At 63.4% G+C, this 55,054-nt stretch carries 40 protein-coding genes; 22 read left to right on the forward strand and 18 right to left on the reverse strand.

Translation table 11 applies throughout. The features are described 5' to 3' along the window. The 5 genes from K1X71_13675 to K1X71_13695 form a co-directional block, all read left to right on the forward strand. The coding region (locus K1X71_13675) for a FliM/FliN family flagellar motor switch protein (GenBank protein ID MBX7074189.1) at nt 1-221 on the forward strand (221 nt) is incomplete at its 5' end. A 90-nt stretch (nt 222-311) separates the two neighbouring features. Then, complete coding sequence (locus tag K1X71_13680) at nt 312-1,445, forward strand: alcohol dehydrogenase catalytic domain-containing protein (protein MBX7074190.1); 1,134 nt, start codon at nt 312-314, stop codon at nt 1,443-1,445. Next, nucleotides 1,442-2,545, forward strand: coding sequence for a hypothetical protein (locus K1X71_13685; GenBank protein ID MBX7074191.1), 1,104 nt, complete (start codon nt 1,442-1,444; stop codon nt 2,543-2,545). The genes K1X71_13680 and K1X71_13685 overlap by 4 nt, the downstream gene beginning before the upstream one ends. Nucleotides 2,546-2,632: 87 nt before the next feature. Beyond that, nucleotides 2,633-4,264 carry a GMC family oxidoreductase gene (locus K1X71_13690; GenBank protein ID MBX7074192.1) on the forward strand — a complete coding sequence of 544 codons (1,632 nt, stop codon included), beginning with the start codon at nt 2,633-2,635 and terminating at the stop codon, nt 4,262-4,264. 18 nt (nt 4,265-4,282) lie between these two features. After that, nucleotides 4,283-5,914 carry a GMC family oxidoreductase gene (locus tag K1X71_13695; protein ID MBX7074193.1) on the forward strand — a complete coding sequence of 544 codons (1,632 nt, stop codon included), beginning with the start codon at nt 4,283-4,285 and terminating at the stop codon, nt 5,912-5,914. A gap of 10 nt (nt 5,915-5,924) precedes the next feature. Here the strand turns inward: K1X71_13695 and K1X71_13700 are convergent, their stop codons facing one another. Further along, nucleotides 5,925-6,476 carry a hypothetical protein gene (locus tag K1X71_13700; GenBank protein MBX7074194.1) on the reverse strand — a complete coding sequence of 184 codons (552 nt, stop codon included), beginning with the start codon at nt 6,474-6,476 and terminating at the stop codon, nt 5,925-5,927. Between the two features lie 171 nt (nt 6,477-6,647). Beyond that, nucleotides 6,648-6,857: a DUF2945 domain-containing protein gene (locus K1X71_13705; protein MBX7074195.1), complete on the reverse strand. Its 210-nt coding sequence runs from the start codon at nt 6,855-6,857 to the stop codon at nt 6,648-6,650. A gap of 325 nt (nt 6,858-7,182) precedes the next feature. On the opposite strand from K1X71_13705, the gene K1X71_13710 reads away from it, so the two are divergent. Continuing rightward, a complete protein-coding gene (locus K1X71_13710; protein MBX7074196.1) occupies nt 7,183-8,562 on the forward strand; it encodes a sigma-54 dependent transcriptional regulator in 1,380 nt (459 codons plus the stop codon). 59 nt (nt 8,563-8,621) lie between these two features. Here the strand turns inward: K1X71_13710 and K1X71_13715 are convergent, their stop codons facing one another. Together K1X71_13715 and K1X71_13720 are read right to left on the reverse strand one after the other, a co-directional pair. Next, on the reverse strand, nt 8,622-9,848 hold the full coding sequence (locus K1X71_13715; protein ID MBX7074197.1) for a hypothetical protein: 1,227 nt from the start codon (nt 9,846-9,848) through the stop codon (nt 8,622-8,624). A gap of 273 nt (nt 9,849-10,121) precedes the next feature. After that, the gene (locus tag K1X71_13720; protein MBX7074198.1) at nt 10,122-10,913 is read right to left on the reverse strand and encodes a hypothetical protein; all 792 of its coding nucleotides are present in this window, start codon (nt 10,911-10,913) and stop codon (nt 10,122-10,124) included. Between the two features lie 302 nt (nt 10,914-11,215). Between K1X71_13720 and rfbD the strand changes: the two genes are divergently transcribed. Next, nucleotides 11,216-12,070, forward strand: a complete 855-nt coding sequence (gene rfbD, locus K1X71_13725; protein ID MBX7074199.1) for a dTDP-4-dehydrorhamnose reductase — start codon at nt 11,216-11,218, stop codon at nt 12,068-12,070. Here rfbD and alaS read toward each other — a convergent pair whose 3' ends face one another. The 5 genes from alaS to K1X71_13750 form a co-directional block, all read right to left on the reverse strand. Then, nucleotides 12,071-14,683 (reverse strand): alanine--tRNA ligase, encoded by a 2,613-nt coding sequence (gene alaS, locus K1X71_13730; GenBank protein MBX7074200.1) that lies wholly within the window; start codon nt 14,681-14,683, stop codon nt 12,071-12,073. Between the two features lie 163 nt (nt 14,684-14,846). Then, complete coding sequence (locus K1X71_13735) at nt 14,847-16,283, reverse strand: trypsin-like peptidase domain-containing protein (protein ID MBX7074201.1); 1,437 nt, start codon at nt 16,281-16,283, stop codon at nt 14,847-14,849. A gap of 76 nt (nt 16,284-16,359) precedes the next feature. Beyond that, on the reverse strand, nt 16,360-17,520 hold the full coding sequence (recA, locus tag K1X71_13740; GenBank protein ID MBX7074202.1) for a recombinase RecA: 1,161 nt from the start codon (nt 17,518-17,520) through the stop codon (nt 16,360-16,362). A 178-nt stretch (nt 17,521-17,698) separates the two neighbouring features. Then, a complete protein-coding gene (gene thpR / locus K1X71_13745) occupies nt 17,699-18,289 on the reverse strand; it encodes an RNA 2',3'-cyclic phosphodiesterase (protein MBX7074203.1) in 591 nt (196 codons plus the stop codon). A 45-nt stretch (nt 18,290-18,334) separates the two neighbouring features. Further along, on the reverse strand, nt 18,335-19,237 hold the full coding sequence (locus tag K1X71_13750) for a sugar kinase (GenBank protein ID MBX7074204.1): 903 nt from the start codon (nt 19,235-19,237) through the stop codon (nt 18,335-18,337). 132 nt (nt 19,238-19,369) lie between these two features. On the opposite strand from K1X71_13750, the gene K1X71_13755 reads away from it, so the two are divergent. After that, on the forward strand, nt 19,370-20,983 hold the full coding sequence (locus K1X71_13755) for an ABC transporter substrate-binding protein/permease (protein ID MBX7074205.1): 1,614 nt from the start codon (nt 19,370-19,372) through the stop codon (nt 20,981-20,983). A gap of 45 nt (nt 20,984-21,028) precedes the next feature. Here the strand turns inward: K1X71_13755 and K1X71_13760 are convergent, their stop codons facing one another. Next, complete coding sequence (locus tag K1X71_13760) at nt 21,029-25,300, reverse strand: tetratricopeptide repeat protein (protein MBX7074206.1); 4,272 nt, start codon at nt 25,298-25,300, stop codon at nt 21,029-21,031. Nucleotides 25,301-25,884: 584 nt separating this feature from the next. Between K1X71_13760 and K1X71_13765 the strand changes: the two genes are divergently transcribed. The 4 genes from K1X71_13765 (at nt 25,885) to K1X71_13780 (ending at nt 29,939) form a co-directional block, all read left to right on the forward strand. Continuing rightward, complete coding sequence (locus tag K1X71_13765) at nt 25,885-27,099, forward strand: hypothetical protein (protein MBX7074207.1); 1,215 nt, start codon at nt 25,885-25,887, stop codon at nt 27,097-27,099. A gap of 162 nt (nt 27,100-27,261) precedes the next feature. Further along, entirely contained in the window at nt 27,262-29,100 is a 1,839-nt protein-coding gene (locus K1X71_13770) for a carbamoyltransferase (protein ID MBX7074208.1), read from the forward strand. A 14-nt stretch (nt 29,101-29,114) separates the two neighbouring features. Then, entirely contained in the window at nt 29,115-29,528 is a 414-nt protein-coding gene (locus tag K1X71_13775; GenBank protein ID MBX7074209.1) for a hypothetical protein, read from the forward strand. A gap of 201 nt (nt 29,529-29,729) precedes the next feature. Next, nucleotides 29,730-29,939, forward strand: a complete 210-nt coding sequence (locus K1X71_13780; protein MBX7074210.1) for a hypothetical protein — start codon at nt 29,730-29,732, stop codon at nt 29,937-29,939. A gap of 138 nt (nt 29,940-30,077) precedes the next feature. Here K1X71_13780 and K1X71_13785 read toward each other — a convergent pair whose 3' ends face one another. Further along, nucleotides 30,078-33,842 carry a c-type cytochrome gene (locus tag K1X71_13785; protein MBX7074211.1) on the reverse strand — a complete coding sequence of 1,255 codons (3,765 nt, stop codon included), beginning with the start codon at nt 33,840-33,842 and terminating at the stop codon, nt 30,078-30,080. 422 nt (nt 33,843-34,264) lie between these two features. Here K1X71_13785 and K1X71_13790 point away from each other — a divergent pair, with 422 nt between their 5' ends. The 3 genes from K1X71_13790 to K1X71_13800 all read left to right on the forward strand — a co-directional run bounded on the left by K1X71_13790 (nt 34,265) and on the right by K1X71_13800 (nt 38,939). Beyond that, nucleotides 34,265-37,708, forward strand: a complete 3,444-nt coding sequence (locus tag K1X71_13790; protein ID MBX7074212.1) for a pyruvate carboxylase — start codon at nt 34,265-34,267, stop codon at nt 37,706-37,708. Between the two features lie 12 nt (nt 37,709-37,720). Continuing rightward, the gene (locus K1X71_13795) at nt 37,721-38,515 is read left to right on the forward strand and encodes a biotin--[acetyl-CoA-carboxylase] ligase (protein MBX7074213.1); all 795 of its coding nucleotides are present in this window, start codon (nt 37,721-37,723) and stop codon (nt 38,513-38,515) included. Nucleotides 38,516-38,702: 187 nt separating this feature from the next. After that, nucleotides 38,703-38,939, forward strand: coding sequence for a hypothetical protein (locus tag K1X71_13800; GenBank protein MBX7074214.1), 237 nt, complete (start codon nt 38,703-38,705; stop codon nt 38,937-38,939). On the opposite strand, the gene bioF is transcribed toward K1X71_13800, so the two are convergent. Continuing rightward, a complete protein-coding gene (bioF, locus tag K1X71_13805; protein ID MBX7074215.1) occupies nt 38,892-40,082 on the reverse strand; it encodes an 8-amino-7-oxononanoate synthase in 1,191 nt (396 codons plus the stop codon). The genes K1X71_13800 and bioF overlap by 48 nt on opposite strands. Continuing rightward, nucleotides 40,079-40,675: an EVE domain-containing protein gene (locus K1X71_13810; GenBank protein MBX7074216.1), complete on the reverse strand. Its 597-nt coding sequence runs from the start codon at nt 40,673-40,675 to the stop codon at nt 40,079-40,081. The genes bioF and K1X71_13810 overlap by 4 nt, the downstream gene beginning before the upstream one ends. 237 nt (nt 40,676-40,912) lie before the next feature. On the opposite strand from K1X71_13810, the gene K1X71_13815 reads away from it, so the two are divergent. From K1X71_13815 to K1X71_13825, 3 genes are read left to right on the forward strand one after another with little or no spacing between them, the layout of a single operon-like run. Next, a complete protein-coding gene (locus K1X71_13815) occupies nt 40,913-41,473 on the forward strand; it encodes a sigma-70 family RNA polymerase sigma factor (protein MBX7074217.1) in 561 nt (186 codons plus the stop codon). Between the two features lie 2 nt (nt 41,474-41,475). Further along, a complete protein-coding gene (locus K1X71_13820; GenBank protein MBX7074218.1) occupies nt 41,476-42,168 on the forward strand; it encodes a hypothetical protein in 693 nt (230 codons plus the stop codon). A gap of 33 nt (nt 42,169-42,201) precedes the next feature. Beyond that, complete coding sequence (locus K1X71_13825; protein ID MBX7074219.1) at nt 42,202-43,326, forward strand: PDZ domain-containing protein; 1,125 nt, start codon at nt 42,202-42,204, stop codon at nt 43,324-43,326. Nucleotides 43,327-43,433: 107 nt separating this feature from the next. On the opposite strand, the gene K1X71_13830 is transcribed toward K1X71_13825, so the two are convergent. The 5 genes from K1X71_13830 to K1X71_13850 all read right to left on the reverse strand — a co-directional run bounded on the left by K1X71_13830 (nt 43,434) and on the right by K1X71_13850 (nt 50,402). Next, nucleotides 43,434-43,865, reverse strand: a complete 432-nt coding sequence (locus K1X71_13830; protein ID MBX7074220.1) for a hypothetical protein — start codon at nt 43,863-43,865, stop codon at nt 43,434-43,436. Nucleotides 43,866-43,941: 76 nt separating this feature from the next. Then, on the reverse strand, nt 43,942-45,831 hold the full coding sequence (locus tag K1X71_13835) for a polysaccharide biosynthesis protein (GenBank protein ID MBX7074221.1): 1,890 nt from the start codon (nt 45,829-45,831) through the stop codon (nt 43,942-43,944). A gap of 153 nt (nt 45,832-45,984) precedes the next feature. Then, nucleotides 45,985-46,674 carry an EpsI family protein gene (locus tag K1X71_13840; GenBank protein MBX7074222.1) on the reverse strand — a complete coding sequence of 230 codons (690 nt, stop codon included), beginning with the start codon at nt 46,672-46,674 and terminating at the stop codon, nt 45,985-45,987. A 52-nt stretch (nt 46,675-46,726) separates the two neighbouring features. Further along, nucleotides 46,727-49,030, reverse strand: a complete 2,304-nt coding sequence (locus K1X71_13845) for a polysaccharide biosynthesis tyrosine autokinase (protein ID MBX7074223.1) — start codon at nt 49,028-49,030, stop codon at nt 46,727-46,729. Nucleotides 49,031-49,286: 256 nt separating this feature from the next. Continuing rightward, nucleotides 49,287-50,402: an exosortase/archaeosortase family protein gene (locus tag K1X71_13850; GenBank protein MBX7074224.1), complete on the reverse strand. Its 1,116-nt coding sequence runs from the start codon at nt 50,400-50,402 to the stop codon at nt 49,287-49,289. 814 nt (nt 50,403-51,216) lie between these two features. Between K1X71_13850 and K1X71_13855 the strand changes: the two genes are divergently transcribed. From K1X71_13855 to K1X71_13870, 4 genes are all read left to right on the forward strand, one after another. Continuing rightward, a complete protein-coding gene (locus K1X71_13855) occupies nt 51,217-52,275 on the forward strand; it encodes a polysaccharide biosynthesis/export family protein (protein MBX7074225.1) in 1,059 nt (352 codons plus the stop codon). A 52-nt stretch (nt 52,276-52,327) separates the two neighbouring features. Beyond that, a complete protein-coding gene (locus tag K1X71_13860) occupies nt 52,328-53,455 on the forward strand; it encodes a polysaccharide biosynthesis/export family protein (protein ID MBX7074226.1) in 1,128 nt (375 codons plus the stop codon). A gap of 176 nt (nt 53,456-53,631) precedes the next feature. Continuing rightward, nucleotides 53,632-54,060, forward strand: a complete 429-nt coding sequence (locus K1X71_13865) for a hypothetical protein (protein MBX7074227.1) — start codon at nt 53,632-53,634, stop codon at nt 54,058-54,060. 110 nt (nt 54,061-54,170) lie between these two features. Next, a partial coding sequence (locus K1X71_13870) for a carbamoyltransferase (protein ID MBX7074228.1) occupies nt 54,171-55,054 on the forward strand: 884 nt, incomplete at its 3' end.

The raw sequence follows: 55,054 nt of genomic DNA on the forward strand, positions 1-55,054 counted from the left end.
TGACGCTCGCGGCCAAGCGTCAATCGGTGCAACAAGTCCTGGAGCTTGTGGCCGGCTCGATCATTCACTTTGACAAGGCCTGCGACGGCCCGTTGGATGTTGAGGTCAACGGCCATTGCGTCGCCCACGGAGAGGCCGTCAAAGTAGGCGACAAGTTTGGCGTTCGCGTGCAATCGGTGGTGCTGCCCAGCGAGCGCTTCAAGCCGATTGAACCGGCTTGATCGCGGCGTGCATTGTGACTGCGTGCCGGCGCCGCGCGACCACGGTACACTAGCGGAAAACGTTTCCCGCTTAATCCCGCACTGTGCCGCATGCAGGGAATTGCCGCCTTTCCCCATTCGAGCCAGCCTCGACTGGTCGATCTCCAGGAGCCCTCGGCGCCAAGCGCTAGGCAGGTGCTGTGCCGCACCCTGCAACTGGGGATCTGCGGCACCGATCGCGAGATACTCGATTCGCAACAGCCACATTGCCCGCCGGGCGAACCGTTTTTGGTGCTGGGGCACGAGTGTCTGGCGCGCGTCGAGTCACTCGGCGCGCTATCCCCGCAGCAGGCCATTTGTCTCTCCGATCGGTTGTCTGGCGCCGATCGCGGCATTCAGGTGGGCGATCTTGTCGTGCCGGTCGTCCGCCGCGCGTTGCCGCAGTTCTCGCGCCGCCGCGTCGATATGCTCGCCGTTGGCCAATTCACCGAGCGGGGCATCTTCGACGAGCATGGCTTCTCCGTGCCGTACTGGAACGACGAGCCGCGCTACTTGATGCGCGTGCCGCCAGAACTGCGCCAGTTCGCTGTCCTCACCGAGCCTGTGGCCGTGGCCGCCAAGGGAGTGAACGAAGCCTTGCTCCTGCAGCAAGCGCGGCTCGAAGACGGCATCTGGACCTCTCCTCCGCCCCGCGTGCTGGTGACGGGCATGGGACCAATCGCCTTTGCCGCGGCGCTAGTCGCGCGTGCGCGCCAGTGGCCTTGCGCCATCTATGGCCGCGACTCGGAAGATTCCTCCCGCGCGCGGCTGACGCGCGATCTCGGCGCCGACTATGTCCATCAAGACCGGTTTGAATTCTCGCCCCAAACCATCGAGCGCGACGGCTACGATCTGATTCTCGAATGCACCGGCGCCGAATCGGTGGTGCTGGCCACCGCGCCCGCCTTGAGAAGTTGCGGCGTGATGGTTTGGTTGGGCAGTCGACGCAATCCGCAACCCACGTCATGCAATCTGGGACGTCTGATCCGCGACGGGTTGATTCGCAACAATCTGTTCATCGGTTGCGTCAACGCGGCCCCGCGCGACTTCGCCGAGGCGCTAGCGCGGCTGGACGATTGGCGCCGCTGCTCGCCCCCCCTCCTCGCGCGAATGATTACCGACCGCCTCGCTCCGACCGATGCGCTCGATCACTTTACCGCCCGCCGCCGCGACTCGATCAAGACGGTGATTGAGTACCCAACATGACGTATCCGCACACCATTCATTTGCGCGCCCCCTGGGAACTGCGTCCGCTGATTCGCGAGAGCGAATCGATTTCGATCGGCCAACCGCTGCGCATCGAAGTCCCCGGCGAGTCGCCGCTCACGCCGATCGACCAGCAGCGCGGGCTGCGCTACTCGCGCCGCTTTAATCGTCCCACCGGCATCGACCCGCATGAGCGCGTCTGGCTCTGCTGCGACGGCGCCGATCCCAGCGCTCGCGTTTCGCTTGGCGAGCACGAGTTGGGGCATATCCTCGGCTATGCGCTGCCGTGGGAGGCCGACATCACCGCGCTATTGGCGCCGCACAACGAGCTAATCATCGAGGTGCTGCCGGCCGACGCGCTGCGCCCCGGTCGCGAACTCCGCCCCGGCGGGTTGATCCGCGACGTGCGGCTGGAAGTACGTTCCAGCCACTGGCTGACTCAGTGTTCGCTATCGCTCCCCTATCAGGCCGGCGTCACTCGATTGCGGTTCAGCGCGCAGGTCAATGGTCCTCCCGGTTCTGGCCCGCTGCATGTCGCGCTATCGCACGACCAGCGCGAACTGGTGTATCAACCCGTTGAGGTTGGCGAACCTTTTATCCTCAGCACCGATCTTTTCGGTCTGCGTCCCTGGTCGCTTGGCGAGCCCAATCGGCTGGGTACATTCGAAGTCAAGCTGCTCTCCGCGCATGGCGCCATTTGGCGCCGCGAGTACGTAACTGCTCCCTTGGGCCTCGCTTGGGAAGGCGACCGATTGCGAGTTCTCGGCGAGGCGATCGCGCTGCCCCTCCCCGCGACGCGCTTTCCTTTAACGCCAGCCAATGATACCCAGTGTCTTGCCGCGCTGGCGGCGACCGCCCGCCGGCCGCTCGCCAGTCTGGAGATTCTGGCCGACGCCTGGTACTCGAGCTTCGACGAGCAAGGCATCGCAGTCGCGCAGATGATGCCGCGCCAGTGGGCCCCCGCTCTCTGTCCGCTGCTCGCGCATCACCCATCGATCGTCGCCTGGGTGACGCCGCCGAATGAAGTCGCCGCGCCAGCCGCTGCGGACGACTGGACCAATCGCCCCCGCATCCCCTTCGATCAGGTGGTTGTGATCTAGCAACCGGCGCCGGCGATTGCACCCGAGCGCGGTCCCCCTTAGCATCACCAGTTCGCCCCACGCTTTCTCAGCCCTGTTGATCGCCGCATGTCGTCGCCAGATCATTCCATCGACCGCCCACAGGACGTGAACTGGGATGTGCTAATTGTGGGAACCGGCATGGGGGGCGCCACGCTGGGGCATGCATTGGCGCAGGCAGGTCATCGCGTGCTGTTTGTCGAAAAGGGGCGCGCCAGTCTGCCCGGCGACGAAAATTCCATCCGCGGCGTCTTGCCCGAAGATCGCCCCGGTCTGCGCCGCTTGTCGCTCGCCGAACGCCGCGCGCTGCTCGAGCGCGGCGGCCGTTCGACCGACGACATCGACGACCAGACCAAGCCCAAAGCCAAGCACTTCACTCCCTTTATTGGCGCGGGGTCGGGTGGCTCGTCGGCACTCTATGGCATGGCGCTCGAACGCCTCTTTGCCGCCGACTTCGCGCCGCGACAGTGTCATCCCCAGGCGGCCGACGCCAACCTGCCCGAGCGCTGGCCGATATCCTACGACGAACTGCGTCCTTGGTATCAACGCGCCGAGGCGCTCTACCGCGTGCATGGCTCGCTCGATCCACTGCGGCCGGGCGACAACACCGATTCCGACTTGTTGCCTTCGCCTCCCTTCACACCGCGCAATGCGGAACTGGCCGAGCATTTCCAATCGCAAGGACTGCACCCTTATCAATTGCATCTGGGATGCGAGCACCTGCCCGACTGCCAAAACTGCCAAGGATTTCTTTGCCCGCGCGAGTGCAAAAACGACAGCGGCCGCATGTGTCTGACTCCGGCGCTGGCGAGCGGCGGCGCGCACCTGCTCGACGAAACCACCGTGCTGCAATTGGTGGCCGATCGTACGCGCGTTCAGCAGGTGATTTGCCGCCGGCGCGGCGAAGAACTGCGGCTACAGGCCCGATTTGTCGTACTCGCCGCCGGCGGATTGGTCACGCCGTCGCTGCTCTTGGCGTCGCATAGCGCCGAGTGGCCGCGCGGGCTGGCGAACGAGTCGGATCAAGTCGGTCGCAACCTCATGCGGCACTGCATCGACCTGGTGATGGTCAAAACCAAAACCGATCAGCCGCGCGATGGGCAGGTCAAGGAGGTTGGGCTCAACGACTTCTACTGCGCCGATGGAGAAAAGGGGGGCACGCTGCAATCGTTTGGCCGCTTGCCGCCGATCTCGTACTTTCTCTACCGTCCCAATATCTGGACCTGGCTCGTTGGCTGGTGCCGGCCCCTGTTGTGCCGGCTAGGCGACGAGTTCTGCAATCGGAGGTTGGTGCTGGCCTGCATCATGGAAGATCTGCCGTACGCCGAGAACCGCGTTTGGCCGGGCGAGATCGCAGCCGATGGCCTGCAACGTCTGCGGATGCGTTATCAACTGGGCGCCGACGAGCACCGCCGACTCGCGCAATTTCGTGAGAGGATCGACGGCGCGCTGCGCCCCTACGACATCGCGCGACTGCCGGGCGCCGAATTGAACACGGCCATCGCTCACGTCTGCGGCACCTGCCGCTTTGGCGATGATCCCGCCGCCAGCGTGCTCGACCGCGATTGCCGCGCGCACGGTCTCGACAATCTCTACGTGGCCGACGCTTCCTGCTTCGCCTCCAGCGGCGGCATCAATCCCAGCCTCACCATTGCCGCCAACGCGCTGCGGGTAGCGGCACACCTGCAGCACCGTCTGTAACTTGCCACCGAGCGCGCCATGACTGTAGCAGAGCAAGTCCCCGATCCCACATCGATCGAATGGGACGCCATTGTGATTGGCGCCGGCATGGGGGGCGGCACGCTAGGTTACGCGCTGGCGCGCGCCGGCAAGCGCGTGCTGTTCGTCGAAAAAGGACAGTCGTTCGTCGACTTTGGCGCCGATCAGATTCGTGGCCTCACGCCCGAGGAGACTTGCGACCTGGCGCGACTCCCGGCGCCAGAGCGTCAGGCGGCGCTCGCCCGCGCTTGCCGCTCGTTCGATGAGGTGGCCGATGGCAGCGCTGCCAAGCCCAAAAGCTTTGTGCCGGAGATCGGCAACGGCACGGGTGGCTCGTCGGCGCTCTTTGGCATGGTGCTCGAACGATTGTTTCCGGTCGACTTCACGCCGCGCGCGCAGCACGCCGACGCCACCAGCACGACGCTGCCCGATGCCTGGCCCATCGACTACGACGATCTGGCGCCGTGGTACACCGCGGCCGAGCGCTTGTACCGCGTGCGCGGCACGGCCGATCCCTTGCGGCCAACAGTCGAAGGCGACCATCTGCTCTCGCCCCCCCCGCTCACCACGGCCAACGCCGGCGTGTTCGACTTTTTGCGACAAGGAGGCCTGCATCCTTACCAGTTGCACTTGGCTTGCGAGCATCTGCCCGATTGCCAGACCTGCCAAGGATTTCTTTGCGATCGCCAGTGCAAGAACGACGCGGGGCAAATCTGCGTTGCGCCGGCGCTGCATAACCACGGCGCCACGTTGCTCTCGCAGTGCGCGGCGCTGCGCTTCGAGGCTGGCCCGCGCCGCGTCGACAAGTTGATCTGCCACTGGCGCGGCGACACGCTCGCGCTCCGCGCCAAGCAGTTCATTATCTCCGCCGGCGCGCTCGCCACGCCGGCGCTGCTCTTGCGCTCGACCTCCGCCGAGTGGCCGCGCGGGCTGGCCAACGCCTCCGATCAAGTGGGTCGCAATCTCATGCGGCACTGCATCGACATGACGGTGCTGCGGCCGCGCGGCCTGCGCCAGGCGATCCGCGGCCAAACCAAAGAACTGGCGTTCAACGATCTCTATTGGCGCGACGGAAAAAAATATGGCTCGGTGCAGTCGATTGGCGGGCTGCCGCCGTTTCTGCATTACCTCGGCAAGTTGGGGCCAGAGTTGCGCTACTTCCGCTATTTGCGGCCTCTTTTGGGGCCGCTCTGGGATTGGCTGCGCGTCAAGGTGGTGGTGCTCGCCTCGATCCTCGAAGACCTCCCCTACGCCGACAATCGCGTGCTTCCGGGCGACAATTCAACCGTCGCCGGCCAGCAGCTATTTCGCCTGGAGTATCAACTGCGCGAGCGCGAGCAACAGCGGGCGGCCTCCTTTGCCGCCGAATTGCGCGAGCTATTCAAACCCTATCGCCCCTTCACGCTCAGCGTATCGCACGACAACAAAGTGATCGCGCATGTCTGCGGCACTTGCCGCATGGGAGACAATCCTGACGCCAGCGTGGTCGATCGCGATTGCCGGGCTCACGGCGTCGACAATCTGTACATCGCCGATGCGTCGTTCTTCGCGTCCAGCGGCGGCATCAACCCCAGCCTCACGATCGCGGCCAATGCCTTGCGCATCGCCGCGCATCTCGTCGATCGCGGCTAGTTGACCTGGCTCAATCAAACAGCACAAAGTTCGCCCGCAGCATCCGTTTGATGCGCGCCACCTCGGGCTTGGAGTACTTTTCCGCTTGGCGCAATTCCGCTTGACGCTCGCGCGCCTGCTGCTCGCTGGCCGATTGCACCATGCGGCCCCAGCCGTTCGAATCGGTGATGAAATACCAATTCGGCACCACTTGCCCCTGTGGCGTTCGCGCCGGCAACGACAGGTGAACGGCGCCATCGAGCATGGTGTCTTGGTAGCTCACCGTGATCGAAGGCTCGGCGTCGGCCAGTCCGCGGATGCTGGACCGCGCCCCTTCCTTGGGCACGCGAAACTCGTGGTACTTGCCCGGCTCAATCGTCTTGGCGCTCGACCACAACGACCCGCCGGTGAGGGCGACTCGATAGGTGAGTGGCCGATCCGACAGATTCCAGATTCGGCCGGTGCCGCGCGGCGTCACCAGGTTCTCCGTGCTCGAAACCTGCGCCGCGGCCGGCTGCGCCATGGCCGCCAACACAAATAGAGAAAACGCGGAAATCCGTGAACGAAGCAGACCATGTCGCATGGCAAGGAACCTGAAAATCGAAAAGAAAGAATAGGTTGACGGCGCGGCTGACCAGGCGCCTGTTCCAGTCTAGCAGCTACGCTCGCGCGGTGCGCGCTGCCCTGCAATCGCCCCGATTCTCCGGCAAAATCAGCTATCTCGGGTGGTTGACGTCGCCGCCCGCGCTCCGCCTCAAGCATGGTCCAGCGCGCCCCCTTTGTGGGCAGCAATGTGGTCGGTTTTATCGCTCTTGATCTCGTATTGCGGATCGTCGTGACTCGCGTGGTGGGTGTGCCCCTTGTAGTCAAAATCCTTGGTGTGCACTTTGATGATTGTTCCACTCACCCGCCCCGCCTCGGAGTTCCAGGCCACGTGATCGCCGATTTTGAATTTTTTGGTCATGGTGTGAACCCTCTCGCGATCTCCAAACAACTTTCGAGCGTCCCTGCGGCGCCCGCGCATTCCATAGGCGCCCAATCGCCACAGTGCAAATCGCGGGGCGGATGGCCCGTAAGTCATCGCTGGCGACAGAGCCAAACCGTGCGGCCTAAGTGTGCCGACCGGCCACAGTGTGCGGAATAGCACGCGCCCGACGCTTCGATCACAATGAAATTTGCGCGAACTTCGCCTAACCAGCGGCCGCTCGACTGGCTTTCTTGCAAAGGTACACAGGTTGCTAAATATGAAGCCCCCAGGCCTCCGGAAGTCAACTGCCAAGAACCCTGCGATGTGCGAGCACCATCAGATCGACCTGCTTGTTGTGGATGACGATAGCGAATTCCGCAGCACCGTGGCTCGGCGGTTCGTGCGGCGCAACTACATGGTGCATGAGGCCGAAGACGCCACCGCCGCGCTCGCCGCCGCCGAACGCCGCCAGTTCGATGTCGCCATCTTCGACATGGTCATGCCCGGCGTCTCGGGCATCGAACTATTGGAGCAGTTTCAAGCTCGCCATCAGGAGTGCGAGGTGATCATGCTCACCGGGCAGGCGACCGTCGAAACCGCGGTGCGAGCGATGAAGCTAGGCGCCTACGACTATCTGATGAAGCCCGTTCCGCTGTCGGAGCTGGAGATTGTCGTCGAAAAAGCGTATCAACGCCGCCAGCTTGCCAAGGAGAACGTACAACTCAAGGAGGTGATGCACCGCCAATCGCTCCAGACCGAGATGGTCGGCCAGTCGCCCGCCATGCTCGAGGTGTTCCACCTCATCGAGCGCGCCGGACCCACCGACAAGGCCATCTTGGTGCAAGGCGAAAGCGGCACCGGCAAAGAATTGGTCGCTCGGGCGCTGCATCAGTGCAGCCTGCGGGCCGACCGGCCGCTGGTGGTCATCAATTGCGCCGCCTTGCCAGAGACGCTGCTCGAAAGCGAACTGTTCGGTCACGAAAAGGGATCGTTCACCGGCGCCATCGCCGCCAAGCCGGGCTTGTTCGAACTGGCCGACGGCGGCACGTTGTTCATTGACGAGATTGGCGAGATTCCCGGATCGCTGCAGGCCAAACTCTTGCGAGTGCTGGAAGACGGCTCCATGCGGCGCGTCGGCTCGCTCAAAGAGCGCCGGGTCGATGTGCGCCTGCTCGCGGCGACGAATCGCCGCCTGGCCGACGAGGTGAATGCGGGGCGCTTTCGCGAGGATCTCTATTACCGCATCAACGTGATGTCGCTCAACCTGCCGCCGCTGCGCGAACGAACCGGAGATGTCGGGCTCTTGGTCCGAAAGTTCCTTGGGTCGGAGTGGACCATCGACCCCGCAGCCATGCAGGCGCTGCAGCAATGCGACTGGCCGGGAAACATTCGGCAATTGATCAACGCTATCGAGCGCGCCAAGATCATGGCCGACAATCGTGAGATCACGCTGGCCAACCTGCCCAGCGAAGTCACCGTACCCTCTCCCAAAGCGGCGGCTTATGTGGCCGGGCCCCCCAGCGACGCGCTGGCCGCCATCGAAAAAGCGCACGTCATCGAGGTGCTCAATCGCGAGCGCGGCAACAAGGCGCGCGCCGCGCGTGCGCTGGGCGTGAATCGGCGAAGTCTGTACCGCTTGCTCGAAAAATACGGCATCGACGGCAGCGCCGCGGCGGGCGCGACCCCAACGGCGCAGGCTTGATCGACCACCGCACTTCGGCAGGTGCGCGCCAACCGGCAGTCCCCCACCTGGGCGCCTAATCAATCGCCTTTCGATTCGGGACGGCGCAGCAATAGGTAGAACTGGCTTCCCTGTCCTTCCTCCGACTCCGCCCAAATGCGTCCTTGTTGTTGGTCCACCATCATCCGGGTGAAGTACAACCCCAGGCCCGAGCCGGGCACATCGCGATGCCGCGCCAGTCGTTGAAAGGGTTGAAAAACGCGTTCCAGCGCCTCTTGGGGGATGCCCGGCCCATTGTCGGCGATCCGCAACAAAAGCCCTTCGGGATGTTCTTTCACGGTCAGTTCGATGCGCCCCGTGCCGGGCGCCACGAACTTGGCGGCGTTCGACAGCAGGTTGTAAAACACCTCCTGTAACCGCGCGCGGTTTCCCCACACCACCGGCAGCGCGGCAGGCGCCGTCACCCGCACGCGCTGCGCGTCGAGCACCGGCTGCAGCCGATGTATCGCCTCGTTCCAGGCGCCCTCGCAGGGGATCGATCCGTTGGTTTGTTCTTCGAGCGACGCCAGATTCGACGACAATAGCTCGTCGATCATCTGGCTCATGCGAAACGTGCGATTCTTGGCCGCTTCCACCAAACTGCGCGCGCCGGCCGGCATCGCCTCGCCAAACTCGTCGAGTGCCTCGTCGCACAGGTTGGCCACCGTGGCCAGCGGCGTCTTCAAATCGTGCGAGGCCAACTGGGCAAAGTGCTTCAACTCCACATTCGCCTTCCACAGCATGTCGAGCGCTTGCCGCAGCTTATGGCTCGATTGCGCAAAATAGGCGTCGAGCGTCAGGCCAATGTCCAGAAACACCACCTTGAGCACCGACAAAAGCGCCTCGATCGGCGGCCGCGACTGCGGCTCCGCGCTTTCCGCGAGTCGCCGAAAATAGTACTGCACGTATTGGTTGTAGGCCCCGAGAAACCACTGCGGGTCGATGCCAATGTTGGCGTGCGCCTGCCCCACCTGACGACGCTTCTGCAGATACACCTCGGTCCATTGCGCTTCGAGCATGGTGCGCAAGTGGTCGCTTTGCGAGCGCTTCAACCGCTCCACAAGCTGCGGATCGGTCAGAAAGCGGCGCGTCTCCTCGAACTCAAACAGGTGGTCGTAAAATCGCTCGACAAACCGCTGCACGTCGGCCTCGTACAGCGGGATCAGGCCGTGCAGTCGGTCGCGATCGTCGGAGCGAATATCCAAAAACTCGGCCCGGCGCAAGATCTCTTCGCTCAGGCCGTCCGTGGTGGGCCGCTCGTCGGTCATGTATCTTCCCTGCTTGCCTGCTAACAGAATCTAGTGGCGAACGCGGCGAGCAACCCTCGCACATTCCGCGCCGCGCAAGGGACCCGCATTGCGGCTTTTGCGAAAGCTTGCCCCAGCGGCGCCGCTAAATCAACCAGCGGCCGAGCGTGCAGAGACCAGAATCGGGCGATGCGCCATTTTTGGCGCCGTGACGGCCGCGGCACAATTACGGCGCCAAAAGCCAGATTTATTCGGCCCCGATGGCGATACGTTCCGGCGCCATGCCGATTCGCTCTACGGGTTGAGCATGACGCCCACGCCACCCCACGGCGAAATGTAATAGCTATTGCCTTTGCGCGGTGGGGGCTGGCGCAACTTCGGAGCATAGCTGCTCGGCGCCGGCGCGCTCGCCATGCGGGACGTGGCCTGGTCGCGCAATTGCTGCGATCGTGCCTGCTGATTCTGAATCGCTTGTCGTCCCGCCGCCACCTCATTCTGGCGCATCTGGCTGAACGCCTGCGACGAGCTGCGCATCGAACCGCGCCGCGACTCGATCATCTGCAATTGCTGCTCGACCTGCGCCGGCGACATGTTCAAGATATCCCATTGCTTCACCTCTTGGGGAGGCAGCACCACCTTGGCCGACACAAAATGGCCCAACCAGTTACGCGCGTCCTGCGCCTCGGGACTCATCAGGATGTTGAGTTTCTCCTCCATCTGGTTGAGAAACTGCTCCAACTGGTTGGCGGTCATCTCGGCGATCTCATGGCGGAATCGCGCTTTGAGGGCGGGGATTTGCGCTGGCGTGTAAATTTGTTGCACCGTCAGCCATTGCTCAAAGGCGAGCCGCGCCTGATGGAATCGCTCGCTGCCGAGGATCGCCTGCTTCTTGGCTTCCTCGTCCGCGGACAGCGCGGCGGGCTTTGCCGCAGCCGGCGCTTTGGCCGGCGCCTTCGCAGGCGCGCTGGCGGCCGGCGTTGCCGGACGCGGCGCGGGCTTGGCCGCCGGACGTGGTTGGCCTTGCGACCAGGCGGTTGTCGTCACCAAGAACACAATGGCCAGCGAAAGCAGCGCCGCGCGTTTCATGTATTCAATTCCCAGGCAATAAAACTGCCAGTCACCGCGCTCGCGGCGCCGACGTGTTCAGTATACCCCCGCAGCTTGTCGCGGGGGACTATCCTCCACACGGCGGGAGTCGCCGCGCAGGGAGGCATTCGATCTGCCGCGCCCCAGCCGTTAGAATGCGTACAATTCGCCCCATTCGCCCGCCGCATGGCGCCCGGCGCCGGGCGCCGGACGACCACGGCCAGCGCGGGGGCGCCATGCGACGTCTCGCGACAACGCAAGATGTGTAGCGCGGCGATCCCTCGTCGCAAGAAAGAACCTCTATGAAGATCGCCGTCACCGGCGCCGGCGGACAACTCGGCTGGGAGCTTTGTCGACAACTGGGAGACCGCGCGCTGCCGCTCGATCGGCAGCGACTCGATGTGACCAATCGCGATGCTGTGGTCAGCCTGCTGGTCGAGGCCCAGCCGAGCGCGATCATCAACTGCGCCGCCTACACCGCCGTCGACAAGGCGGAACAAGAGGTCGACGCCGCTCGCCGCGCGAACGCCGATGCGGTGGGATATCTGGTCGAGGCGTGCCGACAAATCGACTGCCCGCTGGTGCAGGTGAGCACCGACTATCTGTTTGGCTCGCCGAGCGAGAGCCGCCAGCCGCGCCAGGAAGATGATCCGCTCTTCGCGCAAGGCATGTACGCCCGCACCAAGCAGGAAGGAGAGCAACTTGCCCGCCAGTGGCCCAAGCACTTCATCGTTCGCACGTGCGGCCTGTATGGCCGCGCGGCGCCGGGCAAAAAGCCCAACAACTTTGTCGAGACGATGCTGCGACTGGCGCGCGATCGCGACGCGCTGCGCATCGTCGACGATCAATACTGCACGCCCACCTACGTGCCGCACCTGGCGCGGGCGATCTTGTTCTTGCTCACCACCGACGCCTACGGCACGTACCACGTCACCAACATCGGCGGCGTCAACTGGCACGGCTTCGCCGCAGAAATCTTTCGGCAAACGGGCAAAGCGATGCGGCTCGATCGCATCACCACCGCCGAGTACAACGCGCCGGCCCCACGGCCGTCGTTCAGCGTGCTCGATACCCGCAAATACCACGCGCTAGGCGGCCCGGCCATGCCCGACTGGAAGGACGCGCTGGCTGAGTATCTGGCGGCGCGAGGCGACTAGCTACTTGGCCAGCAATTCCCGCGCTTTGCTGCGGGCAGCCTCCAGCGCGGCCGAGAGTTTTTCGGGATGCTTGCCGCCGGCCTGAGCCATATCGGCCCGGCCGCCGCCACTGCCGCCAACCACGCTGGCCGGCTCGCGAATCCAATCGGCCGCGCTCACGCCCGCCTTTTCCAACTCGCGGCTGACCGCCGCCACCAGTTGCACCTTCTCTCCCTCGCAGGCGCCGAGAAACACCGCCACCGCCCCTCCCTTCTTCCGCAGCACGTCGATCTGCTGCCGCATCGCCTGCGGGCTGCTGCCCTTGAGTTCGGCGACGATCAACTTGGCGCCACCCACGTCCTCGGCATCGCCCAACAACTTGTCGATCGACGTATCGGCCGGCTTGGTCTGCGATTGTTGCTTGCGCAAATCGCGGATTTCTTTTTGCAGGTTCGCCACGCGCTGCGGCAGTTCGGCCGCCGGCACGCGCAATAGCGCGGCCATCTCGCGGACCACCTGATCTTGCTCTTGCACATAGGCCACCGCGCGCTCGCCAGTGAGCGCGGTCACGCGCCGCACGCCAGCGGCCACGCTCTCCTCGCTAATGATCTTGAACAGTCCCACCTCCGACGTGTTGTCCAGGTGCGTGCCGCCGCACAACTCCTTGCTGAAGTCCCCCATCGACACCATGCGGACGACCTCGGGATACTTTTCGCCAAAGAGCATCATGGCGCCCGCGGCGCGCGCGTCGGCCAGCGGCAGTTGCTGCCAGGAAATCGGCCGCGCGGCGACGATGCGAGCGTTGGCGCTGCGTTCAATTTCGAGCAGGTCCTCCGGCGTCAGCGCGTTGGGGTTGGAAAAGTCGAACCGCAGCCAGTCGGCGTCGACCTTCGAGCCTTGCTGCTGGGCGTGTTCGCCCAGTCGCTTTTGCAGCGCGTGATGCAGAATGTGCGTGGCCGAATGCGCGCGGCGGATAGCGGCCCGCCGATCGGTGTCCACCTCCGCGCGAACTCGCTGTCCGAGCGAGAGCGCTCCCCGGCGCAAATGTCCGCGATGCAAGATAAAGCCGCTATCGCGTTGCGTGTCGATCACGTCAAACTCGGCGCCCTCGCCGGTCAACCGGCCTTGGTCGCCCACTTGGCCGCCGCTTTCTCCGTAGAACGGTGATTGATCGAGCACCACCGTCACCACCTGCTCGTGTCCCGCCTCGTCGAGTTGGTCGCACAAGGCGTCCCCCGCGATGATGCCGACAATCTGTCCTTCGGCCGCCGTCGCTTCGTAGCCCAAAAACTTGGTTCCACCGAGCGCCTTTTTCAGCGCGTCGAGCGGCCCGCTCTGAAACAACTCCATGCGTTGGCCCGCGCCCGACTCGACGCCGTGCTGCTCCATCTCGCGCCGAAAGCCCTCCCAATCAAACATCAGGTTGTGCTCGGCCGCGATCGTCTCGAACAACTCCGGCGGAAAGCCATAGGTGGTGTATAAATCAGCGGCCTCGGCGCCAGACACCTTCACGCGGTTGTCGCGCTTCAACTCGCGGAGGATGCGGTCGATCCGGTCCAACCCTGTGTCGATCGACGCAAAGAAATTGTCTTCTTCCTTTTCGATCACCGTGGCGACGCGGGCGACCGTCTCCTGCAGTTCGGGATAGCTGCTCTTCATCGCCGCCGCGACATGCGGCACGAGCCGATGCATAAATGGCTCGCGCTGCCCCATCTGGTGGCCATCCAGCACCGCGCGCCGCAGCAATCGGCGGATGACGTACTTCTCTTTGTTGGGGCCGGGCAAGACATTCTCATGGATCGCGAAGGCGCACGCCCGCACATGATCGGTGATGCGGCGCAGGCGCCGCCCCTCTTCGCTGGCGGCGTCGTACTTTCGTCCGCACACGTCGGCCGCGGCTTGCACGATCGGCAGCAGAATATCGATGTGAAAGTTGCTCTCGACCTGTTGCAGCACCGATGCGGTGCGCTCCAGTCCCATGCCGGTGTCGATGTTCTTGCTCGGCAGCGGCCGCAGATTATTGGGTGGCGCGCCCACGCGATTGAACTGCGTGAAGACCAGGTTCCAAATCTCCACCGAGCGGCCATCGCCGGTCTGGTAGTAAATTTCGCTGCACGGGCCGCAGACGCCGTCCGGACCTTGGCTCGGCGCGCTGGCCGGCCAAAAGTTTTCGTCTTCGCCCATCCGTTGAATGCGTTCTGAGGTCAGGCCGACGTCGCGCGACCAGATTTCGGCCGCTTCGTCATCGTCGTCGTAAACCGTCACCGAGAGCCGGGCCGGATCGAGACCCAGCCATTGCTTTTTGGTCAAAAACTCCCAGGCCCAGTTGATCGCCTCGCGCTTGAAATAGTCGCCAAAGCTGAAGTTGCCGAGCATCTCGAAAAACGTGTGGTGGTACGGCGTGCGTCCCACGTTGTCGATGTCGCCGGTGCGCAGGCACTTTTGGCAGGTGGTCGCCCGCGTGAACTCCAACTTCACTTTGCCGAGAAAATGGTCTTTGAACTGGTTCATGCCGGCCGGCGTGAACAGCACCGAGGGGTCCCAGCGGGGGACCAACACGTCGCTGGCCTTGCGAACGCAACCCTTGGATTCAAAGAAGGCGAGGTACTTTTCGCGGAGTTCGTCGGTCTTCATGGAATATCGCTGGCGGTTGGCAATTTACGCGGTGAAACGCCGCGTATCATACCCCTTGCGCCCCAGAGGGACTAGGCGAGATAGGCGGGCCGTAGGGGCGCCGCAGCGGCTTCCATAAGACAAGACGCCAGCCGCTTGGCTCGCGCCGACGGCAAACCGCAAGCTATTCGGCTTCGATCGTGCGCGCCGGGCGATCGGCCGGCGACAACCACAGCCGCAGTTCGACCGCTCCCGGTTTGTCTTGCACCGCGTCGAGAAACTGCTTGGGGCTTTGCACGCGCGTGCCGTCCACATGCGTCACCACCATGTTGGGCTGCATCAACCCCTTGGCGGCGGCGCTGTCGGCCGCGACTTCTTCGACAATCACGCCCCCTTCTCCCAGAGGCACATTGGGCCGCGCCGTGCCATCCAGCACCGAAGTCAAATAATCGATCGTCATCCCGCGCCAGCGGTTTTCGTTTTCTGTCACCACCTTCTGGCCGCGCACCGGAAACTTGGCCAGCAGCGGGGTCAACTCGACCAGACTGCCGTTGCGCACCACGGCCAGGCGCACCAACGACTCGACCGGCAACCGCCCCACCGCCAGCATCAGTTGATCGGCGTCGTGTACGCGCTCGCCATCCACAGCCACCACAATATCGTTACGCCGCAGATCGGCGCGATCGGCCGGCGTGCCCGGCACCACGCTATTGATCTGCGCGCCAAAGGCCCCCTGCAATATCGCCGAAGCGGTCAAATCCATCGGCCATACACCCAGGAAGCCATACTCCACCTCGCGCCCTTGCTTCAGGCGTTCGACCGCCCGCAAAAAGGTGTCGTCGACCGGAATGGCGTAGCCAGCCGACGCTTCATAGCCGGCGATGGCGGCCACCGAAGTGGTTAGCCCCACCATTTCTCCCTTGAGGTTGATGAGCGCTCCGCCGCTGGTGCCCAGATTCAGCTTGGCGTCAGTCTGAATGAGGGTGCCAAAGTGATGAATGGTGGGGCGCGATTCGCCCGCCGATTCCGACGTGTTCGGCCCCATCTTCCGCGCCAAATTAGCGACGATTCCCCAACTGGCGCTCGGCTGACCATCGCGGGCAATTGCGTACGGGTTGCCCAGCGCAATCACGATCTGCCCCTTCTTTAGCGCCTTGGCGCTGCCCAGGCGAATCGGCGACAGATCGGTCGCCGCGATCTCCAGCACGGCCAAGTCGCCCCGCGGGTCGGCTGCCTTCACTTTGGCGGGATAGGTCTTGCGATCGATCGTGGTGACAAAGAAGTCGGACTGGGCAAACTCGTCCCCTCCCAGCACGTGGGCGTTGGTGAGAATCAACCCATGCGCGTCGATCACCACCCCGGTCGCGAACTCGTTGGGCACAAAGTCCGACTGTCCCGGCTCGGGAGCCAGTTGTTCGCTCTCGTCGCGCCGCACCCGCGAGATCGCCACCACGCTGCGCTCGCAGCGGGCAATGGCGTCGATCATCGCCTGCTCGATCGCCGCCGCTGCCTCTAGGCCAGTGTGCTCCTGAGCCGCCGCCTGGTTTGGCGACTCAAAGAGCGAACACGACAAGAGCGCCCAACTCAGCACGGCCAGAATTGTTCGGCGACTCGTCGACATCGAACTGCCTTTACCGCTGACCAATAACTTGACATGGCAGGCGAGATCGACCGACCAGCCGCGCGCTGGCCGGGGACTACGCCCCCCCGTCCCAATCGCCGCTGCCGCCGCTCGATTCCTCGGCAGCCACCTCGCCGGCGGTTGCGCCCGCCGACAAGATCTTTTCGCGCAGCTCAGCGAGAAACTCGGGGTGTTCCTTCATGTACAGACGTGTCCGCTCGCGACCCTGTCCAATTTGCAGGTCGCCATAACGGAACCACGTGCCCGAGCGGACGATCAACTTCTGGGCAATCGCCAGATCGAGCACGTCCCCCTCGTAGCTGATCCCGTCTGCATGCATCATATCAAACTCGGCAACTCGGAAGGGCGGGGCCACCTTGTTCTTGACCACCTTGGTGCGGACCCGCTGCCCCACCACGTCTTCACCATCCTTCAACTGGCCAATCCGTCGCACGTCCACACGGCAGGAGGCGTAGAACTTCAGCGCCCGGCCTCCCGGCGTCGTCTCGGGACTGCCAAACATCACCCCGATCTTTTCGCGAATCTGGTTGATGAAGATCACGCACGTCTTGCTCTTGTTGATGGCGCCGGTCAGCTTGCGGAGCGATTGGCTCATCAGCCGCGCCTGCAAACCCACGTGGGTGTCGCCAATCTCACCATCCAATTCCTTTTGCGGCACCAGGGCCGCGACCGAGTCGATCACGATCACGTCGACCGCGTTCGACTTGATCAGCATTTCGGTGATGTTCATCGCCTCTTCGCCGCTGGAGGGCTGGCTCACCAGCAGGCTTTCCAAATCCACTCCTAGCTTCTTGGCCCAACTTGGGTCGAGCGCGTGTTCCGCGTCGATGAAGGCCGCAATGCCATCCTGCTTTTGCGCCTCGGCGATCACATGCAGCGCCAGCGTCGTCTTACCGCTCGATTCCGGTCCAAAGACCTCAATGATCCGCCCCTTGGGCAACCCCTGTCCACCCAGCGCCAAATCGAGCGCCAAGCTACCGGTGGGAATGCCCGCGATGGGCCCCATCTTGTCGGTCCCCAGGGGCATGATGGCCCCCTCGCCGAACTGCTTTTCGATCTGGGCCACCGTGTTTTTCAGCGTGGAGTTGTCTTCCAGCACCGATTTGATGGTTCGGCCCTTCTTGGCGTCGCTCGCCTTGCCGCTCGTCGGCTTGCCTTCGGCGACGGGGGACTCTTTCTTGGGCATGCGATGGTTGCTCTTGGCGGCGGTGACCATGGGACACAATCCTTTATCGTGGAAAAGCTTATCGCGTCAAGCAATGTGTGGCGATGGAATGGAAATCAAGGCAAACTGTACGCCTGGATACTGTATCGGCGTTCACTGAGCGAAGCAAGGGAATTTTTCCCAGATTTTTTCCGCCGTGGCCAAGGCGAAGCGGCAAAATGGCCGTCTGCTAGCTGGCCGGGTCCGCCGGCAGCAACTCCCCCCGGCCCAGCACCTCGTATTCTGGCCCGTCGCCGTGCAGATAGCTTGCAAAAACGACCACTTCTTCGACATGCGTCACGCCGCCGTCAAAGTCCGCCTGCGCTAGCAGCAAATCTTCCAAATCGCGCTTGCCGGACCGGGTGTCGCGCACCCGGCCGATGGTCACATGTGGCTTGAACCGTCGATTTTCGATACGAAAGCCAATCTCGCCCAGCGCGTCCTCCACACGCTGGTGCAACTCGGCCATTGGCACCTCGCCGTCGGCCACTCCCAGCCAGAGCGTGCGCGGGTTGGTGACATCGGGAAACGCCCCGGCGCCGCGAAAAACCAGATCGAACGCGGTCAGGTTGGCCACCGCGGCCTGCACGCGCCGGCACACCTCGGGCAGTTCGACCGATTCGACATCGCCCAAGAATTTGAGCGTCACGTGCAGGTTGTCCCCTTCCACCCAGCGAACGCGCGCGCCGGTCGCGCGCAGTCGCTGAATCAGGCGCAGGGCGCGGCCCCGCGTTTCCGGGGAGAGTTCAACGGCCAGGAACGTGCGGACGATGTGCTGCATCGAATCGTCCCCAGGAGACTTGCGGCGGACGTGCTGGCGAATCGCCTAGAACGACAACATCTTGCGGTACTCTTGCATCCGGCGGTCCAGGTCGACTCGTTCGATCTGGCGCATGCGATCGAGGCTGAAATCCTCGACATTAAAGCTCGCCACCACAACGCCGTAGGCCAGCGCCTCCTTGAGCGTCTTGGGGTCGGTGTTCTCGCGCGAAGCCAGATACCCCATCATTCCCCCGGCAAAGCTGTCGCCGGCGCCGGTGGGGTCGATCACGTTGGCGGTCGGATAGGCGGGCATCACGTAGGTTTCGTATTCGCTAAAGAACATCGCGCCATGCTCGCCTTTCTTGATGATGACGAACTTGGGGCCGAGTTCGCGAATCTTGTGCCCGGCCCGCACCAGATTCTCGTCGCCGGTGAGCAACTTGGCCTCGGAGTCGTTCATCACCAGCCCGTCAATCCGCTTGAGTAGCCGCAACAGGTCGTCGCGCTGGGTGTTGATCCACAGATCCATGGTGTCGGCCACCGCCAGCTTGGCGCCGGGGACCTGCTCGAGCACCTGCATCTGCATGCCCGGCGTGCCGTTGGCGAGAAACAGATAGTCGCTGTGGCGATAGCCCTCTGGGAGCACGGGATTGAACGAGCCAAACACGTTGAGTTGCACGTCGAGCGTGTCGCGATCGTTCATGTTCGGCTGGTAGCGGCCACGCCAAAAAAAGGTCTTGGCTCCCTTTTGAACGTGCAGCCCGGCGGTGTCGATCTGGCGGCTGGCGAGCAGTTGCGTGTGCGCGTCGGGCCAGTCGTCTCCCACCACGCCCACCAGATGCACTTTGGTGAAGTAGCTGGCCGCGTACGAAAAATAGACCGCCGATCCCCCCAGCACGCGATCGCGCGACGCGGTTGGCGTCTCCACGCTATCGAATGCCACCGAACCCACCACCAAGAGCGACATGAGCGCCAGACCTTCCCGATTGATTTGAACAAGCCCTCGCCAAAGGGCGGATTATCGGCCGCGCCCCGCTTCGCCGCAAGCGACCGACCGACTAGCATGACGCCAACATCCGTCTCGCGCAGAAGCGCTGCCATGCCGTTCGACTCGATATTGCCGACTCGATCCATCAACCACGCGCGTCCTCGCCGCGCGCTGGCTGGGCTGTTGTTGCTGCTGGCTCTGGCCGTCTCGATTCGGCCCGCGCAAGCCGACGACGACGCGCTGCGCCAGCGACTGGCCGGTGGTGTCTTGCGCTGGGGAGGAGACGCCGAAGGGGGCGCCCCGTATCAGCTTCGCGATCCCGACGACCCTGGCCGCATCATTGGCTTTGAGGTGGAGTTGGTCGACGCGCTGGCCGCGCGGTTGGCCCAACGGCTGGGCATCGCGCTACGCGCGGACTTTGTGCAATACGAGTGGGTCAGTCTGCCATTGGGACTGGAGCGCGGCGATTTCGATCTGATCGCCAGCGGATTCGAAAGTTCCCCCCAGCGAGCGAAAATGATGCGCTTGTCGCGAGCCTATTACATCGCGCGTCCCGAGTTGGCGGTGCGCCGCGGCGAGACGCGCATTCGCGAATTGGCCGATCTCAAAGACAAAGCGGTCGGTACCCTCTCGGCCAGCGCCGCCCAGCGCGTGCTCGAAGAGTTGCCCGCCGGCAGCATCGTCGGCTTCGATGGCCAGGTCGAGCCCTACCTCGACCTGGAATTGGGCCGGCTCGATGCCGTGCTGCTCGATGGACCGATCAGCATCTACTACGGACGTCCCAACGCCAAGCTGACGACGCGGGCCGTCGATGCGCCGAGCGTCGAATATGTGCTGGCGCTGCGCCCCGCTGACAAGGAGCTGGCCGCCGCGCTCGATCGGGCACTGGGCGAAGTGATTCAAACCGGCGAGTTGACGCGAATCTTGCGGCGCTGGCATCTGTGGAACGCAGATCAAGTCAGTCTGGCAAAAGGCGACGCCGAGCTAGCCGCGCTCGGCTTTAGCCCCGCTGGCGCCGCGCTGCCGCTGCTCATGCCGGTCGCCGCGGTCGATGTGAACATGCTGGCCAGCTCGGCGCGCAAGTGGGGGTTCGCCGACTACGCGCCGCTCTTGGGACGCGGCGCCTTGATGACGCTCGGCCTGTCGCTGGCCAGCATGGCGCTGGCCATCACGCTGGGACTTTTGGTTTGCGTGGCGCGGCTCTATGGCCCCGCTCCGCTGCGCTGGGCAGCCTTGGCCTACGTCGAACTGTTTCGCGGTCTGCCGCTGCTACTGCTGTTGTTTTTTCTCTACTTTGGGCTGGCTCATTACGGCGTCGATCTGCCGGCGGTGCAAACGGCGATCATCGGCTTTGGACTGACCTACGCCGCCTACGAGGCAGAAATCTATCGCAGCGCCATCCAGTCGATGCCGCGCGGACAATGGGAGGCGGCGCTGGCGCTGGGCATGTCGCCGGCATTGGCCTTTCGGCGGATCATCTTTCCACAAGCGCTGCGCGCGGCCTTGGCGCCGATGACCAACGACTTTGTCGCGCTCTTCAAAGACACCAGTCTGGTGAGCGTGATCGCCGTGCACGAACTGACCAAAGAGTATTTGATCCTCTCGCGCTCCAGCCTCAAGTTCGTCGAACTGGGGCTGTTGACCGCCGTGCTGTATCTGGCGATGTCGATTCCGCTGGGCTACCTGTCGCGCTGGTTGGAACAGCGCTGGGGCCCGGCGCGCTAGCGCGCCGCCAGTCGCTCCGCACGACAACTCCGCGCCCGCGCCGCGTCAATTGGTCGACGCGGCGCTCTTGGGCGGAAAATCCTTCTGCAATTGCTCGAACTTCTGAATCTCCAGGCCGGGCACGGTGCTGGCCGTGAGCCCGGCGTTGCGGGCCCGGTCGAAGTAGTCGGCCGCGGCCGCGCGGTCTCCCGCCGCCAGATTGGCCAGCGCCAGGTGGAAATACTTCACAGCGTTCGGCGAACTGGAGACGGCGTTCTCCAGGTCGACGATCGCCTCACGCGTCTTGCCGAGCGATAAATGCACCATGCCGCGGGTGTCGAGCAACTCCGAGGCGGGGCCAACCAATTTGATGGCTTCCTCAACCATCGGCAGCGCCTCGTCTCCCTTGTTGTCCTTGACCGCCAGAATGAACGCCAGGTTGTTCAGCGCGGCGACCTTGGCGCCCGGCGCCAGGTCCTTCTGAGCCAGCATCTTGCGATAGATGGCCGCCGCCTCGTCGTGCTGGTTGCGCAGATCGTGGAAGTCGGCCACCAGCATCATCACGGCGGTCGACTCGGGTTGCGCCTCGGTGGCCGCCTTGAGCCATTGTTCTTCTTGCGCGAGCAACTTTTCGTCTTGCTGCTCCGGCTTGCCGCGCAACATCACCAGTCCCATCCGGGCCACCGACTCGACCGGCGCCTTGGCCTCAATGGCCTTGTCGCACGACTCAAACGCCTCCGCGAGCGTGCGATTCGACGCCTGGAAGTTGGCCAAGTACAGCCAGCCATCGCTCGGGTTTTCCGTGATCAATTCGCGATACGTCTCTTCCGCGGCCGCCAGAAACTTTGCCGCGTCGGGGCTGTCCTTCGAGAGACCCACCAATTGGTCGGCCACGGGCTTGAGCTTGTTGATCTCTTGAGCCGACAGCGGCCGCAATATCTGCGATTTCACCAACTCAATCGCTTCGTCGGTTTTGCCTTCACCCCGCAGCAGCCGCGCCTTGGTGGCGATGTACAGCGGGTCCTTGGCTGCTTCCGTGCCGTCGAGCCGCGCCAGCCAACTCGCCACTTCGTTGGTCTCGTCGTGTCGCAAGAGCATGTCGCAATAGTTCAATACGAACAGCGGATTGGGCTTGCCATCGGTCTCTGTCGAGGCGACCAATGACAACATGGTGTCTTTCGCCTCGTTCCACTTGCCGTCGCGATCGTACAACTGCGCCAACAGCAGTTGATCTTGTCGCCGCCCGGAGTTGTTCTTGGTCAAATCCTGCAAGATGCGAATCGCCGCCTGCCGCGAGTTGCCGTCGGGCAGTTGCGCGTATAATCGCGCCTTCAGCGCCAAGTCTTCGTTGGTGAGCGGCCGGTTCGGCTTGGCGTTGGCGTCGATAATCTGAATCGCTCGCAAAATGCCCGCCGGCGTCTGACTTTGCGCCGCCAGTTCGGCCCGGGTGCGAACCGCGCGATCCACGTACACTTGCTCTTCCGGCTTGGCGCTGGCGCTCTTTTCCACGATGCGATTAACAAACTCCAGCACCTTGTCGTTGCGCCGTTGCCGTGCGTAGAAAATCGCCACCTGCTCCAGCGTGGCCAGATCGTCGGGCTTGGCCTCGGCCAACGCCAGGTATTGCTTTTCAGCCTCGATCGCGTTGCCAATGATCTCGTAGCCCGAGGCCATGGCCGCGGTTTTTTGTTCTGGCGCGAGTTTCGACTCCATCTCCTTGATGGTCGCTTCGGCCTCCTCCTTGTGCGAGGTCTCGGTGTAGAAGCGCGCCAACGCCAGGTACGGCGTGGCGACGTCGGGCGCCAGCTCGACCGCGCGGCGAAACGCCTTCTCGGCGTCGTCGTTTTTGCCGGCGGTCTTCATCATGCCGCCCAGCCACATTTGCATGGCGTAGCTTTCGCCCTCTTCGGCGATCGCCTCTTGCGCCAACTTCAGCGCGTCTTCGATGTTGCCTTGCGAGAAGTTCATCACCGATTCGAGTCGCGAGCCCAAGAGTTGCGAGGCGTTGGGCACCTTGGCCAACAGGCGCTCGGCGTCGGGGCGGCGACCGCGCTCCAGCAGCATGGCCACCAGCTTGCGCAACATCAGCGGATTGTGGTCGCCCAAATCAATGGCCCGCTCATAGAACATGATCGCCTCGTCGGCCGCCCCTTGGCGCTCGGCAATGTCGCCGCGCAGGCGAACGAGCGTGCCCCAGTTGGGACGCTGTTGGGCGGCCTTCTCCAAGAGCGATTCGGCCTCTGCCAGCGCGCTAGCGGGTTGTTCCTTCCGCTCCACCGCCGAAACGATGCGCGCCGCCTCGCAGAACAGTGTGTAGCTGTTGTTCTCGCCCGCCAACTCCTTGATGCGCTCGATCGATTTCCGCATGCCCGCGTCGTCATTGGCGTCGCGCTGCACGCTGAAGATCATGAGTTGCGACGCGATGTCCTTGGGATTGGCCTCGGCCATTTGTTGATACAGCGCGAGCGCCTGGTCCATCTTGCGCCGGCCGTGAAACGCCTGCGCGATGGTGGCCAGCACTGGTCGGGCCTCCGCCGGCGGCAAGTCCTTGGCCTGGGTCGCGATCTCTTGCAGCTTGGCCAGCGAAGCTTCGTCCCCCTTTTGCGCCAAAAGGTTGATGCGCGGCACGCGAAATTCTTTCTTCTCGCCCAGTTTCTTTTCCGCCTCGTCCAGCACGGCCAACCCGCCATCGGGTCCTTTCTCCGAGGTCGCCATGTCGACCTGCGCCAGCCAATACACCGGCTGATCCGACATCTTGTCCGCCAGACTATCGACCAATTGCTTGGCCTTTTCGCGATCCCCCTTCTTCGAGAGATACTCCACCTGCAACGCCAGCATGGTCGGATCGTCGGGCTGCGACGCCACGATTTTCTGGATCAACTCGTCGCTTTCCGTCCAGTCGCGCTGGTCCACCGGCAAACGCTGATTGCGGGCCAAAATCGCGGTCAACATCAACAGTTGCGCATCCCTGTCCCCCGCGGCGGCCAGATCGTGCAGTTCTTGCACCGCCTCGTCGAGCTTGCCGCTTGACATATAAGCCCGCGCCAGATTGCGGCGAATGTCGCGCGATAAGGGATCGCGCACGCGCATCGCTTCCAGCACGCGCACTTCTTCATCCACCTGCCCTAGCGCGCGGTAGCAAACGGCGCGATTGGCGTCGATTTGATTGTCAAAGCCGGGCGCGGTGGCCAAAATCGGGCGAATCTTGTTGAACACCACCAAGGCGTCGGCGTGCCGGCCGGTCTGCATCAGGATCAAGGCGCGCAAAAAATCGATGCGCTCCGGCACCAGCCCCACCTTTTCCAGCTTGGTGATGATCTCGCGCGTGGCCTCAATGTTGTTCTCGCGCAGTCGCGATTCGGCCAACATCCACAGAATCGCCGGATCCCGCGGGTGCGCCTTGTGCCCCTCTTCCAAATAACGAGTGGTCTCCGCCAGATTTCCCGCGTAGCGCTCCACTTGCGACAGCGCCACAAACAAATCACGCGACTGCGGATCCTTCACCTGGGCCTGCTTCAGAAGCTTGCGCGCCAGTTCAAAGTCTTTGTCAGCCGTTGCGCGTTCCGCGGCCACCATCAGAACCGCGGTGTTGTCAGGCGCCAGCTCGAGCGCCTTTTGCAGGTCGGCGCGAACGGCGTCGTTCACCCCTTGCCCCACGCGATATTGATAGCGCTTGAGGAAAGCTTCCCAGCTATTGGGATTGGCCTCGACCATTTGATCGAGAATCTTGTTCGCCTCCTCTGGTTGCTTGTAGCGCTGCTGATACACCGCCGCCAACCGCTCGTACAAGTTGACGTCGTCCGGTTTGTGCTCGATCGCCGAACGCAGGAGCTCCTCGGCCCGCTTGTCGTTGCCCTTGGCCAGTTCGCACTCCGAGAGCTTCTTTTCCAGTTGCGAATTGGTCGGCTCTTCTTCCAACAGCCGCGACAATTGTTGAATGGCGTCGTCCGCTCGCCCGCCGCGCATGTACAGTGTGCCCAGCCGCTCGCGCGCGTCGCGCCGATCCTGCTTCGACAACCCCTCGCTGCGCAACGACTTGTTCAGGTTTTCGATCGCCAGTTGATATAGCCGCGCCGAGGCCTGTTTTTCCACCGCGTCGGCCAAACGCAGGGCGTATTGCGTCTGCACCTTGACGTCGTCTGGCTCCAGCAGCAAATAGCGCCGCAGAAAATTCAACTCCTCATCCAGGTTCCCTTTCTGTTTCTGCTCCTCGGCCCACACCAAAAAATTGCGCGCGTTGCGCTTCATTTGCCAACGCCACACGCCATAGGCCGAACCGGCCAGCACGCTGGCCGAAACGAGCAGAATGATCAACAGCTTGAGATTCAGGCGTTTCATGAGGGAAACTCGTCGTGATAAGTGAATGCCAGAACGTCGGGCGCCATAGCGCGGGCCAGTTTCAGCTCGGCGAAACCATACCCTTCGGCAACTCTTTCAATTCGCTCGCCATGCAATCTGGTAAGCCCGGCAAGCAATCGGCAGCCGCCCGACAGTCTAAGAGGCAGATAAGAAACAAGCTCAGCAGTCGCGTCGAACCGGCGCCAGTTGCGATCGAATCCATCCCTCGCGACACACGCCGCTGGCGGATCAAAGTCTCCGTGAACACGAGACCTCAAAACCACCCAACCGCCCCAAGTCGTTCATGGTATACGGGGTCAGGGTAGTGTCAACCAAACCGGCGCTTTTCACGCGGCTTCCGCAAACTGCCCCATTCGTCGGGCGCCTGGCGGTTTGCGGTCTTTCCCGCAGCGCCTGTTTTGTCTACGCATTCTGCCGCCGCGCGGTTTCCTGACGCGATTTCAAGATCCAAAGAAAAGAAGCGACAGCGACTTTGCCGATTAATCCAGTTGTGCCGGCATGCGCAAGGCTCGCGCCGCGCTACCGGCCCACGACTGTTCCGCTCTCAACTTGGGATGCTAGCAATGCGCCAGGCGCGTCATCCAATTTGCTTCGTGTTGGCGATCACCATCGGTTGCACAGGCGCCTCCGCGGCGCTGGCTGGCAACGAGGGGCTGGGTCGCGCCTACAAGTTCCCCGGCCCCCCACGGATGGGGCGCTATCGGTTTCCGCATTCGGCTGAGACCGCCGAAGTGCCGCAACGTCCTGGCTTTGGTTACTTTCCCACCTATTGGCGCGACTGGCACGAAAACGCGGCCGTCGCCTTCAGCGAGCCTGAGACCACGTTTCAGCCGCGCCGCAAGTCGCAGCCCAAACCCGAAGAGGTATTGCCACCTCCCGCGGAGGACGAATCCACCACGCCCGACACGGCGCCCGATGCTGCGCCAGACACCGAGATGCCGCCACCGCCGCCGCAAATTCCGCTGGAGCTGCCTCCCTCGGAAATGCCCGAGATGCCTAGCGACCAGATGCAACTTCCCGGCGCTGCGCCGCCCGGCGCCGAACCGGCGCTCCCCGGCGCCACGCCAGAAGAACCAATGAGTTTGCCCGGCACGGAGCCAGGCGCCGAACCGGCGGCTGAGCCGACCACGGAACCCGCCGCCGATCCAGGCACAGAACCGGCCACCGGGCCCGGCAATCAAGTGCCGTCGATTGTGCCAGCGCCGGGTGAACCGACCACGGAACCTGCTGCCGACGCCCCGACCGAAGCCGAGCCCATGCCGTCGTCAGCCCCCACAAATCCCGGCACGAGCGAGGGACCCCGGTTCCACCGCCGCGTCGAGTCCAAAGAAAAGTCCTTCGCGCGGCAGGTGCGCCACCAGCAGCACACCCCCGCCAACACCGAGGAATCGACCTTGCAAGCGCTCAGCGCGGGCTTTGGTTTCGGCGACTCGCCCGCCGTGGTCGTGCCCGAGGCGGTCGATTCGGCCGAGCTGGAAGTAGGCCCCGCTATCGAGGCGGCCATCGAAGCCGCGCTCGAGGCCAGCGACGAGCCTAAGCCGGTGGTGATCCGCGCAGCAGCCAATCTGCCGACCGAGATTCGCGTTTCGGCGCCGGGCACCGCCCCGCCTCGCGCCGGAGTCCGCCGCGCGGCCTTCATCGAGCGCCCGTCCCTTTCGGGCGTCACAATCACCGACCAGCCAGCCCCGCCCCGCGCTGCATGGCCAAGCGGCAATCGGTCGAATCCGCTGCGCTACCGCGACACCGAGTCCGCCGCGGCCAATAATCCGCTACGATAGCGTCAAGTTCGGTGCCCGGCGCGCGTTTGACGCTCCCCCGGGCGCGACCTAGATTGGGCGCGAGACCCGTGCGCTACGCCCCCAGGCCAACGCGCCCCCGCCACTCGGCGGCCAGCCTCGCCCGCACCCTTGTCGCAGAGTCGGCCCGCCGCCGGCAATTCCATGACCGCCATCCTGGGCATCTCGGCCTTCTATCACGACTCCGCCGCCGCGCTGGTTGTCGATGGTCGCATTGTCGCCGCCGCCCAGGAAGAACGGTTCACTCGCAACAAGCACGACGACGGCTTCCCCGCCGAGGCCATTCGCTTTTGCCTGAAGCAGGCGGGCATCGAGGCTCGCGAACTCGATTGGGTCGGCTTCTACGACAAGCCGCTGCTCAAGTTCGAGCGCTTGCTGGAAACCTACTTCGCCTACGCGCCGCGCGGGTTTCGCTCGTTCCTGCGCGCCGTGCCACTCTGGGTGAACGAAAAGCTCTTTCTGCCGCGCCTGATCTCGCGTGGCCTGGGGGGCGACTATCGCAAGCGGTTCGTCTTCACCGAACATCACGAGTCGCACGCCGCCAGCGCGTTCTTTCCGTCGCCATTTGAAGAAGCCGCTATCCTCACCATCGATGGCGTCGGCGAGTGGGCCACCGCCAGCTATGGCGTCGGCCATGGCAATCAGTTGCAACTGACCCACCAACTTCGCTTTCCACATTCGCTCGGGTTGCTCTACTCCGCCTTCACCTATTACACCGGCTTCAAGGTGAACAGCGGCGAGTACAAGGTCATGGGCCTCGCGCCGTATGGCCAGCCGCGTTACGCCGACCTCATCTATCAACATCTGCTCGATCTCAAGCCCGACGGCTCGTTTCGACTCGATATGTCGTACTTCAACTACTGCCAGGGGCTGACCATGACCTCAGGCAAGTTCCATCGCTTGTTCGGCGGTCCGCCGCGCCAGCCCGAGTCGCCCCTCACCGAGCGCGATATGGACCTGGCCGCGTCGGTGCAGGCGGTGACCGAAGAGATCATGCTCCGCATGGGCCGCCATGTGCGCCAGCAAACGGGCCAGCGCAACCTTTGTCTGGCGGGGGGCGTGGCGCTCAATTGCGTCGGCAACGGCCGCCTGCTGCGCGAGGGGCCGTTCGAAAACATTTGGATTCAGCCTGCCGCTGGCGATGCCGGCGGCGCGCTCGGCGTAGCCCTATTCATCCAGCATCAACTGCTCGGCGAAGAGCGCGTCGTTTGCTCGCACGACAGCCAGTCCGGCTCGCTGCTCGGCCCCAGCTACACCGATGACCAGATCGAGCGCGTGCTGAATAGCGCCGGCGCCAACTACACCCGCTACGAATCCGACGCCGCGCTCGCCGCCGCCGTGGCCGAACTGATCGACCAGGGCAATGTGGTCGGCTGGTTTCAGGGAGCAATGGAGTTTGGCCCCCGCGCCCTCGGCGCCCGCAGCATCCTGGGCGACCCGCGCCGCGGCGACATGCAATCGGTGATGAACCTCAAGATCAAGTTCCGCGAGTCGTTCCGTCCCTTTGCCCCCTCGGTGCTGCGCTCGCGGGTACACGAATATTTTCAAACCCGCCCCGCGGAGGACAGCGCCTACATGCTGCTGGTGGCGCCCGTCGCCAGCGACAAACGCCTGCCGCTCAATGGCGAGGCGGCCCATCTTGTAGGCATCGATCAACTCAAGGCGCCGCGCAGCGTGCTGCCGGCCATCACGCACGTCGATTACTCGGCGCGGATTCAAACGGTCGATCGGCAACGACACGGCCGCTACTGCGACCTGCTGGAAGCGTTCGAGCGGCGCAGTGGCTGCCCGGTGCTTATCAACACCAGCTTCAACGTGCGCGGCGAGCCAATCGTCTGCACGCCGCAAGAAGCGCTGCGCTGCTTTTTGGCCACCAACATCGATGTGCTGGCGCTGGAACATTGCGTGCTGCTCAAGTCGCGCCAGCCCGAGTCGCTTGCCAGCGACCGCGAGGGCTACCTGCGTCAATTTCAACTCGACTAACCGGACACCTCGCCATGCTCGCCAAACTCGACTGGCGCCCCAGCGACAAATTGCTCGGCCAATTCTCGATTTGGGCCATGTTCTTTCTCGGCATGATCGCCTGTCCGCTGGCCGTGTATCGCGGGCATTATCGCGCGGCGATTTTGTTCTGGTCGCTGGCGGCGACCGCGCGGCTGCTGGCGGCGATTCGTCCCGCCTGGTTGCGCCCCGTGTACGTCGGCCTGATGCTGCTCACCTGGCCGATTGGCTGGCTGATCTCGCACCTCATGTTGGGCGCGATTTACTTTGGCGTGTTCACGCCGGTGGCGATTGTGTTTCGGCTGATCGGTCGCGACCCGCTCGCGCGGCGCTTCGACCGCCAGGCCAGCAGCTACTGGGAGGCGTATCAACCCAACCGCGGCCTGGCGCGCTACCTGCGTCAGTTTTAGCTCCAGAGCAACGCGCAGCCCACCTTAGTCCGTGTACCGAACGATGATCCTTCTGCGTCGCGCTGACTATCCGCAGCGTGGACGCTTATACATCGGCTTGTCGGTAGTGATAACGAGCGCCCCAATTCGCTCAGATTGTCCCCCAGCGCGGCGACCGCGTATACTAGAGCCGCCAATCCTCTCCGCCGCCAGAAAGCCAACATGCCCAAGCAGCAACCAACCTCGTCGCAGCCCTCGCTCGAAGAACTGTCGCGCGAGCCGCAGCCGGGCATCGTCGTCGAGTTTCTCGACTTTCTCGCCCACAACAAAAAGTGGTGGCTGCTGCCGATCCTGATCGTCATGGCGCTCGTCGGCGCGCTGGCGTGGACCGCCTCGTCCGGCGCCGGGCCATTTATCTACACGCTCTTTTAACGCGTAGAGCGACGACGCAATCGCTGATCGCCATCGGCCGCGCGCAGGCACAGCCCAGTCTTGCCGTGAGACGGCACTCACAGTGAAAGGCCAGAAAGCCACGCAAGCTTTCCAACCCAAGCAATTCCAACGCAAGCATTACTGCGCCGGACGATTCAAATACGCGAACAGATCCGCGATCTCTTCCAGGCTCAGGTTGTTAAACAACCCCTCGGGCATCGACGACTTGTTGTTCGGCACAATCTGATCCACCGCGTCGTTGGCGATGATCTGCTTTTCCGCGTTCGATTGCAGCACCACAATCGCGTCCGCTCCGCTGGCCCCCACAATGCCGGTGTAGGTCAGCCCGTCGGTAGTGACCACCGTCTTGCTGGCGTACTGGTCAGAGATCGTCTGCGACGGGTAGAGCACCGATTCGAGAATCTCCTTCTTCTGAAAGCGGCGCGCCACGCCCGACAGGTCGGGCCCCACCCCTTCGCCGCGGTTGCCAAACTTGTGGCACTTGACGCACTGCGCTTTTTCAAAGACGAGAGCGCCGCGTTCTGGCGCGCCGGCGGCCGCGCCGTCGCCATTGAGATATTGAATGATCTGCTCGTAGCTCCACTTGTTCCCCTCGGGCGCGGTGGGTAGCTCCGCTGGCGGTTGATCGGGGTAGCTCTGGCTGAACCAGTCCTGCCACGAGGCGAGCGCCACATCCCACGAGTCCGTCGGCTGACTGAACTGTTTGCCGGTCCATTTCTCCAACAGGCTTACGGCGTACTTGCTGCCTCCCTCGCGCAGCCGCAGGCCCGCCAGAATTGTCTGTCGCATCGGCTCGGGCTTCTCCGGCGCGCGGTCGACCAGCGCCAGGTGCATCAGCACTTCTTGCGCGGCCATCCCTTCTAGCACCGGCAACGAGGTGACCAGCAAATCCCAGTTTTCGCCGTTGGGGTCTTGCGCCAGTCCCATGGCGGCGTCTTGCCGGCGATCGGGCTGGTTCTGAAATATCTCCCGCAGGTGGGCCATCGCGTCGGGCGCCTGGCTGCGCCCCAGCACCGCGATGATGCCCACCCCCAAGCGCCGCGCAGCCTCCCCCTCCACGCTCACCAGTTGTCGATCCAACTCGACAATCGCCCCAATCTGTTCGCTGGTCAATTGCGGCGGCAGCTTGGCCAGCGCGTTCAACGCCGCGTTCGGCATCTCGGCGCCAGACACGACCACCTGCCACTGCTCCTCGGCGGGCATGCCAAACACAAAGTCGCGCGCGGCGTTGTCCAAATATCCCTTAAAGCTGTGCCCCCCCGGTTGTGTGCGGCCATACTCATAAAAGCGCAACAGCGTCAGCTTATCGTCGAGCGACCAACCGCTTTTGGAAAAGCGCAGATACATCGCCAGATGAATCTTTTCTTCCAGCGGATTGTCCGACCGGTCCAGTTCACCCACCATCCGCGGCAGCGCGATCGGGCTGTCGAGATACACCAACAACCGCACCAGTTCGCGATTCATGCGCGCGTCGAGCGACGGATATTCTTCGGCTAGCTGCGCCGCCAAGCCGCTGGCCTCGGCGGGGGGCACTTGTCCGCGCGACAGCGCCACCTGAAACACCCGCAGCAGGTCGACAAAATCGCGGTCGTTCAAAAATCCCTGCATCAACTGGCTGCCACGGTTGACGATGGCATCGATCGTCGGCCGATCCAACTCCAACCCCAGCAGGGCCACCGAGCCCATCAAAAACACACGCGGATGCTCCGAGCGCAACACGCTGTCTTGCCACTGTTGTCGTGGAATGGCCTGTAGCCCCCGCATCGCCGCCCACGACACATAGGGGCTTGGTTCCGCGAGCAGCGGCAGCAGCCGATCGACCGGCGGCGGCGACTCTGCCCGCAGCAGCGCCTCGCACGCCTTGCGGCGCACAGTGGCGTCGGCATCGGCTAGCAGTTCGAGCAGGCGGGCGTTGGTCGATTCGTCGGCGTGTATGCCCATCAGGTCCACCACCTTGGCCCGCAACTGCGGCTCGCGATCGTTGGTCAGTCCGATCAGCAGGTTGGTGGTGGGAGACGGCCCCACCAGTTGCATCAGGTCCAGCGCGCGGCAGCGATCGTCGGCGCTATAGCGCGGATCTCGCGCCAGGGCCGTAACCTGCGACGCCCAGGCGTCTCCCATTTCGCGCTTGATGTTGGCCACGCGGTTGCGTCCCCAGGCGCTGAATAGCTGAGGCTGGCGAATGGCCTGAATCACCCCCGTCTCTTTGCCGCGCGGCGGCGTCTTGCCAGTCCACACCACACGATAAACGCCTCCTTCGGTGTCGCGGCCGCCAGTGGTGAAGTACACCGAACCCTCGGGGCCCACCGCAATGTCGGTCACGTTCAGCGGGCGGCCCTGCAGGAACACCTCGCTCCGCGCCGCGTAGGTGCCATCGGCCGGCTCCGTGCGAATCACGATGATTCGCCCCAGCGACCAGTCGCACGCGAACAGCGCATTGTGATAACGCACCGGATACGCGTAGTGGTTGTAACACTCCACCCCGCTCGGCGATCCGCGACCAATGTTGATGGTGGCGGGCAGGCTGTCGACAAAGTACTCGGGCCAGGTCGCCCACCCGCTACGCCAGCCAAACTCGCTCCCCGGCGTCACATGATTGATGCGCGTGGGGCGGTACCACGGCAATCCCTCGTCCCACTCCATGTCGGAATCAAACGTGAACAGGTCTCCCTGCTTGTTGAACGCAAAATCATACGCGTTGCGAAACCCGCCCGCGTACGTCTCGACAAAGTCTCCCTCGATGCTGGTGCGGATGACCACGCCCCCCGGTGCCTTGATGCCCACGGCGTGCCCGCCGGCGTCCTCGTAACGCGGCTGCACCAGGTCTCCCTCGTAGTAGTGTTTGTGGGGGCTGGTCGGCTCGGGTGTCTTCTCCGGACTGGTGTGGTTGCCGATCATGATGTAGATCAGCCCATCGGGGCCGAGCACCGGCGCATGCGGGCCATGTTCTTGCATCGCGCCTGTGAACTTGAGCAGCGTCTTGATCGTTTCACCCGTGCCGTCGCCATCGCGATCAGAGATGCGATAGAGCGCCGTCTTTTCCGGGCCTTCGCCAATGGCGAAGATATCGCCGTTCAGCGGCAAGATGCCTTGACAATTGGTCACCTGGTCGCAAAAAACGCTCACCGTCTCTGGCGCGCCGTCCCCATTCTCGTCGCGCACCCGAATCAGCGGTCCGCGCTCGCGCGAGGCGATGATCTCTCCCCGCTCGTTGAAGGCCATCGCCACCAGCGAACCGGCCGCGTCGGGTTGCACCACCCGCTCGACGCGAAACTGCGGCGCCACCATGAACCGGCTGCCGCCAGCGGTCGAACCCTCGGCGTTGGGGCCTGTCTTCCACGGGCTGGCCGCCCCCAGTTCGCCCAACTCTTGCGCCGGCGTCCAACCTTGCTCGGGCAAGCGGCTGACCTGCCAATTGGGCACTTCCTGCGTGTTGGTCAACCACGAGGCGTCGGTCGAGTGGCTGACGTCGGTGTTTCCCTTTTGCTTCACGATCACGCGCGCCACCATGCCCGCCGGACCTGCCGCCTCGTTCTCGGCGCGCACGGCGATCAGGTTGAGGCCGTTGATCAAGAAGCGTTCGACGTTATAGGTGTCGAGCTGTTGCCAGTTTTGTCCCGAGCCAACCTGCCGCCCATTCACATAAAGCTCGTAGCGATTGTCGCAGGTGATCTCGATGCGCCCGCTCTCGGGGTCGCCCAGGTTGAACGTCTTGCGAAAGTAAACCACCCCAGGCGGCGCTTGCTCGGCCTGCTGCTCGGGCGTCCAAATCCAACGCGCGTTGCCGCCGTCGATGTCATTGGCGCGGGCAACGTCCACCAGGGCGCAGCACAACCAACTACAAGCAATCGCCCACAGAAATGCGCTGAGCAAACGTGGCATGAAAACCTCGCGGAGAGAGTCAACCGAGTAGCGCGGGGCTGGTGTTGACATTCACGCTGTACAGAAGCGGTGTGATAGAGGGTTGGCAAACCGCGCGAACCGGCAAACGTGCGGCGCCAGCGCGGCCACTGCGTTAGGGCCTGCGCCGCCGGCGCGCTCTTGCTATCCCCTCGGTACGGAACAAAAGTGGGGTAAAGGGTACCCCTTTGGGCAAACTGGGGCAACATCGATCATTGCGCGCAAAGCATCGCTTGCATATGCCTTTACGTCGCTCGCGGCGCGCCGGTTCTCGCGCGCGGCCGCGCCGCGCGCGCCGCCACTAACCAAGCTCCGCGCAGCTTGGTAGATTGGCTGGTTCCATATCGATCGACAAATTGCCCCAAAGTGGGGGCGGATAAGACCTTTTGAGAATTGCGGCGCGCATGAAATCGATCCAAAGACTGCTGGTGGCCAACCGGGGCGAAATTGCCATTCGCGTCTTTCGCACCGCCCACGAGCTGGGCATCCGCACCGTCGGCATCTTCTCCTACGAAGATCGCTACGCCTTGCACCGCTTCAAGGCCGAAGAGGCCTACCAGGTTGGCCGCGGCGGCGAGCCCATCCAAGCCTATCTCGATATCCCCGGCATCATCGAAGTCGCCCGCGACCAACAGGTCGACGCCATCCATCCCGGCTATGGCTTTCTCTCCGAAAACCCCGATCTGGCCCGCGCCTGCGCCGCGGCGGGCATCATCTTTGTCGGCCCGCGCCCCGACATCCTCGATCAACTCGGAGACAAGGTCGTCGCCCGCCGCATTGCTGCCCAGGCCGGCGCCCCCATCCTCTCCGGTAGCGACAAGCCGTTGGCCAATGCCAAGGAAGCCGCTGCCATTGCCAGCAAACTTGGCTACCCGGTGCTGCTCAAGGCGGCCAAAGGTGGGGGCGGGCGCGGCATGCGCGTCGTCAACTCGGCCGACGAAATGGCCGCCTCGCTCGAACAAGCGCAGCGCGAGGCGCAACTGGCGTTTGGCAGCGCCGACGTCTTCTTGGAAAAGTACATCCAGCGACCGCGACATATCGAGGTGCAACTCCTCGGCGATCAGCACGGCAACCTGGTGCATCTGTACGAACGCGATTGCACCGTGCAGCGACGCCATCAAAAGGTCGTCGAGATCGCCCCCTCGTTTAATCTCGATCCCAAACTGCGCGACGCCATTCTCGATGCCGCGCTCGCCATTGGCCGCTCGGTCAACTACGAGAACGCCGGCACGGTCGAATTTCTGGTCGACTCCGACACCGATCAGTTCTACTTCATCGAGGTGAATCCGCGCATTCAGGTCGAGCACACCGTCACCGAACAGGTCACGGGGCACGACGTGGTGAAGTGCCAGATCATGGTGGCCGAAGGACGCCCGCTCTCCGATCCGGAGCTGGGCATTCATAGCCAAGGCGATGTGCGCTTGCGCGGTTACGCCTTGCAATGTCGCTTGACCACCGAGGACCCCGAGAACAACTTTCTGCCCGATTATGGCCGCATTTCCCACTATCGTTCGGCGGGCGGCATGGGAGTGCGACTCGACGCCGGCACCGCGTTCTCTGGCGCGCTGGTCACGCCGTTCTACGATTCGTTGCTCGTCAAAGCGACCACCTGGGCCAATCGCTTTCCCGACGCGGTCCGCCGCATGGAGCGCGCCCTGCAAGAGTTTCGCGTCCGCGGCGTCAAAACGAACATTCCCTTTCTGATCAACCTGATTCAGCACCCCACGTTTCTCGCCGGCCGCTGCACCACAAAGTTCATCGACGAGACCCCCGAGCTATTCAATCTGGCCCCCCGCAAAGATCGCGCCACCAAGCTGTTCGCCTATCTGGCCGATATCACCGTGAACGGGCATCCGCTCGTTAAAGATCGTCCCCACCACGTGCGCAGCGACGCGGCGCCCGTCCCCAAACTCGACCACACGCGCCCCATTCCGCCCGGCACGCGCGATCGGCTCAAGGAACTGGGGCCGCAAAAGTTCAGCCAATGGGTCCGCGATCAAAAAGAACTGTTGATCACCGACACCACCATGCGCGACGCGCATCAGTCGCTGTTGGCCACGCGGCTGCGCACCTACGACATTCTGCAAATCGCCGACGCTTACGCGCGACTGGCGCCGCAACTCTTTTCGCTCGAGATGTGGGGCGGGGCCACTTTCGACACGGCGATGCGCTTCCTCAAGGAGTGTCCCTGGGAGCGGCTCGCCCTGCTGCGCGAGCGCATCCCCAATATCCTCTTTCAAATGCTGCTCCGCGCGTCCAACGCGGTGGGCTACTCCAACTATCCCGACAATCTGGTGAAGTCCTTCGTGCGCGAGGCGGCGTCGGCCGGCATCGACGTCTTTCGCGTCTTCGACTCGCTCAATTGGCTGCCGAACATGAAGCTCACCATCGAGGAGGTGGTCGCCAGCGGCGCCATCTGCGAGGCGGCGGTCTGCTACACCGGCGACGTGCTCGACCCGCGGCGCGACAAGTACGACCTCAAGTACTACGTGAAGATGGCGCGCGAATTGGAAAAAATGGGCGCGCACATCGTGGCCATCAAAGATATGGCCGGCCTCTGCAAACCGTACGCCGCCAAAAAACTGGTCCAGGCCCTGCGCGACGAAATCGGCGTCCCCGTCCACTTTCACACCCACGACACCGCCGGCGTGCAGGCCGCCAGCATCCTCGCCGCCGCTGAAGCCGGGCTCGATATCGCCGATTGCGCCTCGGCCCCCATGTCGGGCATGACCTCGCAGCCTAATCTCGACACCGTGGTCGAGTCGTTTCGCTTCACCGAGCGCGACACGCGTCTCGATCCGGCGGCGCTCCAAAATATCGCCAACTACTGGGAGGTGGTGCGCGAGTACTACACGCCGTTCGAGGCTGGCCAAAAGGCCAGCACCGCCGAGGTCTATCGCCACGAAATGCCCGGCGGACAATCGACCAATCTCTTGCAGCAAGCGCAAGCTCTGGGGCTGGGCGCTCGTTGGCACGATATCTGTCGCGTGTACGCCGATGTCAATCAACTCTTCGGCGACATTGTGAAGGTCACGCCCAGCTCAAAGGCCGTCGGCGACATGGCCCTGTTTCTGGTCGTCAACGAATTGACCATTGCCGACGTGATGGACTCCACGCGCGAGTTCGCCTTTCCCGAGTCGGTCGTCGACTTGTTGATCGGTCGCATGGGCCAACCCCCCGGCGGATTTCCGCCCGCAGTGCAACAGCGCGTCTTGCGTGGACAAAAACCGCTCACGGGCCGCCCCGGCGAGAGCCTCGTGCCGGCCGATTTCGACAAGGCGCGAGCCGAACTTGCCGAGCGCATGGGACGCGAACCCAACCAGCGCGAACTGGTCAGCTACTTGATGTTCCCCAAGGTCTTCCTGGAGTTTGTCGCCCACCAGGAGCAGTACAGCGACACCAGCGTGCTGCCCACCTATGTCTTCTTCTACCGCCTCGAGCCAGGGCAAGAAGTCGCCCTCGAGCTCGACCCCGGCAAGACCCTCATCGTGCAATATCTGGCGCTGGGCGATCCGCACCCCGATGGCCAGCGCACCGTGTTCTTTGAGCTCAATGGCCAGCCGCGCAGCGTCAAAGCGGCCGACAACTCCCTCGAAGCCGAAGTCGGCCGTCGCGCCAAAGCCAATCCGCACGACCCGCGCGAGATCGGCGCCCCCATGCCCGGCATGGTGGTCAAGGTCAACGTGTCCGAGGGGGACTCGATCGCCAAGGGACAAAAGCTGCTCACGCTCGAAGCGATGAAGATGCAAACCAATCTCGCCGCCGAACGCGACGGCAAGGTGGGCGAGGTGCTGGTGCAGGCCGGCACGCAGGTCGAAACCGGTGACCTGGTGATCCGGCTCGAATAGGGGCGCCAAGGCATGACCAGCACGGCGACGAGCTTCGATTTGGATCGCCTGCGCGCCGCGCCGCAGATTCGAGAATTGCGCTACTTCGACTCAATCGACTCCACCAACAGCGCCGCGCTGGCCGCGGCGCGCGAGCGCGCCGCCGAGTGTCCGGCGCTGTTTCTCACCCCCCAACAAACGGCTGGCCGTGGACGGGGCGCCAATCGTTGGCATTCCGACCAAGGCGCGCTGACCTTCTCGCTCTTGCTCACCCCCCCGGCCGAATTGGCGCGGGCCCACTGGTCGAAGTTGGCCATCACCACCGCGGTCGCCATCTGCCGCCTGCTCGATCGCCGCGCGCCCGCCGCGCGTAGCGGTATTCGTTGGCCCAACGATGTCTACAGCGACGGCCGCAAGATCGCGGGCATCCTGGTCGAGGCGCCGGCCGTGAGCGAGGGGCCACCGCAGGTGGTGATTGGCGTGGGGTTGAACGTGAACAACAGTCTGGCCGCGGCGCCCACCGATGTGCAGGCCCGCGCCATCGCCCTAACCGACCTGGTCGGCAAGAGCGTCGATCTGACGGCGACCCTGCTGGAACTGTTGTTCGACATCGAAACCGATTTGGCTCGCCTGGCCGCGCAACATCGCAGCCTGGCCGACGACTGGAAAACGCGCTGCCTGCTCCGCGGATCGACCGTCACGTTGGAACACGGCCCAAGGCAAGTGCGCGGCTATTGCCACGGCATCGACGACGACGCATCGTTGCTGCTCGATTCTGGTCGCGGCGCCGAGCGGTTCTATGCGGGCGTGTTGCTGGCGATCGAATAGCCCAATTGGCACACCGCATCTGTACGGACGGCCAGCCCGGCTTGAAATCAAGAGCCGCGAAGTTCACGTTTCGTGACAATCCTGTCACCCAGCCAGAAAAAGTTTGCCCTGGCGCGACTTCTCGTTAGTCTTGAAGGTGAAGACCCGCTCGATGCATCTGACGGCACTTCACCCCAAGGACACGCACATGCGATCAAACCGGTGGCGCTTGTTCCAGCAGTTGGCGGCGTGGATGCAACTTTCTCTGGAGCCGGCGCGTGTGGCGGCGCCGGTCTATCGCGATCCGGCGGAAGAACGCTTCGGCTGGCAAGGCGCACGTCGCATGCGCCGCTCACGCATGCTCGACGCCCGTCGTCAATTGCGGCTCATGCCGCGATCAACCTTGGCGCGCGCCGGACGCGACGTGCCCGGCCAAGTCGGCTAGCTCGTCGAGCAGACGCTCCAGGTGCTCCGGAGTGTGCGCGTAGCTCAAACTGATTCGCAATCGCGATTGGCCGCGCGGCACGCTGGGTGGACGGATTGCCGGCACCCATAGCCCTCGCGCGCGTAACTCCGCCGATAGCGCCAGCGCCGTGGCCTCGTCGCCGACCAATAGCGGAACGATCTGCGATTGGCTGGCGCCGATGTTCCAGCGTTGCTCAACTAGTCGCGCGCGCAGCATGGCGGCCCGTGCGAGCAAGACCTCGCGTCGCGCTGGCTCGGCTTGCACTATTTCCAAAGCGGTTCGCGCGGCCGCCGCCACCGCCGGCGGCGCCGCGGTCGAAAAGATGTAGCTCCGCGCCCGGTTGACCAATAGCTCGACGAGCGATCGCCGCCCGCACACAAAACCGCCGGCCGCGCCCAGTCCCTTGCTCAATGTGCCGATGTGAACATCCACGCGCTTGCGTACCCCCGCCAGTTCTGCCGCGCCCCGTCCGCCGCTTCCCAAAACGCCGGTGGCGTGCGCCTCGTCGACCATCAGCATCGCGCCCTGCGCAGCGGCCAGTTCGGCAATGCGGGCCAGCGGCGCCAGATCGCCATCCATGCTGAACAGTCCGTCGGTGACGATCAACCGTCGCCGCGCGCCGCGATGCTCGGCCAAGAGCGCGGCCAGGTGATCGGTGTCGCCATGCCGATACACATGGATCGCCGCGCGCGAGAGTCGGCAGCCGTCGATGATGCTGGCATGGTTGAGCGCATCGCTAAAGACGGCGTCCTCGGGTCCGACCAGCGAGACAATCGCGCCCAAATTGGCCGCGAACCCGCTGGGAAAAAGCAGCGCCGCCTCGGCGCCTTCCCACTCGGCCAGCGCCTGCTCCAACTCGCGATGCGCGGCGCGATGGCCAGATACCAAGGGGCTGGCGCCGGCGCCCACTTCGCTCGCCAGCGCCGTGCGGGCAGCGTCAATCACTCGCGGATCGCTGGCCAGATTCAGGTAATCGTTCGACGCAAAGTTCAGCAGCGCCTTGCCACCAGCTTGTAGCGTCGCCCCAGCGCCGGCGCAACACGTACGTCCGCGCAGCCAGTTGGCCTCCGTCAGGCGGCGCAGTTCGCCGTCGATCCAGGCTAGCGAGTCGGCAGCGCTCATTTCGTCCGCCGCGTGGTGGTCTTGCGCTGGGCCTTGCCCGCAGTGGCGCGCGCTGGCGCCCGTTTGGTCTTCGCCGGGGGCGCGGCTGGGATCGCCGGCGCCGCGCTCTCGCTATGCGCCAGCTTCACAATCGCTGCGTACTCGCTGGCGCGGACCGGTTGCACCGATAGCCGCGAGCCGCGCCGCAATAGCTCCATCTCCGCCAGCGCCGGCTGGCCGCGCAGTTCGGCCAGCGAGATTGCGCGCGGAAAAATCTCCACCAGCTTCACGTCCACCATGTACCAGGTGGGCTGCTCGCGGTTCGACTTGGGATCAAAGTAGCGATCGCCGCGATCAAACGCGCTGTGATCCGGATATCCCTCGCGCACCACCGTGGCCGTCCCCACCACGGCGTTTGGCTCGGTGTTCGAGTGGTACAACAGCACGCGGTCGCCCGGGCGAAGCTGGTCGCGCAGGTAGTTGCGGGCCTGATAATTGCGTACCCCGTTCCAAAAAGTGGTCTGGTTCTTGCTCTTGGCCAAGTCTTGGATCGAGAATTTCCCTGGCTCGGTTTTGAGCAGCCAGCACTGGCCGGCTGGTTTTTGCTGCGGCATGGTGTGATTTCCTGTGAGTATTGCCCCTGATTTTAGGCGATGTTGAGCCAACGCATAACTCCCCAAACCAGTCTGGCGAAGCGACTTAAGTTTGCCCGGTTCAAGATTCTCGCGCCGCCAGCGAAAGAACTGCCAGCCGGCGGCAACTATCTAATGGATTACGGGACAAAACCAACTCAAATCGCGCCAGAGCTCCCGATGCGAAGCGGTTTTGTGCCTGATGAGAATACGTGATTGATGGAGACGGCGGACCACGACGGCCGAGCCGACAGCGAGCGCCCAACCATCGACTGGCCAGCCGAACTGGCTCGCCATGATCGTTGGCTGCGCACGGTGGTCGCTGCGCGCCTGCGCGAGCGGGCCGCGGTCGACGAGGTGCTGCAAGAAGTTCGCGTGGCGGCGCTGGCCCAACGCTCCCCACTGCGCGACGCCGATCGTATTGCCCCCTGGCTCTATCGGCTGGCGGTGTTGCAATCGCTGGTGTATCGCCGCGGGCGAGGTCGGTCGCGCAAGCTCGCCGCCGGGTACGCCATGCGAGCAGAGCACGCGGGGCGCGAACCGCTCGACCCGCTCGATTGGCTCATGGCCGACGAGCGACGCCAACTGGTGCGCGAGGCGCTGGCCGAATTGCCGCGTCGCGACACGGAGATTTTACTCCTCAAATATACGGAGAACTGGAGTTACCACGAAATTGCCGCCCATCTCGGCACCAGTCATAGCGCGGTCGAAGCCCGATTGCACCGCGCGCGAACTCGGCTCCGCGAACGATTGGCGGCGACCTGCGCGATTGAGACCTGACCATGAACGAATGGCGTAACGAAGAAATCGATAGCCAGCTCGAGCGCGAGCTAGACCTCTTGGTCGACGAAGAGCTAACCGACGCGCCGCGCCGTGAGCTGTTGCTCAAACTGGAGCGCACGCCCGATGGCTGGCGCCACTGCGCGCTTGCGTTCTTGGAGGCGCAGGCCTGGCGCGAAGGCGCTCGCCAGTGGCAATCGGCGCCCATTGCGACGAGCGCCTCGCTGGCGGCTAGTCGCCCGGCCCGGCATTGGCTCCGTTCCGGCGCCACCTTCGCGGCCATGGCCGCCAGCTTTCTCATGGCGTTCGCGCTCGGTTTGGCGCTACGCGGCCCGCACGGTCCCTTTGCCACGCGCAACCAGGTGGCAAAATCACCCAGCGCGGCCATTCAGCCCGCGCTGGTCGCCAACACACCGACGGGCGCAGCGCAATCGTCTGACCCAGCGGCCGAGTCGGCGGTAGCGGCAGACGAGCAACTCGCCTCGTCCGAGAACCATCCAGAAACAATCTGGCTGCCGACTGCCGCTGCGTCGGAAGATTTAACCTCCAGCGAGCTGATTCGCGAATTGGAACAGTACGGCCATGCGGTCGAGCGGCGACAAGTGCTGTGGCCGGTCGAACTCGACGATGGCCGGCGGGCGCTGGTGCCGATCGAGCGCCTCGATGTGCGTTATACGGGGCTGCACTACGAATAACCGTGGGGGGCCAACCTGGAAAGGAACTTGTCTATGAGTCTTGAACATTGGAAGCAGCAAGCGACCTGGGCCGCGATGGTGGGCGCCATTCTGCTCACCGGCGCCGCCGCGCAGGCCGAGAGCGACGACGCGAAAGAAGATCATCAGACGAAGCGGGTCCACGTCGAAACCGAAGCGGCTCACCGCTATTGGATTGGCTTGGCGGTGCGCCCCGCCGAGCCCGCGCTGCGCGCGCAACTCAAGTTGGGAGACGAGGGGCTCTTGGTCGATCGCGTCGCGCCCGAAAGTCCCGCCGACAAGGCCGACATTGAACAAGGCGACATCCTGCTCAAGGCGGGCGACAAGAGCTTGCAACAACTCGGCGACCTCGTCGAGGCGGTGGCCAATTCGGAAGGCAAGGCCATCTCGCTTTCTTTGCTGCGCGCAGGAGAGAGAAAGTCCGTCGATGTGACCCCCGCCAAGCGCGATGACGAGGACGACGACGCCGACCGGCCCATGCCCGGCGAAGGGGAAGATATCGACGTGCGGCGCTTGATTGGCCGCGCCCGTGAAATGGCGCCGCAACTCGCCGACCGTCTGGCCCGCGACTTCATCGTCATGCGGCCCGGAATGCCCATCGAGATCGAACTGCCCGCCGATATGAAGGTGACCATCGAGAAAGAAGGCGACAAGCCGGGCAAGGTGACAGTGAAACGTGGCGACAAGACCTGGGAAGTCACCGACAAGACCTTGGGCGAACTGCCCGACGAGGCGCGCGCCTTTGTCGAGGCCTACCTGGGCAAGATCCCCAGCCCGCCGCTGCCGCCGGAGCTGAAAGGCTTGTTCGAGGGGCGCGTGCCGTTGCCGCCGCCGGGGGTGATTCCGCCGCCGGAAGAAGTCGAAGAGCATCTGCGCCGCGAAGGGGCGCGGATCGAGCGCCGTCTGGGCGAAGAGGCGCTGCCGCGGCTACGCGATCTGCAAGACCGGCTCCGCGACGTGGAGCGGCGCGTCGAAGAACGCTTGCGCGACGTGGAGAAACGCGTCGAGTCGATCGACTCACAGGACCAGGACGCCGCACACGACGACAAGGCTCACGGCGATAAGCAGGACCATTCGAAGAAGGATGGCGACAACAAGGACAGTGACAACGAGCAGGAGGGCAACGCCGACAAGGCGTAATCGCCGCTACTTATTGGCAAGCTATCACACCGATTGCCGCCGCAGGCCCGCGCAGTGCTTCCCGCGCTGCTGGGCCTGTTTTCATTTGCGCGGGGCCACATGAATCGCTATCTCCAGAGTCGCGGCACGGCGGTGATGCCAAAGACGCGGCGCACCGCCCACGCGATCAGACCCAAGAGAAAGCCCAAGATCAAATACACGCCGCCCCCCAACAGAAAATACGCCGCCACGCCCCAGGCCAACGGCAAATCGAAGATCGCTTCAAAGAATGACGCGATGACGATATCGATCAACAAAAGCGAAAACGACAATACCCAGCCAAGCTCCCCGCCTGCCGACAAGATGAACGGCACAGTCATGACGCCGATGAGCGTGTGCGCCAGAAAGAGTCGAACCGCGTTCGCAATGGGTCCACGGCTCGTGATGGTCGCATAACCCAGGTACATGAAGAACCACAGGTTGAAAGCCACCGCATAGCCGATCACCAGCCAAGAGCCGATCGTCCGGGCGTCGAGCTCACTCAACGGCAGCCGCAACATCGAGCTATTTGCTCCTGCGTTCGACGACGTGACAAGAGCGATGATCCGCAGCCGCCGGCGTTGCCCGCCTCCGCCCCTAGGCCCCGGCCGGCAGCGGAGTCTCCGCGGCCGCGGCCGGCGCCGAGTGGGCCGGCGGCTGATACTCGGGCATGATCTCGCGCAGCTTGGCCACCATTGCCGCCGACTCGCCGTTGACGAATTGCTCTAGCTCGCCAAACACCTGCGACACTTCGTCCAGCGTGAACGGCCGGTGATACGCCACAAACACCTTTGGGTGCGGCGTCGGCAGCTTCTCCTCGTTGTCGAAGTACAGTTCTTCGTACAACTTTTCGCCCGGCCGCAGGCCGGTGAAGGCGATCTCGATGTCTTCGTCGGGCTTGAGCCCCGACAGGCGAATCAAGTCGCGCGCCAGATCGACGATCTTGACCGGGTCTCCCATGTCGAGCACGAAGATCTGCCCCGTCTGACCCATCGCCGCCGCTTGCAGCACCAGTTGCGACGCCTCGGGGATGGTCATGAAGAAGCGTTCGATCTCCGGATGGGTGACCGTCACCGGGCCGCCACGCCGAATTTGCTCGCTGAAGATCGGCACCACGCTGCCATTGGAGCCCAGCACGTTGCCAAACCGCACCACTACGAACTTGGTTTGCGAGTGTTCGGCGTAGGCGTGCACGTAACGCTCGGCCAATTGCTTCGACACCCCCATGATGCTGGTGGGGTTCACCGCCTTATCGGTCGAGATCATCACGAAGCTGGCCACGCCAAACTCGTCGGACAGTTCGACCAGTTGCTTGGTGCCAAACACGTTGTTCTTGATCGCCTCGCACGGGTTGTGCTCCATCAGCGGCACATGCTTGAAGGCCGCCGCGTGGAACACCACCTCGGGTCGGTGGCGGTCAAAGATCTCGCGCATCCGCCCCTGCTCGCGAATATCGGCCACGCACGGGATCAGGTCGATCTTGGTGGTGCGCGACAATTCTTGATCGATCAAAAACAGCGCGTTCTCGCCGCGCTCCAGCAAGATCAATTGCTTCGGCCGGAAGCGCAGCACCTGCCGGCAAATCTCCGAGCCAATGCTGCCGCCGGCGCCCGTCACCATCACCGTGCGCCCCTCGACCAAGGCGCCAATGTCGTCGTTGTTCAGTTGAATCGCGTCGCGCCCCAGCAAGTCGTCGATGTCGACATCGCGAATCTGCACGCCGTAGTCAGCCGCCAGCAGGTCGTCGACCGGCGGAATGACCTTGAGCGCCAGGTTAGACTGCTCGTAGCGGCGGATCAGTTCGCGCAGGCGCTTGCCCGACACGTCGCCGCCGACAATCAACACCTCTTTTGCGCCGAGCGCCGCGGCCAGCCGGGGGGCCTCCTCGGGGCGGCCCAGCACCGGAATGCCGCCAAAGCGCGAGCCCAGCCGCATGGGGTCGTCGTCCAGGTAGCCGACAATGTGCCGTTTGAGCCGAGGATTGGCCTGTATCTGCTGCGCCAGCGCCGCGCTGCGGCTGTTGGCGCCCAGGATCAGCGCGCCGTCAAACCCCTTGCGCTCCATTAGCGGCCGCAATTCGTGTTCCGCCAATCGCCAGGCCGAGCGCAGCCCGCCGAGGATCATCATGGTCAGCGCCAGATCGATCAGCATCACCGAGCGCGGAATGCGAATGTTGTCGATCATGAACTGATTGAGCGCGAAGATCACCACCGACGACAACACGGCGGCGCAGACCAGCACCGCCAAATCACGAAAGGTGACATAACGCCACGAACCGTGGCAATGCCCTAGCGCGTAGAAGATCACCATCTTGATGAACATCAACGCCGGCAGCGTGACGAAAAAGATAATCCACTGCTGACGCGGCAGGGCAAAATCGAAGCGCGCGGCGAACGCCAGCCAATACGCGGCCACGAACGCCAACGCGTGCAGCACGAGCACCAAAAAGACGCGCTTGGTGAAGGGTTGTCGCAGGTGCGTGTTCATAGGCGATGCCAGTGTCGTGTCTCCTTACCGGGATATCGGTTTCCAACCGAAGCGGCGCCGCAGAGCTAATTTTGTTGGCGCGGCCGCCGCGGGCGAACCTTATCGAATAGCAGATGCGAGTATAACCTTGGCCTTGCAGGCGTTCGGCGACAATTACGCCGCCGGCGCCGCGGCCGGCGCTGCGGCGGGAGTCGTCGTCGGCTCGTTAAGCGTGCGCTCGAGCACCGGCAAAAACTCCTTCAAAAACACCTTCGTCGGATCTTCGTTCGATTGCTCCCCCGGCACAATCCGGCGAATCGCATACATCTTGTACAAGGCCGGATACTTGGCGAACGCCACCTTGGGATACTCGGGCGCTTCCCACGCTCCGGTCGCGTTCCAGGTCCAATAGATTCGCAGCAAGATCACCCCTTCGTTGGTGTCCTTGCGAAAATCAGCGGCATAAAAATTGGCGGTCTTGTCGTCGAACTTCACCTGGGTGTCAAACTCCGCCTCCGGCATCCGAAAGCCCGAAGCCAAGTAGCACTTGTCCGGTGTGTGAACCGAGATGTTACGGGCCTTGCCGGTGGCCAGATAAATGCTCACTTCCTGCCCGGTGTCGACGTTCTTGTAGGTGCGCTGCACCACGCCCGAAACCTTGGCGATCTTCAATTGGTTGGCGTCTTGCTGGTCGTCGGTTCCCTTCCAGCGGCCAAAATCCAGCGGCACCTGCTTCAAACATTCCACGCGGCGCAAAATCTCTTCCGTGTCATGCTTGCCCCAACGCTCGGTCCAGGTGCCTTGCACCACGGCCACGCCAGCCAACAGCACGATGGCGGCCAGGGCGGGAATATATCGGGTCATGTATCAATCCTTGGGCGAGGCGCGGCCAGCGCCGCGCGCGGGAACAAATGGTCTATAACGCGGCTTTGGACGTCAACCGCTTGGGTTGCGAACGTGGTTTGACTTCTTGCTTCGATCCGCCGAACACGGTGCCGATGACGCGCACGCCCACCCCGCGCAGCCGCTCCATCGCCTCGTGGACGTGCGGCACGCGACTGGCGTCGCGCAGTACCGCCAGCACGGCCCCATCGACATATTGGCCAATCACCAGCGCGTCGGCGGTGGCTAGCACCGGCGACGCGTCGATCACCACATAGTCGAACCCGGCGCGCAACTGCTTGAAGATGTTCTCCACCCCTTCCTTGGCCAGGTCGTGCAGGCTCTCGTCGTCGCATCGCCCGGCCGCCATCATCCACAGGCCGCTGGCGCGCGTGGGGCGAATCGTCTCCTCGATCTCGCATTCGCCGCGCAGCACCTCGCAAAAACCGGGATCGAGCGACAACCCAAACAGCCGATGCGCCACCGGTTTCCGCAGGTCGCCGTCGACCAGTAGCGTGCGCTTGCCGGCGCGAGCCAAGCTGGTGGCCAGTTGCGTCGCCAAGGTCGTTTTGCCTTCGTGATGCACGGCGCTGGTGACCAGCACCACCCGCGTCCCTTCCGAAACATGGTCGCGGATCAGCGCGGTCCGCACGCCGTCGACCGAGTCGGCCAGCGAGCGCTGCAATGCGGTGGCGCCTTTGCCTTGCGCGGCCTTCTTGCCTTTGCGCCCCGCCACGCTCGGCAGCGCGCCCAAGATTTTAGTCCCTAGCGCGGTCGAGGCGTCGCTCGGCTGATTCACCCGGTGCTGTTGAAAATCCCAGAACGTGAACGCCACCACCGGCATGCACAAGCCAAAGAACGCCGCGAACGCCATGGCCATGTACTTCACCAGTTGGCCGCCGCCAGCTTCGGGCGGCATGGCCGGCGCCACCATCGTGATGCGCGGCGCCGTCTCGGCCGACGTTAATTTGAGGCTCAGCTCCAGGCGCGCCTCGTTCAATCGCTTCAGATCGTTCGTCATCAGGTCGATCCTCGCGGCGATGCGCTGCAAGTCGGGCGATGTTTTGCCCAGTTCCAGCAACTCGGCCGAGAGGGTTTGGATTTCGGTCTGCACATTGGCCAGGTCGGTCGCCAACGTCTGCTGCATCGCCTCGAACTTGCTGATTTCGTTGGTCAGTTCGATCTCGGTGCTCCCCCCCTTGAGCATCTCGATCACCTGCGGCCGCTTCTCCTCGCGATACTGTTCGATCTGCGAGTCAAGATCCTGCAGCACGGCGCGCAACTCGCGCACCTTGGGCGCCTCGGTGTCCTTGTACATTTCCTGCACCTTGTTGAAGTACAGGCTGGCTTCGTGACGCTTGAGCAACAGCGCCTCGTAATCCTTGTACTTCATCAGCACTTCGTCGAGCTCTCCTTCGGTCGGCTCGCGATTCTTGGCCACCTGCAGTTTCACCTGGGCCGAGTGCAGTTCGCCCGCCGCTTCATACAGCCGCCGTTGCAAGTCGCTCGCTAGCGAATGTTTTTGCGCCAAGATTTGTAGTTTCGCCTGATGGCTGGCCGCCACCGACTCTCGGTCTGGAACGCCGATCGTGTCGGCCATGTCTTTGAATTGCTTTTGGGCCGCGTTCAAATCGTCGACCGCTTTGGAATAGATTCTCTCCAGATCGTCCCGCGTGTGTTTCACCGATTTTGTTTCGGCGTCCTGCACATCGCGCAAATACACCGTGCTGATCGCGTTGACGATCTTGGCCAACTCCTTGGCGTTATCTCCCTTCAGCGTGATGAACATCAGCTCGGTGTCCCCCGGCGACTCCACCTCCAGACCCTTCTCCAGCCAGCCCACCGGGTCGTCGTGCTTCTTCACCTCGCGCAGTTCTTGCACCGTCAGGCCGGTGTCGGGGTCCGGCTCGTTGAGCGCGCTTTCAATCGTCTGTCGCTGTGTGACCAAGCCGATCTGCGTCCGCTTGATCGCGTCGAACTCGTCCTTCTGCACGAACCGCGGAATATTGTCGAGCAGACCTTGATCGTTACGCCGCACGCGCAACATCGCGGTCACTTCCTGCCGGTTGGGCACCAGATAATAAGCGGCCAGCGCCGAAGCGATCGCGCACAAAATGCCTACGCCGGCGCCAATCCACCATTTGCGCCGCAGCGAATGCAAGATGTTGCCCGCCGTCACGTTCGGCGCCAGTGTCTGCTGCGCGTGAGAAGCCGACCAGCCCCCTTGTTGTGGGACGGGCAAAAAGTCGGCATGCACCGGCACCAGCGCGCCATAGCGCGGGTCGTGTCCGGAGGAATGATGTGGCTGTTGCGGATCGATGGCAGAGGGATTCGGCACGAGTGTGTTCTCTCTACTCGAAAAGAAGTGCTGGGACCGGGCGCGCGCCGCGGGCGGCCTGCGCTCGGTCGGAAGTCGCCACAGCGTCTAGGCAAACGGCGGACCAGCGGCGGCAGGCTTCGGCGCCGCCCGTCGCAAGCGTTTGTCCGCTTTGGGTTTGACGTTCAGTCATCATGGCAAGGGTCGGGCCGGCTTGTGGAGTCTTTGCAACACATTGTCGCGAAATTTCACGTTCCGCTGGCGCCGCTTGCGCCGATTAGGCAACCGGGGTCAAATGCTGGCCCACTCCCGAGTCGGAATAGTCGTCTGCCAGGTCCTCGTCCTCTTCCACCAGATGCGAGAGGATCTGCAACTCGCAGTACAAAAGGCCCAAGGCCATCGGCATCATGATTAGCCCCGCCCCGTCGTGAAACACCTTGTGCGCCAACTCGGCGTCGGCCACCTGATACAAAATGGCCGTGATCGTGATGCGGGCCACGTTCACCGCCAGCGCGATCGGCAGCGCGCTGAGCACAATCACCACCCGCTCCCACATCGGCCGGTTGATCACCATCGTGATCGCCACGCTCATCGCGAAGAAGATCGTGAGCATCCGCAAACCGCTGCACTCGTCGATCACCCCCAATTGGTTCTCGCCGATGTGAATCGAGTACCCTTCGCGATACGCCGGCAGCCCAATCAATTGCAGACAAAACGTGCTGGCGATCGTGGCAAACCGCTGCAACGGCGCGAGCATGCCCCGTTCCAGCACGTCGGGCAGTGGAAACATGAAGACCAAAAACAGCACCGCCGGCAACGCCCAGGTCAATGCCCGCGTGCCACCAGCCACCATAAAGGCGCCCGTCAGGCACACCAGCAGCGTCAACATTTCCGGCGTGATCAGCGAGTACCAGGTCAGCACCAAGCGCAGCGCCAATCCCAAGATGATGATGCCCACGCCAATCCAGCGCTCGGTGGCAGTGGCCTCTTGCAAGGCGTCCTTGCCAGCCAACACCACCGCCCCCGCCAGACACGGAAAGAACGCCAAGCTACCGGCAAACAACAGGTTGTGCAGCGGCGCGGGATAATATTTGTCGATCGGCATAAAGGCGACCATCAGCATGCCCACCACGCCGATCGCCACCAGCGCCAAGCCTAGTCGTTGCTCGTTCTCGGGTAGTTTGGCGTCGGGATCGGGGCGCCGCAGCCACAGCAAGGCGCAGGCAAACGCCGGAATCAGATAGCCGTGTGAATACTCGGGGCGCTGCCAGAAATCGGCGACCCATTCCAGCGTGTTGGCATAGGCCAGCACCACGGCCCCTAGCAAGATGAACAGCAGCAGGCGCGGGTCGGTGAAGATGCTGCGCGGCGCGGAAGTCGTGATCGTGGACATAGGCGGCTGTGAGTCTCTAAGGGTTCGCTGATCCAGGGTTTACTGTGCCGCGGAGACGACCCGGTAATGGGTCACCGCAGTATATGAAGTACAAGAACTTGCAACTCGCGACGATGAGTCACAACCAGCGGAGGGCGCCTGCCAACGGCTCGCACCCCAAGCGGTAGCGCGCGTTCGGCCCTGGCCGAGCCAAGCCCGGCGGAACATCGATCTGGCGCCGCTGATCATGGCTTCCCGTGTCCAACCGACCAATCTTCATCATGCAACGGATGCTGTCAGGCGGCGGCACACGGAATCGAAATGCGATGCACGCTCCAATCGCCGAATGGCTGGTGACTTGGATGAGGCGGCCGGGTTCGGCCTGTTGCCGCCTCGGTCTTCTCCTCCCGAAAGGGGCGGGAACCCCACTGGCCAGGGCAGCGTGCCTTCTCGGCAGTGGCTCCCTAGTTGCCACCATACAAAGTGCCACTTCAAACTGTCAAACAGTTTCCGGCCGTCATTTCAAGTCAAGGCGCGCCAACCAAACCATTGTCCGGGTGGCGACTGGTCACGACTGGCGCAAGCCTCCCAATTCACAGACCACCCAGACATTTTGGCCATTTCCCGAGTTGCGATTGCCGGAGTCTGGGTAATACAGGCGTTTCAGGATGTCGTCGGCCAGTAAACTGGGCAAAAAACGCTCACATTGCCGGAACTTGTCGCACTTAAGGAAAAGTGCGCGCGAGGATTTGCCGATTAAGCCGATTGTACGGATCGAGCAGAGGCTAGGGCGCTCGTCGCCCCCCGCCCCTGAAAACGCCCAAGGCGAATCCTCATGCGGCAATCTCAATTCACCCATCGATCGCGGCGGCTGGCGGCGCTGGCGCTGGTCTGCCTGCCGCTGGCCACCGGCTGCTTGTGGGATAACCGCCCGCGAGAGCCCATCTCGGCCAAGGAGGGGCTGCCGCGCGAGCTTGCCAAGACCACGCTGCCGACCTATCGCATCGAACCGCCAGACGTGCTCTTGATCGATGCCGTGAAGATCGTGCCCAAGGAGCCGTACCTGGTCGAGCCCTTGGACATCCTCACGATCTTTGTGACCGGCACGCCCGAAGAGAACCCCATCGCCGGCGAGTTTCGCGTCGACGTCAATGGTTCGGTGGCCCTGGGCCCCGGCTATGGCCGCGTGAAGGTCGTTGGCTATACCGTCGAAGACGCGCAAAAGCGCATCACCGAAGAGCTGGGCAAAGTCCTCCGGACGGCCGAAGTCTCCGTCAGCTTGGCGCAGCCCGGCGCCCGGCAAGCCATTGCCGGCGAGCATGTGGTCATGCAAGACGGCACCATCAATCTCGGCGTCTACGGGCCGGTGCGCGTGGTCGGTCTCACCGATCAACAAGCCCGCGAAGTAATCGAAGAACATCTCTCGCAGTTCTTGGAAGATCCGCAGGTGGCGGTCGACATCGCCTCGTTCAACAGCAAGGTCTACTACGTGATCCTGCAAGGCGCCGGTCAAGGCGACCAGGTGATGCGCGTGCCGGTCACCGGCAACGAGACAGTGCTCGACGCGCTCTCCAGCGTCGGCGGCTTCACCAGCTCGCAGTGCAAAAAAATGTGGATCGCGCGACCCGCCCCAGACGGCCTGGGATACGACCAGGTGCTGCCCGTCGATTGGGTGGCGATCACCGAAGGGGGCTCCACCTCCACCAACTATCAGCTCATGCCGGGCGATCGCTTGTTCATCGCCGAGGACAAGCTGGTCACCCTCGACACCGCGGTGCAAAAGATGACCGCGCCGTTCGAACGGCTCTTCGGCTTCACGCTCCTCGGTGTGCAAACCGTGCAAACCATCAACCGCTCGCCATCGGGCTTCAACGGCACGAACAACAACAACTAGTCTCCCAGCGCCCACGATGCGCCAACGTAGCTTGACTTGTCAGGAACCATGCATGCCTAGCGGCCAGCCACAACGCGAAAGTCAACCGCTGCGACCGGCGCGCGGCGCCGGCCGGTTCGCGCTGCTGGCGTTGTGCTGCGCGTCGCTGATGGCCTGTGGTGGTTGCCGCACCGTGTGGCATCGCAATCGCGTGCTCGAGGAAACCATCGACGCCGCGACGCTGGTGCCGCACGAATTGGCCAAGACCACCCTGCCGACCTATCGCATCGAACCCCCCGATGTGCTCTTGATTGATGCCGTGAAAGTGGTGCCCAAGGAGCCGTATCAAATCGAGCCCCAGGACATCCTCTCGATCATTGCCACCGGCACCCTCGAAGAGCAGCCGATCACCGGCGAGTACCAGGTGGATGCCAGCGGCTCGGTGAATCTCGGCCCCGGCTACGGCCGGGTGCGCGTGGTCGGCAGCACCGTTCGCGAAGCGCAGAAGGCGATTCTCAAACAACTATCCAGCATCCTCACGGCCCCCGAGGTTTCGGTGTCGTTGGCCACGCCCGCCTCGCGCCAAGCCATCGCCGGCGAACATATTGTGCGGCAAGACGGCGTCATCAATCTCGGCATCTACGGCAATGTGCGCGTCGTGGGGCTCACCTTGATGCAGGCCCGCGAGGCGGTCGAGGAACACCTCTCAGAATATCTCGAAAGTCCGCAGATCGCCGTGGATGTCGCGGCCTTCAACAGCAAGGTCTATTACATCATCACGCAAGGCGCCGGCCAGGGAGACCAGATCGCACGGGTGCCGATCCAAGGCAACGAAACCGTGCTCGACGCGGTCAGCCAACTCGGCGGCTTCACCAGCAACCAGTCCAACCATATGTGGCTGGCGCGCCCGGCGCCCGATCACTGCGGCCCCGATCAGGTATTGCCGGTCGACTGGCACGCCATCACGCAAGGCGGTTCCACCAAGACCAATTACCAAATTCTGCCCGGCGACCGGCTGTTCATCTCCGAAGACAAGTTCGTCCTTGCCGACACCATCGTCCAGAAGGTGACCGGTCCCTTCGAACGCATCTTCGGCTTCAGCTTGCTCGGCGTGCAAACCGTGCAGACTATCAACCGCTCTCCCTCGGGTTTCCGCGGCACCGGCAATATCAATCCCTTCAACGTCGGCGGGTTCTTCTAAGCTGTTGCGCAGCCGGCGAATTGGGGCGGAGTTTGCCGATTGCGGCGAAAATAGTGTCGCCGGCCGGCCGCCACGCCCGATGTCGTTGCTAGTGCCACGGGCAATTTGCCCCCTCGTCGGCCGGATCGTAGGATGAACGCTGGAAGGGGTTTGGCCCGCGGACGGGAGGTTGGATCATGGAAAGTCGTCGCTTTGGCTTGGCCGTCGCGCTTTGCTGCCTGACCGTTGGCCTCTCGTTTTCCAGCGCGGCGTATGCCCAAAGTTCTAAGCGGATCCAGCGCCCCCAGATGGGCTACAACCCCGCGCAATCTCAGATGAACAACACGCTGTACAACCGGCCCACCGTCAGCCCCTATCTCAACCTGCTGCGCCAGCAGGGCGTTGGCTCGCCCCCCAATTACCAAACCCTGGTGCGGCCACAACTCGATCAGGATCGCATCAATTCCTCGCAGCACAGGCAAATGCGCAATCTGCAGAACCAGTTGACCGACCTCGATCGCACAACCGTCGAGCCGGGAGAAAGAATCCGCGCCACCGGCCATCGCACCGACTTTCTCGAATTCCGCAACTACTTCGGCAGCAACGCCGCCTACGGGCAGCAATAGCCGCCGGCCGCCACTTTTCGCGCTGACCCTAGCCGTCTTGCGCCGCGCGACTACATTGATAGCCTGACTTTTCATTCGCTTCTCGCCCACCCGGTCAGGCCGTCCGCCGCATGAGCGTCATTCTCGGCATCAACGCATATCACGCCGGCGCGTCCGCGGCGCTGGTGATCGATGGGCAGCCCGTCGCAGCCATCGCCGAAGAGCGGCTCAATCGGTTGAAGTACTACGCCGGCTTTCCGGCGTTGGCGATTCGCCGCTGTCTCGACATGGCCGGGCTCAATGTCGCCGATATCGACCATGTGGCGATCGGCCGCGAGCCCGCCGCCAATCGCGCCAAAAAAATCGAGTTCGTCCTCAAAAATCCCAGCCGGCTCTTGAACCTGCTCAAGATCCGTGGCTCGCGCTCCAAGCTCGACGATCTCCCCACGCTCATCGCCGCCGCTTGCCAGGTCGATTCGGCGCAATTGCGCTTTCGCGCCTGGAATGTGGAGCACCATCTGGCGCACATCGCCAGCGCCTACTTCGTCTCGCCGTGGGACAAGGCCGCCGGCTTCAGCATCGATGGCTCCGGCGACTTCGTCACCTGCATGCTCACCGCCTGCGAGGGAGACGAGATCAGCGTTCTCCAGCGGGTCTTTGTCCCCAACTCGCTCGGCTCGCTCTACACCATGATCTGCGAGTTCATCGGCTATGGCGAGTATGGCGACGAAGGCAAGGTGATGGGCCTCGCCCCCCTGGGAGGCGATCGCTACGCCGATCAATTCGACGACATGGTGACGCTCGACGGCGCCGGCTTCGAACTCAATCCCAAATACTTCCTCCCCTTTGGCGCCTCGCAAGGAATGAAGATCGCCGACGACGGCCAGGTGACCCTCGAGCGGCACTATTCCGATCACCTGATCGAACTGTTCGGGCCGCCTCGCGTGTCGCGCTCCGACCTCACCCAGCGCGACCGCGATCTGGCGTTTGGCGTGCAGCACGTTTTTGAAAAGGT

It is taken from the genome of Pirellulales bacterium (assembly GCA_019694455.1).
Taxonomy (GTDB): Bacteria; Planctomycetota; Planctomycetia; order Pirellulales; family JAEUIK01; genus JAIBBY01.

Excerpts from the sequence above, each read along its gene's own strand:
- K1X71_13680 (MBX7074190.1), top strand. The coding sequence starts at position 312 with ATGCAGGGAATTGCCGCCTTTCCCCATTCGAGCCAGCCTCGACTGGTC.
- K1X71_13685 (MBX7074191.1), top strand. The coding sequence starts at position 1,442 with ATGACGTATCCGCACACCATTCATTTGCGCGCCCCCTGGGAACTGCGT.
- K1X71_13690 (MBX7074192.1), top strand. The coding sequence starts at position 2,633 with ATGTCGTCGCCAGATCATTCCATCGACCGCCCACAGGACGTGAACTGG.
- K1X71_13695 (MBX7074193.1), top strand. The coding sequence starts at position 4,283 with ATGACTGTAGCAGAGCAAGTCCCCGATCCCACATCGATCGAATGGGAC.
- K1X71_13700 (MBX7074194.1), bottom strand. The coding sequence starts at position 6,476 with ATGCGACATGGTCTGCTTCGTTCACGGATTTCCGCGTTTTCTCTATTT.
- K1X71_13705 (MBX7074195.1), bottom strand. The coding sequence starts at position 6,857 with ATGACCAAAAAATTCAAAATCGGCGATCACGTGGCCTGGAACTCCGAG.
- K1X71_13710 (MBX7074196.1), top strand. The coding sequence starts at position 7,183 with ATGTGCGAGCACCATCAGATCGACCTGCTTGTTGTGGATGACGATAGC.
- K1X71_13715 (MBX7074197.1), bottom strand. The coding sequence starts at position 9,848 with ATGACCGACGAGCGGCCCACCACGGACGGCCTGAGCGAAGAGATCTTG.
- K1X71_13720 (MBX7074198.1), bottom strand. The coding sequence starts at position 10,913 with ATGAAACGCGCGGCGCTGCTTTCGCTGGCCATTGTGTTCTTGGTGACG.
- rfbD (MBX7074199.1), top strand. The coding sequence starts at position 11,216 with ATGAAGATCGCCGTCACCGGCGCCGGCGGACAACTCGGCTGGGAGCTT.
- alaS (MBX7074200.1), bottom strand. The coding sequence starts at position 14,683 with ATGAAGACCGACGAACTCCGCGAAAAGTACCTCGCCTTCTTTGAATCC.
- K1X71_13735 (MBX7074201.1), bottom strand. The coding sequence starts at position 16,283 with ATGTCGACGAGTCGCCGAACAATTCTGGCCGTGCTGAGTTGGGCGCTC.
- recA (MBX7074202.1), bottom strand. The coding sequence starts at position 17,520 with ATGGTCACCGCCGCCAAGAGCAACCATCGCATGCCCAAGAAAGAGTCC.
- thpR (MBX7074203.1), bottom strand. The coding sequence starts at position 18,289 with ATGCAGCACATCGTCCGCACGTTCCTGGCCGTTGAACTCTCCCCGGAA.
- K1X71_13750 (MBX7074204.1), bottom strand. The coding sequence starts at position 19,237 with ATGTCGCTCTTGGTGGTGGGTTCGGTGGCATTCGATAGCGTGGAGACG.
- K1X71_13755 (MBX7074205.1), top strand. The coding sequence starts at position 19,370 with ATGCCGTTCGACTCGATATTGCCGACTCGATCCATCAACCACGCGCGT.
- K1X71_13760 (MBX7074206.1), bottom strand. The coding sequence starts at position 25,300 with ATGAAACGCCTGAATCTCAAGCTGTTGATCATTCTGCTCGTTTCGGCC.
- K1X71_13765 (MBX7074207.1), top strand. The coding sequence starts at position 25,885 with ATGCGCCAGGCGCGTCATCCAATTTGCTTCGTGTTGGCGATCACCATC.
- K1X71_13770 (MBX7074208.1), top strand. The coding sequence starts at position 27,262 with ATGACCGCCATCCTGGGCATCTCGGCCTTCTATCACGACTCCGCCGCC.
- K1X71_13775 (MBX7074209.1), top strand. The coding sequence starts at position 29,115 with ATGCTCGCCAAACTCGACTGGCGCCCCAGCGACAAATTGCTCGGCCAA.
- K1X71_13780 (MBX7074210.1), top strand. The coding sequence starts at position 29,730 with ATGCCCAAGCAGCAACCAACCTCGTCGCAGCCCTCGCTCGAAGAACTG.
- K1X71_13785 (MBX7074211.1), bottom strand. The coding sequence starts at position 33,842 with ATGCCACGTTTGCTCAGCGCATTTCTGTGGGCGATTGCTTGTAGTTGG.
- K1X71_13790 (MBX7074212.1), top strand. The coding sequence starts at position 34,265 with ATGAAATCGATCCAAAGACTGCTGGTGGCCAACCGGGGCGAAATTGCC.
- K1X71_13795 (MBX7074213.1), top strand. The coding sequence starts at position 37,721 with ATGACCAGCACGGCGACGAGCTTCGATTTGGATCGCCTGCGCGCCGCG.
- K1X71_13800 (MBX7074214.1), top strand. The coding sequence starts at position 38,703 with ATGCGATCAAACCGGTGGCGCTTGTTCCAGCAGTTGGCGGCGTGGATG.
- bioF (MBX7074215.1), bottom strand. The coding sequence starts at position 40,082 with ATGAGCGCTGCCGACTCGCTAGCCTGGATCGACGGCGAACTGCGCCGC.
- K1X71_13810 (MBX7074216.1), bottom strand. The coding sequence starts at position 40,675 with ATGCCGCAGCAAAAACCAGCCGGCCAGTGCTGGCTGCTCAAAACCGAG.
- K1X71_13815 (MBX7074217.1), top strand. The coding sequence starts at position 40,913 with ATGGAGACGGCGGACCACGACGGCCGAGCCGACAGCGAGCGCCCAACC.
- K1X71_13820 (MBX7074218.1), top strand. The coding sequence starts at position 41,476 with ATGAACGAATGGCGTAACGAAGAAATCGATAGCCAGCTCGAGCGCGAG.
- K1X71_13825 (MBX7074219.1), top strand. The coding sequence starts at position 42,202 with ATGAGTCTTGAACATTGGAAGCAGCAAGCGACCTGGGCCGCGATGGTG.
- K1X71_13830 (MBX7074220.1), bottom strand. The coding sequence starts at position 43,865 with ATGTTGCGGCTGCCGTTGAGTGAGCTCGACGCCCGGACGATCGGCTCT.
- K1X71_13835 (MBX7074221.1), bottom strand. The coding sequence starts at position 45,831 with ATGAACACGCACCTGCGACAACCCTTCACCAAGCGCGTCTTTTTGGTG.
- K1X71_13840 (MBX7074222.1), bottom strand. The coding sequence starts at position 46,674 with ATGACCCGATATATTCCCGCCCTGGCCGCCATCGTGCTGTTGGCTGGC.
- K1X71_13850 (MBX7074224.1), bottom strand. The coding sequence starts at position 50,402 with ATGTCCACGATCACGACTTCCGCGCCGCGCAGCATCTTCACCGACCCG.
- K1X71_13855 (MBX7074225.1), top strand. The coding sequence starts at position 51,217 with ATGCGGCAATCTCAATTCACCCATCGATCGCGGCGGCTGGCGGCGCTG.
- K1X71_13860 (MBX7074226.1), top strand. The coding sequence starts at position 52,328 with ATGCCTAGCGGCCAGCCACAACGCGAAAGTCAACCGCTGCGACCGGCG.
- K1X71_13865 (MBX7074227.1), top strand. The coding sequence starts at position 53,632 with ATGGAAAGTCGTCGCTTTGGCTTGGCCGTCGCGCTTTGCTGCCTGACC.